This is a genomic window from Nesterenkonia halobia, assembly GCF_039536005.1.
GTDB classification, from domain to species: domain Bacteria; phylum Actinomycetota; class Actinomycetes; order Actinomycetales; family Micrococcaceae; genus Nesterenkonia; species Nesterenkonia halobia.
Window position 1 is genome coordinate 115,115 of record NZ_BAAAYG010000007.1, and the last position, 57,671, is coordinate 172,785.

A 57,671-nucleotide genomic window follows, 5' to 3' on the forward strand; every position below is an offset into this window, starting at 1 on the left:
GGCGTCCGCGCAGGCCGTCGAGGACGGTGCGATCCGACGCACGGACTTCGCCACCGGGCCGTGGAATCTGCGGCCGGCGACGAACAATGTGCTGGTGCGGGCCGAGTGGTTCACCCGCTCGCCGGCGTTCCGCTTCGACGAGGCCTTCAACGTCACCGGCGGCGAGGACTCCGAGCTCTTCGGCCGGCTCCAGGCCGCCGGAGCGACGTCGTGGTGGTGCGCCGCGGCGCGCGTCTCCGAAGAGGTGCCGCTCGAGCGCATCACGCGGCAGTGGCTGCGCCGGCGCGGGCTGCGCGCCGGACATGTGCGGGCGCTGAAGGCGCGCAAGGCCCGGCGGAGCAGCGCGAGCATCGCCGCCGAGGGAGCCGCGCGCCTCGGCGCCGGCGTGCTGCGCCGCGGGGCAGTCCGGGTGCGCGGACGACGGGCGAGCTATCAGGACCGACTCTGGACGCGCGAGGGACTGGGCATGCTGCAGTGGCTCGCCGGCCGCGCCCGCGGCGAGTACGCCCGGGACTGAGCGGGGGCCGTTCCCGGGCTGTCCTCGGCTGTCCCCGGGCTGCCCCGAGGTCGTTCCCGCGAGGCTCCGAGGGTTCCGCGCGCCCGGCGGCGCCCGCCGTCCGGTTCGGTCACTCCGCGGCGAGCAGCCGGGTGCGCAGCACCTCCAGCGCGTCCTCGGCCTCGGCCGCCGCGCGGACCGGAGAGCCCGCGGCCTCGGCCGCGTCGGTCTCCTCGCGCAGCGCGGCGAGCAGCTCGCCGCGTTCGGCCGACGGCGCGGGCTTCAGCGTGCGCCGATAGACCGTCCCGAGGCGCCGGCCGGCCGGAGTCCCGCGGAACCTCTCGAGCGCCAGCGTCGCCTCGCCCCGGCCGCGGCGGGCGAGCCGCCCGAGGATCGGCCGCAGCCCGGCGGGTCGCAGCATCCCGACGCGGGGGAGGACGGGCAGGCCGAAGAAGCGCCGTGCCGCCGCCGTCGTCCACGGATGCGCCCGCGGATCCTCGACGTAGCAGCGGGCCAGCTCGTCGAGCACTCCGGCGGCCTCGGCCCGCTGCGCTGCCGGCACCCGGTCGAGCTTGTCGAGATACCAGCCGACGAAGAAGGACTCGAAGCGCGTGTCCAGATAGTCCTGCATCAGTCCGACCTCGCGCAGCCAGGCCGCCCGGGCCGTCTCCAGCAGCAGGTATTTGCGGAAGTAGCCCGGCGAGATCGCATTGACGATGGAGGTCTCCACGGCGCCGTAGTAGACGTAGGCGGGCTCCTCGACCTCCAGATACGCCTCGGCGTGGAAGAGCAGCTGCTGGAAGAAGAAGGTGTCCTGGCCCGTGGCGCCGACCGGCTGCTCGAGCCCCAGCGACTGCAGCCAGGCGGTGCGGAAGACCATGGACTCGATGCTGGCCGGGCGGAATCGGGTCGCCCGCAGGCTGTCGCGCGTCGGACGGCGCAGGCCGTCGCGCCGGGCTGCGCCCTCACGCAGCCAGGAATGCACGTCCAGGTGCAGCCGCCGGTCGGTCCAGGTGATCTGCGTGGCCAGCGCGAAGTTCGCCTCCTCGGCGGCGGCCAGCCGATCGGCCATCCGGGAGTAGGAGTCGCCGAGCTGCTCGTCGTCGGGATCCAGATAGGTGGTGTACTCGGTCGCCGCCAGGGCCAGTCCGGTGTTCCGCGGGCGCGACGCCGATCCGGAGCCGCCGGGCGCGTGGTGGTAGGCGGTGACGTTGGCGTGGGTGCGGGCGAGCTCCGCGACGATCGCCGGGGTGACGCCGTCGGTGGAGCCGTCGTCGACCAGCAGCACGTGCATCCGGGAGAACCCGGGGGAGCGGCGCAGCGAGGCGAAGGCCTTGTGCCGCAGGTGGTGCCCGTTGTCGAAGATCGGCACGATCACCGACAGGTCCAGCCCCTCGGCGGCTGCGACGGCGCGGGTCCGGGCGGCGGCGTCCTGCAGCGGCTCCTCCGCGTCGGCGCGCTCCGGCGTCTCGTCGGCATCCGCCCCCGCGGCGGAGACGGTCACCGTCGACTCTGTGCGACGGTGCTGGAAGGAGTCGAGGGCGAGGCTGCGCAGCCCGCGGGCGGCCGCCGCGGTCCGCTCCGCCGATCCCAGCAGAGCGGAGTCGCCCAGCGTCTCCTGGGGGCGGTGCAGAGCGGTCAGCTCCCACGCGGCGTCGGACCCTGCTCGTCGATGGGTCAGCGAGGCGGCGTCGGTCGCGGCGTCGAGGCCTCCGTCGGCCTGGTTCTCCAGCTTCACCGTCATCGGGGCGGACTGGAATCGCAGGCCCGCCAGGTGGTCGGCGACGTAGTCGGGCTCGTAGCGTCGGTCGGGGCTGACCGGCAGCAGGATGTCATAGTCGTCCGCGCGGGCCGGCAGATCCTCCCAGCGCACGAGGTCGACGGATCCCGCCGACTGGATGCGCAGGTCCGCCCGCAGCGTCTCGGTCGATTCCTCGCTCACGGCCAGCACACGCTCTCCCGGCGTCTCGACGCTGACTCCGGCGATCGCGGCCACCCGGGCGAGGAGGTCGACGACGTGATGGTCGAGGAAGACGCGGCGGATGCCATCGCCCTGGATCCGCCGGAGGTCCTGGTGTCCGGCGGCCGAGGACGTCAGGTGCCGCAGCGTCGCGGCCACGTCCTCGGCGGAGTTGGCGATGTGCACCTGCGGGTGGTGCGAGTTCAGCCCCTGGTTGTAGGTGGAGAGCACCATCGTTCCGGAGGCCTGCAGCTCCAGCGCCCGGTTGGCGAACATCGTCTGCGAGTCCTGCACCGAGTTGAAGTTGATCGCGATGTCCACGGTGCGCTGCAGCCCCATCAGCTGTTCGTGGTCCATCGAGGGGGCGCGGTGCGGCCAGTACTCGAACGGCACCAGCTGGTTCGGCGAGGGGTCCTCGGCGTCGTAGTGCCGGTCGATCAGCGCCAGCGGCCGGTCCGCGGCCAGCACGCCGTCGAGGATCCATCGGCCCTGCTCGGCCCGGCTCGGATACTTCCGGCCCATCCAGGATCCGGCGAAGGGGATCAGTTCCGAGCCGGCGGGGCGGCCGCCCAGCGGCGAGTGCAGCAGCGGGTTCACCCCGAAGGGCAGCACCTCGATGCTGCGCGCGGCCGGGCAGTCGGCGCGGTACTGCGGGACGACTTCGGCGGCAGTGGTGAGGATGTGCTCGCAGGCGCGGGCGACGTCGAGGAAGCGTCGGTAGTCCGGCGGATCCTCCTTGCCGTAGTAGACCGTCGGGACTCCGGCCGCGCGGAAGGCGGGGATGAGAGTCTCGACCAGCAGCGTCCGGCGGGCGCGCGCCCCCTCGCCGGTGACGTCCCAGCTGGCGCCGTCGTGGCCGCGCCAGGTCGCCGCGACCAGCAGCACGTCCACCTCTCCAAGGTGCTCCCGCCAGTTCTGCGGGGTGATGGGCAGCAGCTCGGCGGCGCCGGTGAAGGTGTCCAGCAGGAACCGGTCGCAGATGATGCCGAGGCGCAGGTCCAGCCGCGGACGGGTGACCCCGGATTCGGGGCCGGGGAGCTGCTCGGCGGCCTCCAGCGCCTGCTCGACGGCGCGTCGGGGCGGCGTCGCCGCGCCCGGTGCGGGCCGCGGCGGGGCGAGCAGCTCGGCGGGCAGCGACGGTCCCCGGTGCTCCTCCGTCGCGGCCCCGCGGTTCTCCAGCGTGGCGGCGCGACGACGATGCGCCTCGGCCGGCCGCCGCCAGACGTCGGGGGCATGCGTCTGCTCGGCCATCCACGATGCGGCGCGGCGGTGGGTGCGGACGGTCTCCTGCAGTGCGGAGGCCCAGGTCTCGGCCGGGGCGGGCTGCTCGGGCTGCTCGGCGTGCTCGGATGGCGGGGGAGTGCTCACCCTGAGAGCCTATCGCCGCCGGAGTGCGCGGCGTCGTCCGGCATGCCGCCTCCCCGGCGAGGTCGGTGCAGATCGCGCAGGCGCGGAGGCCGCCCGGGGCGGCGTCGCAGGTCCGGCGGGCCCGCCGGCGGCAGGGGGTGCGTGCGAGGTTTGGCGGCGGCGCCGGGGTCTTGCTAATCTGAGGTGTCGCCGCGACGCCGCGGCCGATCGGGGATGTAGCTTAATGGTAAAGCTTCGGTCTTCCAAACCGACGACGCGGGTTCGATTCCCGTCATCCCCTCTCCTGAGATGTCGCAGGACATCCTCGACGACGGGCCCTCTGTGCAGATCTGCGCAGAGGGCCCGTCGTCGTCCGTGCCCCTCCCGTCTCCGGGGCGTCGGCGTTCGGCGTCCGGGTCGCGCGGCGGGTCGATACGATGGCGAAGAAGGTCGGGACCAGTTCCGGCCAGTCCGTCCGTCGTCGTCCTGAAGCCCCGAGGTCCGCATGCCCGCCGAATCCCGCTCCGCCGACCGACCGCGCGTGCACTTCGTGGTCCAGCCGACGGTCAGCCACTACCGGGGCCCGCTGCTGCGACGGCTGCTGGAGAGCCGGCGCCTGGAGTTCGACCTCGTCGGCCGATTCCGCAACTCCGAGGGGGCATCGGCCGACCGCATCGAGTCCGCCGACGCATCGGTGCTGGCCGAGGTCACGCCGATGGACTTCGTCTCCTGCGGCGAGCTCTGGTGGGAGAAGGGCCAGGTCGGTGCGGTGCTCTCCGGCCGCCATGACGTCTACGTGCTGGCCGGCCGCATCTATACCCTCTCCGCCTGGGCCGCGCTGCTCGCCGCCCGGGCGCGCGGGGCCCGGGTGCTGCTCTGGGGCCACGGCTGGAAGCGTCCGGAGTCCGGGATGAAGCGGCGGCTGCGCCTGGCCTTCTACGCGCTCTCCGACGGGCTGCTGGTCTACGGGGACCGTGCCCGTGAGCTGGGGACCGCCTACGGCGTGGACGCCGAGAAGATCGCCGTGGTGTACAACAGCATCTACTCGGCCGACCAGCTCGAGGCGGCCGACGCCGACGTCCCGAGGAGCTCCGGCGCGAGCCGTGCGGAGGAGGGCCGTCGGGAGCCGACGGGCGACGAACGGCCGACGCTGATCTACAGCTCGCGGCTGACCACCCGGCACCGGCTGGACACCCTCGTCGAGGCGCTGGAACAGCTGCCGGAGGAGGTGGTGCGGCCGCGGGTGATCGTCGTCGGCGACGGCGTCGAGCGGCCCCGGCTCGAACGGCGCTTCGCCGCCGCCGGCCTGGAGGCCGACTTCCTGGGGGCCGTCTACGACGTCGACCGGCTCCGCGCGCTCTACGCCGCCGCCGACGCCGCCGTCTGCATCGGCGGGGCGGGGCTGAACGTCACCCAGGCGCTGGGCTTCGGCGTGCCGGTGGTGGCCGAGGACGCCCACCCCGACTCGAGTCCGGAGATCGAGGCCGTCGTCGACGGCGAGACCGGCCGGCTGTACCGCTCCGGGGACCCGGCCTCCCTGCAGGAGGTCCTCGCCGAGATGCTCGCCGACCCGGAAGGCATGCGGCGGATGGGGGCGGCCGGCCGGGCCGTCGTCGAGGAGCGCTACACCGCCGAGGCGCACGCCGAGGCCCTGGAGGACGCGATCCTGGGGTTCCTGCGGCGCTGGGACCGCCGCGGCCGACGCCGCCGGAGCGTGAAGCCGGCGACGTCCTGACATGACGAGGCCCTCCTTCCGGAGCTCCGGAAGGAGGGCCTCGTCATGCGGGGCGGGTCCGAGTCGTCCTCGGCGCGACCCAGGATCAGGCCGGCGTCTTCGTCCCGCCGGTCTGGGCCAGCATCGCGTCGAACTCCTCCTCGACCTGCGCGTTCCGGCGGTAGGTCGCCAGCGAGACGACGACGGCGGCCAGCAGCGCCAGGGCGAAGCCGGGGATGATCTCGTAGACCACGCCGGAGAGGGTGTCGATCGAGCCCCAGACGCCCACAGTCACCGCGCCGACGACCATGCCGGCCAGCACGCCGGGCATGGTCAGCTTCCGCCAGTAGAGGCTGAGCAGCACCACCGGGCCGAAGGCGGCGCCGAAGCCCGCCCAGGCGAAGCCGACGAGGTCCAGGATCGTCGACTCGGTGTCCAGCGCCAGCAGGGCGGCGACCACGGAGACGGTCAGCACGGCCGCGCGGCCGAGCATCAGCTGCTGGCGGCGGGTGGAGTTCCGCCCGAAGCTCAGGTAGATGTCCTCGACCAGCGCGGAGGAGGAGACCACCAGCTGGGAGGAGATCGTCGACATCACTGCGGCCAGCACGGCGGCCAGCAGCAGCGCGGCGATGAACGGGTGGAACATCGCCTGGGCGAGCACCAGGAAGACGTGCTCGGGGTTGTCCAGCGCGGAGCCTTCGCTCTGGAAGTAGGCCACGCCGATCAGTCCGGTCATCACCGCGCCGAAGCCGGCCAGCGCCATCCAGCCGATGCCGATGCGCCGGGCGGCGGGGGCGTCGGCCACGGAGCGCATGGCCATGAAGCGCACGATGATGTGCGGCTGGCCGAAGTAGCCCAGCCCCCAGGCCACGGCCGAGACCACGCCCCAGAACGAGGCGCCGACCAGGAAGCTCATCCGGTCGACGTCGCCGCCGGAGGCCGCGTCGGCGGCGTCGACGCCGGAGGTCACGTCGCCCCATCCGCCCATCGTCGCCAGCGCGATGATGGGCACCAGCAGCAGGCCGATGAACATCATCGTGCCCTGCACGACGTCGGTCAGCGAGGCGCCGAGGAAGCCGCCGGCCAGCGTGTACACCACCGTCACACCGGCGACGATGAGCATCCCCGGCACGTACTCCAGGCCGAAGGCCACGGTGAAGAACTGGCCGCCGGCCACCAGGCCGGAGGAGACGTAGAAGATGAAGAAGGCCAGGATGATCAGCCCTGCGATGATCCGCACGGCATGATTGTCGGTCTTCAGCCGGGACTCCAGGAAGCTGGGGATGGTGATGGAGTTCTGCGAGACCTCGGTGTAGGCCCGCAGGCGCGGCGCGACGAACTTCCAGTTCAGCCAGGCGCCGACGGTCAGCCCGATGGCGATCCAGGCCTCCACCAGTCCGGAGGCGTAGATGGCGCCGGGCAGGCCCATCATCAGCCAGCCGGACATGTCGGAGGCTCCCGCCGAGAGGGCGGCGGTCGACGGGCGCAGCCGGCGGCCGGCGAGCATGTAGTCGTCGTAGCTGCTCGTGCGGCGATAGGCGTAGTACCCGATCGCGAGCATGCACGCGAAGTACAGGATCACCGCCACGAGCTGGACGGAGGAATCTGCGGTCTCGATCATGCGGCAGAGTATGACACGCAGTGTGCGGGGTCACCATATGCCGCGCCTAGTCGCCGTGCAGTCTCCGTTCAGAGCCTCGACAGGCGGCGGCCCTGCGCCGTCCATCCGCCCGTCGCCCGCGGGCCGCCCGCCCGTCGCCGGCGCGTCAGTCGCGCGGCGCCAGGATCATGTTCGTCATCCGCGCGGTGGACAGCCGGCGGCCCCGCTCGTCGCGCATCACGATCTCGTGGGAGGTCAGCGTCCGGCCCCGCGAGATCGGCGTGCAGATGGCGGTGACCATCCCCGCCGTCGCGGCCCGATGGTGCGTGGCGTTGAGCTCGGTGCCGACCACGGCGTTCTGCTGCTGCAGGTCCAGCCGCACATGCAGGATCGCCGCGATCGAGCCGAGCGTCTCGGCCAGCACCATATGCGCCCCGCCGTGCAGCAGCCCCATGTTCTGCTCGTTGCCGGCCACCGGCAGCGTCGCCACCATCCGCTCGGGACTCATCTCCACGAAGCGCAGACCCATGGTCCGCGCCAGCGGGGAGACGCCGTGCGGACCCATATGCGCGAAGAGCTCCTCCGGGACTCCGGCCTCGCGCATCAGCGCCAGCCGCTCGTCCTCCTCGGGCAGCGGAGTGGGGGCGGGGGCCGGCGCTGGAGCGGACTCGGGGGGCGGGGCGTCGTCCGCGGCCGGAGCCGTCCGGGCCGCGATGAAATCTCCATCCATGCCCACTAGAGTTGCACTGTGAGCCCGACACGTGAAACCGCCTCCGGCGGCCAGACCCTGGAGACCGACCGCAAGCTGCTCGTCGTCGACGGACACTCGATGGCCTTCCGCGCGTTCTACGCGCTGCCGCCGGAGAGCTTCGTCACCGACACCGGCCAGCACACCAACGCCGTGCACGGCTTCACGAACATGCTGCTGAAGCTGATCCGCGAGGAGAAGCCCACGCATGTCGCGCTGGCCTTCGACCTCGACACCCCGACCTTCCGGCACGAGGCCTACGAGGAGTACAAGGCCGGCCGGGCGAAGACGCCGGAGGAGTTCAGCGGCCAGATCGGGCTGATCAAGCAGGTCGCCGAAGCGATGCGCATCCCGGCGATCACCGTCGAGGGCTATGAGGCCGACGACATCGTCGCCACGCTGGCGACCCGCGCCGAGGAGGCGGGCTGGCGCACGCTGATCGTCTCCGGCGACCGCGACGCCCTGCAGTTGGTCACCGAGCGCACCCATCTCGACTACCCGACCTCCGGAGTGAGCAAGAGCGTGCGGCTCGACCCGGCCGGCGTCGAGGAGAAGTACAAGGTGCCGCCGGAGCAGTACCGGGACCTCGCCGCACTGGTGGGGGAGAGCGCCGACAACCTGCCCGGCGTGCCGCTCGTCGGCCCCGGCGTCGCCGCCAAGTGGCTGGGCCAGTACGGCTCGGCGCGCGGCATCATCGACCACGCCGACCAGATCAGCGGGAAGCGCGGCGAGAACCTGCGCGCGGCCCTGGACGACGTCGAGCGCAACCTGGAGCTGAACCGGCTGCTGTGCGACGTCGAGCTGCCGGTGGACCTGGAGGACGCCGTCCTCGGCCCGCCCGACCGCGAGGCGGTCGAGCCGCTCTTCGACGCGCTGCAGTTCGACCAGATCCGCGACCGCCTCTTCGACACCCTCGCCGAACGCTTCCCCGAGGCCGCCTCCCGCCCGACGCCGACCCAGCGGCTGCCGCGGGTCCGCACCCTCGACGCGGCCGCCGACGTCGAATCGCTGCGCGAGGCCGCCGGGCCGGTCGGCGTCGCGCTCTGCCTGGACCGCAGCGGCGAGAGCCTCTCCACCAAGGCCAAGCGCGACGAGGCCGCCCGCACCGCCGAGGCGCTCGCCGTCGTGCTGCTGCCGCCGGACGACGCCGCCGCGGAGGGCGAGGCGCCGGCCGAGGCGCTCGCCGTCTCGCTGACCGACGCCGAGCCGCCCGTCGAGCAGGCGCTGGCGGACTGGCTGGCCGATCCGCAGGCGCCCAAGCGCGTCCACGACCTCAAGGATGCCGGACGTCGGCTCGCCGCCCGCGGTCTGCGACTGCGCGGGGCCGTCGACGACACGCTGCTCTCGGCCTACCTCATCCAGCCCGACCGGCGGAACTTCGACGTCGGCGACCTGGTGACCCAGCACCTGCGCACCTCGGCGGACCCGGCCGACTGGCTCGGCGCCGACGAGCCCGCCGCGGGGGAGGAGCCCGCCGAGGGCACCTCCTCCGAGGACCCGCTGGGCGGGGAGGGCACGCTGTTCTCCTCCCAGGACGTGCTGCCGGGCGTCACCGGCGGCGACCTCGACGCCGCGGCGCTGCAGGTGCTGCTGCTGCACCGGCTGAGCCCGGTGCTGACCGAGCAGCTCGTCGAGCGGCGGGCCGACCACCTGGTCCGCGACCTGGAGATCCCGCTGGCCGAGGTGCTGCTTCAGATGGAGCTGGCCGGCATCGCGGTCAGCGCCGAGCGGCTCGAGGCCCTCGACCAGGAGTTCGCCGACCAGGTCGAGGACGCCGCCCAGGCCGCCTACGCCGCGATCGGCCACGAGGTGAACCTCGGCTCGCCGAAGCAGCTGCAGACGGTGCTCTTCGACGAGCTCGAGCTGCCCAAGACCCGCAAGACCAAGACCGGGTACTCCACCGACGTCGAGTCGCTGCAGGACCTGCTGGCCAAGACGCAGAACGACTTCCTGGTCCATCTGATGGCCCATCGCGACGCGACGAAGCTGCGGCAGACGGTGACCGGGCTGGTCGAGTCGATCGGCGACGACGGCCGGATCCACACCACCTACGCGCAGACGGTCGCGGCCACCGGCCGGCTGTCCTCGCTGCATCCGAACCTGCAGAACATCCCGGTGCGCACCGCCGAGGGTCGCCGCATCCGCGACGCCTTCGTCGTCGGCGAGGGGTGCGAGTCGCTGCTGACCGCCGACTACTCGCAGATCGAGATGCGCATCATGGCGCATCTCTCCGGCGACGAGGAGCTCATCCGGGCCTTCCGCGAGGGCGAGGATCTGCACAGCTTCGTCGGCGCCCGCGTCTTCGGCGTGGGCACCGACGAGGTCACCGGCGAGATGCGTGCGAAGGTCAAGGCGATGAGCTACGGCCTGGTCTACGGCCTCTCCAGCTTCGGACTGTCCAAGCAGCTGGGCATCGGCGTCGACGAGGCCCGGGACCTGATGAACGAGTACTTCGAGCGCTTCGGCGCCGTCCGCGACTACCTGCGCGAGGTCGTCGAGCAGGCCAGGAAGGACGGCTTCACCTCCACGATCTACGGCCGACGGCGGTACCTGCCGGACCTGACCAGCGAGAGCCGGCAGCTGCGCCAGATGGCCGAGCGGGCCGCGCTCAACGCCCCGATCCAGGGCTCGGCGGCCGACATCATCAAGCAGGCGATGCTCGACGTCGACGCCGCGCTGCGCGAGCAGCGGCTCTCCTCGACGATGCTGCTGCAGGTCCACGACGAGCTCATCCTCGACGTCGCCCCGGGCGAGCAGGAGCAGGTGCGCTCGCTGGTGGTGGAGAAGATGGCCGCCGCCGCGGACCTGAACGTGCCGCTGGATGTGAACGTCGGCGTCGGCTCCTCCTGGCACGAGGCCGCGCACTGACATAGCCTGTCAGGCGTGAGCTCCCTGACACCGCCCCGCCGTCCGCAGGTCTCTCCGCTGCCCGAGGGGCTGCGTGCGGAGACCTTCGCCCCGGCGCTCGACGCCGAGGGCGCCGCCGACGCGCGCACTGCGGCGCATCTGCGCACCACGATGCAGGGCTTCTACGAGCCGTGGCTGTCGGATGAGGAGGTTTCGCGGCACACGGAGACCTTCGTCGCCGATGCGCAGCGGCTGGTCGGGGTGCACCTCGATCCGGCGAGCGAAGAGCCCGGCGCGGCCGCCCGTCGACGGGTCGGGTTCAGCGCCGATCATCCGGCGGCGACCTTCGTGGAGTTCGACGAGACGCTCGACGCCGGCGGCCGCGGCGCCGACGGCCCGCTGCTGGACGCCCGGCTGATCACCGGAGTGACGGTCGATCCCGGATTCCGCCGGCGCGGGATCCTCGCGCATCTGATGACGTCCTCGCTGGCCCGCGCCGTCGACGACGGAGTGCCGCTGGCCGCGCTGACCGCCTCCGAGGGCGGGATCTACGGACGCTACGGCTTCGGCGTGGCCGCGCGGGAGGCCGTGCTGCGCGTGGATCTGGCGCACAGCGCCGGCACTCGGCTGCAGCTGCGCGGGGAGCCGAGCGGCCGGGTGATCACCGCCGACCCCACGGCCATGGACGAGGTCGTCGACGAGGTCTTCGCGCAGTTCCATCGCCGGGTCCGCGGATCGGTGGACCGGCCGGCGGGCTACCGTCGCCGGGCCACCGCCCGCTGGTCGCCGCGCGATGTGACCTCCTGGGACCGTCGTCTGCGGGCGGCGGTGCATGTGCGCGACGACGGGTCGATCGGCGGCTACGTGACCTTCCGGCACGCCGGCTGGGAGACCGAGCCGAGCACGCTCGAGATCGCCGATCTGGTGGCCGCCGATGCGACGAGCCATGTGGAGCTCTGGCGGCATCTGGCGCAGCGGGACCTGGTCGCCCGCGCCGAGCTGGACGGCGCCTCGGTCGAGGACGTGCTGCATGCCGCGGCGGTGAATCCGCGCAGCGTGCAGGTCCGCGAGGTCCGCGATGTCCTCTGGGTGCGCCTCCTCGACGTCGTCCGCTGCCTGCAGGCCCGCGAGTGGGGCGGCGACGGCGCGTTCACGCTGCGGCTGAGCGATCCGCAGGGCATCGCCGACGGCGTCTACCGCATCGAGGTCTCCGGGGGCGTGGCGGCCGTCGAGCCGGTGGCCGAACCGGTGACCGAGCAGCAGGCGGACCGGCGTCCGGTCGGTCCCGTGCTGTCCACGGACGTGGAGACCCTGGGCTCGCTGTACCTCGGGGACGCGGCGGTGGTCACCATGCAGCGGGCGGGTCGGCTGAGCGTCGCCGACGGCGCCGCGGCGAGCGGGGGAGCGGGCGACGCCGAGGGCGCGCTGCGCGAGCTCTCGGCGATCGTCGATCTGCCGACCCGGCCGTTCTGCGCCACACATTTCTGAGCCGCCGCGCGCGTCTGACCCGGGCCGCGACGCGCCCGTGCGGTTGAATCCGATTGGTGAGCGCGTATAGACTGGCCGGGCGCGTTCTGCGCACAGAGTCGATAGCTGACGTCTGGCACAGTTTCTGCTCGACTGCGTGCATCATCGCATGTGATCCAGCACCTTGTCATTGTCAATTGTCCGTCGCTCAGTGCATGGAGAACCGTGCGCTGACCAATAAGCCAACGATCCCTCATCGGAGCCCCTACTACATGACCACCACCGCAACCACCCCGCAGGTCGCCGTCAACGACATCGGCACCTCGGAAGAGTTCCTCGCCGCCGTCGACGCCACGATGAAGTACTTCAACGACGGCGATCTCGTCGAAGGCGTCATCGTCAAGGTCGACCGTGACGAGGTCCTCCTCGACATCGGGTACAAGACCGAAGGCGTCATCCCGTCCCGCGAGCTGTCCATCAAGCACGATGTCGACCCGGACGAGGTCGTCGCGGTCGGTGACCAGGTGGAGGCTCTGGTCCTCACCAAGGAGGACAAGGAAGGCCGCCTGATCCTCTCCAAGAAGCGCGCGCAGTACGAGCGCGCCTGGGGCGACATCGAGCGCATCAAGGACGAGGACGGCGTCGTCTCCGGCACGGTCATCGAGGTCGTCAAGGGCGGCCTCATCCTCGACATCGGGCTGCGCGGCTTCCTGCCGGCCTCGCTGGTCGAGATGCGCCGCGTGCGCGACCTGGCGCCCTACATCGGCCAGGAGATCGAGGCCAAGATCATCGAGCTGGACAAGAACCGCAACAACGTGGTGCTGTCCCGCCGCGCCTGGCTGGAGCAGACCCAGTCCGAGGTGCGCTCCTCCTTCCTCAACAAGCTGGAGCGCGGCCAGGTCCGCACCGGCACCGTCTCCTCGATCGTCAACTTCGGCGCCTTCGTGGACCTGGGCGGCGTCGACGGCCTGGTGCACGTCTCCGAGCTGTCCTGGAAGCACATCGACCACCCGAACGAGGTCGTCGAGGTCGGCAAGGAGGTCACCGTCGAGGTGCTCGAGGTCGACATGGACCGCGAGCGGGTCTCGCTGTCGCTGAAGGCCACCCAGGAGGACCCGTGGCAGGCCTTCGCCCGGACGCACGCGCTGGGCCAGGTCGTCCCCGGCAAGGTCACCAAGCTGGTGCCCTTCGGCGCGTTCGTCCGCGTCGAGGACGGCATCGAGGGCCTGGTGCACATCTCCGAGCTGGCGGTCCGCCACGTGGACCTCGCCGAGCAGGTCGTCTCGGTGGGCGAGGAGCTCTTCGTCAAGGTCATCGACATCGACCTCGAGCGTCGCCGCATCAGCCTCTCGCTGAAGCAGGCGAACGAGGGCGTCGACCCGGACGGCACCGAGTTCGACCCGGCCATGTACGGCATGGACGCCGAGTACGACGAGGAGGGGAACTACAAGTACCCCGAGGGCTTCGACCCGGAGACCAACGAGTGGATGGAGGGCTTCGAGGAGCAGCGCGCTGCCTGGGAGGCTCAGTACGCCGCCGCTCAGGAGCGCTGGGAGGCTCACAAGGAGCAGGTCCGCAAGGCCCTCGAGGCCGACGCCGAGGTCGTCGCGCAGCAGACGGTCGGCGGCGGAGGCAGCTCCAGCTCGAGCTCCAGCTCCAGCTCCAGCTCGTCGAACTCCGGCGCCGCCAAGCGCGAGCCGGCTCCGTCGAACTACTCCTCCGAGGCTCCGGAGGACGCCGGCACGCTGGCCTCCGACGAGGCCCTCGCCGCTCTGCGCGAGAAGCTCACCGGCCAGGGCTGAGCATCCGCCTGAGCGCCCAGAGCGCCTGAGGCACCACGAAGGGGCCCGCTCCACCGATCGGTGGGGCGGGCCCCTTCGTCGTCTGCGGGCGCGGACTCCGTCCGCCGACCGCCTCAGCCGGCGGGCTTCTCGCTGACCGTCACGGTGAACTTCCGGTCCCGGGCGAGCTGGCGCGTCGGGCCCACGAAGCGCCGCAGCGCCGCGCGGTGCTGCAGATGAGAGTTCCACACGCAGTAGAGCGTCCCGCCCGGCGCCAGGGCGCGGCCGGCCGAGGCGATCAGCCGGTGGGCCGCCGTGGGATCGACGGCGTTGCCCCGATGGAAGGGTGGATTCAGCAGGATCAGCCGCTCGCCGCCGTCGGCGGCGACGTCCTCCAGCTCGTCGGCGCGGCGGACCTCCACGCGGTCCGCGACGGCGTTGGCCTCGGCGGTGAGCGTCGTCGAGGCCGTCGCCGAGGCGGAGTCGTCGACGGCCAGCACCTGCGCCTGCGGCCGGCGGCGCGCCGCCCAGGCGGCCACCGTCCCGTTGCCGCATCCCAGGTCGACGAGGCGATCGGCCGCGGCCAGCTCCGCCTCGAACGCCGCGAGGCCGTCCACGGCGGCCAGCAGCCGTCGGGTGCCGGGGTCGACGCTGGTGCCGCCGTAGGTGGTGCCCGTGCTGCACAGCGTGAGCTCGTCGATCGGGGCCACGGCGTGGACCGCGCGCCGCGGCCCCGGCGCCGGGAGCCCTCGCCGCGGCGACCGGGCGGTGAGCACCCGCGACTTCGACCGACCTCGGCCGGGGACCACGTCGGCGAAGTGCTGCTCCAGCACCTCGTTCATCGACCGGGTCATGTGTTTGTCGCGCCCGCCGGCCAGCAGCACGACGTCCTCGGCGGCGTGCTCGGCCACCAGGTGGGCCCAGTCGGCCAGCGCATCGAGCGAGCGGGGCAGCGGCATCAGCACTGTGCGGGCCCCGGCCACTGTGTCGGCGTCGACCGGCCGGGGCGCCGGAGCCGTGAGATCCAGCGTCGCGGCGTTCTCGGCCAGCGCCAGCTCGCCGCCGCGGGCGTCCTGGGCCGTGCGCACCGTGTGTCCGGCGGCGACCAGCGGCAGGGTGAGCGCACCCCAGCGGTCGTCGAGGACGACGACTCCGTCGGCGGGATGTCCGGCCGCCCACCAGGCGGCCGCCGTGTCGAGCAGCAGCAGGTCGGCCGCGTCGTAGGCCTGTTCTCCGTCGTCGGGACGCCGGCGCAGCCGCGCACGGTCGAGGGCGCCGCCGTCCTGCGGCGTCGCAGTCAGCCGGGACGGGACCACCTCGGGCGTGCGGCCGGCCTCCAGCGCGCGGCTCATGCCGGGACCTCGCCCGCGCCGTCGTCGCTGCGGTGCTCGACGTCGACCCAGTCCACTCCGGCGGCACGCAGCTCACCGGCTCCCGCAGAGAGCGTGGCGATCCGTCCCTGCAGCGCCGTCACCGGCCCGTCGTCGTCGGGCACGGCCAGATGCAGCCGGGCGCCGGAGGGGCCGACGCCGTACTCGGTCTCGCGGACGGCGGCGCCGGCGCCGCGCAGCTCGTGCTCCCAGCGGCCGACGTCGGCGATCGGCGCATCGAGCCGGAACTGCCGCATCCGCCGACGCTGCACCGTCCCGCCCGTCGCCGCCGCCTGCTGCAGGGCCTCGCCCACGGCGTCGGAGTAGGCGCGGACCAGGCCTCCGGCGCCGAGCAGCGTGCCGCCGAACCAGCGCACCACCACGGCGGCGACGTCGGTCAGATCGGCGCGGTCCGAGGGCATCGTCGACTGGGCGAGGACCTCGAGCATCGGGGCGCCGGCGGTGCCGGAGGGCTCGCCGTCGTCGTTCGCCCGCTGCACGTGCCGTTCGGAGCCGATGAGCCAGGCGCTGCAGTGGTGCCGGGCCGCGTGGTGCTCACGGCGCAGCGCGTCGACGAGCTCCTGGGCCTCCTCCGGCGACGAGGTCCGGCGCAGCACGGCCAGGAAGCGGGACTTCCGCCGCTCGATCTCGGCGACGACGTCGACGCCGGGGCGCAGCACAGTGCAGGAGGCGGGATCGGGCGTCGCGGAGGAGGACGGCGGCGGAGGGGTCATCACCGTCCAGTCTAGGCGATCGCGTCGGCCGGGCCGGCCGCCCGGACCGTCTCCGACGGCGCGCCGCGGGGCCGCCGGATGCCTCGAGGAGCCACGACCTGGAGGAGCGATGATGGTGCCGGTCACACTCGCGAGCCGTGTGTCGCGTGCTCTCCGACCGATAATTGCCTACCGTTGGGGTATCAGTCGGGCCCCGCCGGGTCTGCGGGCCGTCGCCGACGGCGCCCGGACCCGACTCGGCCGGAATGCATCCTCCCTGGAAAGGCGACGACATGCTCGAGAGATTCCACGACCTGCTGAGGCTGCGCACCAGCCCCGCGGTCTTCTTCGTCTCGGCCGGTCTCATCCTGGCCTTCGTGGTGGTCACGCTGATCATCCCCACCCGCATCGGTGACCTGTTCGGCACCATGTCGACGTGGATCTACGACAACCTCGGCTGGTTCTACATCTCCGGGGTCACGATCTTCCTGCTGTTCCTGATCTACATCGCCCTGGGCCGCTTCGGCCGCATGCGGCTGGGCCAGGACGACGAGGCCCCGGAGCACAGCGACATCTCCTGGTTCGGCATGCTCTTCGCCGCCGGCATCGGCACCATCCTGATGTTCTGGGCGGTCGCCGAGCCGGTGAACCACTTCGCGAACCCGCCGCGCGGGATATCGGCCGACGAGGCCGAGGAGATGCGCTCCGCCGGCGAGACGGTGGATCCGACGACGATCGTCGGCGGCACCGCCGAGGCCGCGCGCGAGGCGATGGGCTTCACGCTCTACCACTTCGGGCTGCACACCTGGACGATCTTCGCGCTGCCGGGACTGGCCTTCGCCTACTTCATCTATAAGCGCAACCTGCCGCCGCGGGTGTCCTCGATCTTCCAGCCGCTGCTGGGGGAGAAGATCCACGGCAACTGGGGCCGGGCCATCGACATCCTCGCCATCGTCGGCACGGTCTTCGGCGTCGCGGTCTCCATCGGCCTGGGCACGCTGCAGATCAACGCCGGGCTGGCCAGCGTGATGGGCATCTCGCAGTCGGCCCTGTCGCAGATCCTCATCATCTCTGCGGTCACCCTGGTGGCGCTGGCGTCCACTCTGCTCGGCGTCGAGAAGGGCGTGAAGCGGCTGTCGAACTTCAACATCTGGGTCGCGGTCCTGCTGCTGGCGTTCATCCTGATCTCCGGTCCGACGGTGCACCTGCTCAAGGGCATGATCGAATGGACCGGCGTCTACGCCTCGATGCTGCCCGAGCTGGCCTTCTGGAACGACACGCTGGCCGACACCGGATGGCAGAACGGCTGGACGATCTTCTACTGGGCCTGGACGATCACCTGGTCGCCGTTCGTCGGCATCTTCATCGCCCGCATCTCGCGCGGCCGCAGCGTCCGCCAGTTCGTCGCCGGGGTGCTGGGCCTGCCCACGCTCTTCACGATCGTCTGGTTCGGCATCTGGGGCACCGGCGTCTTCGACATCCAGATGAACGGCGACGGCGGACTCGTCGAACGCGTGGTCGGGGAGGGGGACATCCCCGGAGCGCTCTTCGCCTTCTTGGACCAGTTCCCGCTGGCGACGCTGACCTCGGCGATCGCGATCATGCTGGTGGCGATCTTCTTCGTCACGTCCATGGACTCCGCGGCCCTGGTGCTCAACGACATGTCCTCGGGCTTCGAGGGTCAGGTCCCCGGGCATCAGAAGGGCTTCTGGGCGGTGGCCATCGGGCTGATCGCCGCGATCCTGCTGACCGCCACCGGCGACGGCGGGCTCAACGCGCTGCAGAGCGTGGCCATCGTGCTGGGGCTGCCGTTCTTCCTGCTGGGCTACCTGATGATGTTCAACCTCTCGCGGGCGATGCGCGAGGACGCCGGCGAAGTCGGCTATCTGCGCACGCGCCGCTGGCTGAAGACGCTGCCGCCGGAGGAGTACGAGCGGCGGATGGACGAATGGGACGACTCGCTCACCGAGGCGGTCGTGGCCCCCGACTATCAGGAGGGCACCCAGCCGGAGAACGCTCCCGAGGTCGAGCACGTCGAGCAGCCGGAGATCGTCGAGGAGTACCGGATCCGCACCGGCGACCTGCCGACGGTGGATCAGGCCGCCGCCGAGCGCGCGGCCGGCGGCGGCGCCGGCGACCAGAGCGCGCCGAGCACCGGCGGCGCGGACGACGAGGAGGGTCGACGCTGAGCGCCGCCGCGAGGAGCCGGGACTCGCCGGAGGCGCATGACGGGTCCCGGCCGCGCGCCGCCGACGCGATCGTCCACGTCGGGCTGACCGGGGGGATCGCCTCCGGCAAGTCCACCGTCTCGGCGCGGATGGCCGACGGCGGCGCACAGATCATCGACGCCGACCGCATCGCCCGCGAGGTGCTCGAGTCCGGCACCGAGGGGCTGGCCGAGGTCGTCTCGGCCTTCGGCGAGGAGGTCCTCGACGCCGACGGCGCCCTGGACCGTCCGGCGCTGGGACGGATCGTCTTCGCCGACGAGGCGGCCCGCGAGCGGCTCAACGGCATCGTGCACCCGCGGGTGCGCGCCGAGTCCCGTCGTCGGCTGCAGACGGCCGCGCCGGGGAGCGTCGTCGTCGAGGACATCCCGCTGCTCGTCGAGACCGGCCAGCAGGACCGCTTCGACGTCGTCGTGGTGGTCCGGGCGCCGGAGGAGGAACGCGTGCGGCGCCTCGTCGAGGACCGCGGCGCCGACGCCGCCGACGCCCGCGCCCGGCTCGCCGCCCAGGCGAGCGACGCCGAGCGCGCCGCGGCCGCCGACGTCGTGCTGGACAACGACTCCACGCGTGCGGCGCTCGAGGCGCAGGTCGACGAGCTGATGGAGGCGCTGCGCCGGCGCCTCGGCCGCTGACCCCGCTGCTGACGCCGGCGCTGGCCCCGCCGCAGGCGATGGCTCCGCGGCACGTGTGGGAATGCGGCATCATCGCCGCACGTTCCGCGGACTCATCTCCCGGGCAGACGGGCGATAGGGTGGGCGGAGAACGAGCCGAGGCCCGGCTCGGAGCGACACGAGGAGACGGGGAGCGAGCGAACGATGAGTCTGGCGCCGAAGATCAACCGCACTGTCGCCCCGTTCGACGTCGTCAGCTCCTACGAGCCCAGCGGCGACCAGCCGAAGGCCATCGCCGAGCTCGCCGAGCGGATCGACGGCGGCGAGAAGGACGTCGTGCTGATGGGCGCGACGGGCACCGGCAAGTCGGCGACGGCGGCCTGGCTGGTCGAGCAGGTCCAGCGGCCGACGCTGATCCTGGTGCAGAACAAGACGCTCGCCGCGCAGCTGGCCAACGAGTTCCGGGAGCTGCTGCCGCACAACGCCGTCGAGTACTTCGTCTCCTACTACGACTACTACCAGCCGGAGGCCTACGTCCCGCAGACGGACACCTTCATCGAGAAGGACTCCTCGGTCAACGACGAGGTCGAACGGCTGCGGCACTCGGCGACCAACGCGCTGCTCACCCGCCGCGACGTCGTCGTGGTCGCCACCGTGTCCTGCATCTACGGCCTGGGCACGCCGGAGGAGTACATCGAGCAGATGGTGCCGCTGCAGGTCGGCGACGCCCTCGACCGCGACGAGCTGCTCCGCCGCTTCGTGGGCATGCAGTACACGCGCAACGATCAGGACTTCCACCGCGGCACCTTCCGGGTGCGCGGCGACACGGTGGAGATCATCCCGATGTACGAGGAGCTCGCCGTGCGCGTGGAGTTCTTCGGCGACGAGATCGAGAGCATCCAGACGCTGCATCCGCTGACCGGCACCGTGGTCCGCGACGAGGACGAGATGTACATCTTCCCGGCCAGCCACTACGTCGCCGGCGACGAGCGGATGGCGCGGGCGATCACCGCCATCGAGGACGAGCTGCGCGAGCGGCTGGCCGAGCTGGAGTCGCAGGACAAGCTGCTCGAGGCCCAGCGGCTGCGCATGCGCACCACCTACGACCTCGAGATGATGCAGCAGATGGGCTTCTGCAACGGCATCGAGAACTACTCGCGGCACATCGACGGCCGCGACGCCGGCTCGGCGCCGCACTGCCTGCTGGACTACTTCCCGGACGACTTCCTGCTGGTCGTCGACGAGTCGCATGTGACGATCCCGCAGATCGGCGGGATGTACGAGGGCGACATGTCGCGGAAGCGCACGCTGGTCGAGCACGGCTTCCGGCTGCCCTCGGCGATGGACAACCGGCCGTTGAAGTGGGACGAGTTCCTCGAGCGGATCGGCCAGACCGTCTACATGTCCGCCACTCCGGGAAACTACGAGCTCGGGCTCTCCGACGGGTACGTCGAACAGATCATCCGGCCCACCGGGCTGGTCGACCCGGAGGTGGTCGTCAAGCCCACGCAGGGCCAGATCGACGATCTGCTCGCCGAGATCCGCCGCCGCGAGCAGCAGGACGAGCGCGTGCTGGTGACCACGCTGACCAAGCGCATGGCCGAGGAGCTCACCGAGTATCTGCTCGACCACGGGGTGAAGGTCGAGTACCTGCACTCGGACGTCGACACGCTCAAGCGCGTCGAGGTGCTCCGCGAGCTGCGCCGCGGCACCCATGACGTCGTCGTCGGCATCAATCTGCTGCGCGAGGGCCTCGACCTGCCGGAGGTCTCGCTGGTCTCCATCCTGGACGCCGACAAGGAGGGCTTCCTCCGCTCGGCCACCTCGCTGATCCAGACGATCGGCCGCGCCGCGCGCCACGTCTCCGGCCAGGTGCACATGTACGCCGACCGGGTCACCGACTCGATGCGCCGGGCGATCGACGAGACCGAGCGGCGCCGGCAGATCCAGATCGCCTACAACACCGAGCACGGGATCGACCCGGCTCCGCTGCAGAAGAAGATCGCCGACATCACCGACCAGCTCGCCCGCGAGGACGCCGACACCGCCGACCTGCTGCAGGGCATGGGCGGCCTCGCCGTCGGCTTCGAATACGGCAAGGGTCACCGCGGACTGACCTCGCTGGAGGGCACCGGCGACGGCGCCTCGGGCGCCTCGGGCACAGAGGCCGCGACCGGCGAGGGCTCGTCGGGATCGGGCCGCTCCGCGGCGTCGACCACGCCGGCGAAGGACACCGCCGACCTCATCGAGCAGATGACCCAGCAGATGCACCAGGCCGCCGAGGACCTGAACTTCGAGCTGGCCGCCCGGCTGCGCGACGAGATCGGCGACCTGAAGAAGGAGCTGCGGCAGATGCGCGAGGCCGGCCAGGCCTGACGCGCCGTCCCGGGTGCGATGGTGCCGGCGGGCGGCCGAGCCGCTATGATGGGCCTGCGCGTGAGGGAGTATCCTGCCGCGCCGTCCACGTCAGCACGCGGGCCGAAGGCGGCCCGCCGGGGACGGCGGCCTGCGCCGACCGCCCGCCGGGGCCTGCTCCGGGACGGGCCGCCGGCATCGGGCGGAGAGACTCACGAGGCCTGCCCGTGTCCGCGAGCGACCTCGTGAAAGGACTCCGTCCATGGAATACACCCCGCTCATCTGGGGCATCACCCTCGCCGTCATCATCGGCCTGCTGCTCTTCGACTTCTTCGCCCACGTCCGCAAGGCCCACGCGCCCTCGATCCGCGAGGCCGCCGTCTGGTCGGCGATCTACATCGCCCTGGCCCTGCTCTTCGGCCTGGTCTTCCTGGTCGTCGGCGACTATGCCGGAGCCACCGAGTACTACGCCGGCTATGTCACCGAGAAGGCGCTCTCGGTGGACAACCTCTTCGTCTTCCTGGTCATCATGGCCAGCTTCAACGTCCCCCGCGAGGACCAGCAGAAGGTCCTGCTCTTCGGCATCGTCTTCGCGCTGATCGCCCGCACCGCCTTCATCCTCGCCGGAGCCGGGATCATCAGCGTCTGGAGCGACGTCTTCTACCTCTTCGGCATCATCCTGCTGCTCACCGCCGGCCAGCTGCTGAAGAAGGAGCTCACCGGCGACGAGGCCGACGAGGCCGACAACATCTTCATCCGGCTGGCCAAGAAGGTCATCCCCACCACCGACCACTACGACGGCGACCGGCTGTTCACCCGCGTCGACGGCAAGCGGATGATGACGCCGATGCTGCTGGTGATGGTGGCCATCGGCGGCACCGACATCCTCTTCGCGCTGGACTCGATCCCCGCGATCTACGGGCTCACCCAGGAGCCCTACATCGTGTTCACCGCCACGGCGTTCTCGCTGATGGGGCTGCGCCAGCTCTACTTCCTCATCGACGGCCTGCTGGACCGGCTGATCTACCTCTCCTACGGCCTGGCGATCATCCTGGGCTTCATCGGCGTGAAGCTGATGCTCCACGCCCTGCACGAGAACAAGCTGCCCTTCATCAACGACGGCGAGAGCGTCCACGTCGCCGAGGTGCCCACCGGACTGTCCCTGCTGGTGATCCTGGCGGTGCTGGTCATCACCGTGGTCGCCTCGCTGCTGGCGCCGAAGGGCCGGGCGCTGCGCGTCATCCAGAACGCCGAGCAGTCCTCGCGGACGTACCTGGCCCTGGTGGAGTCCGGCGGGACGCAGCAGGAGCTCGACGCCGCCCGCGAGTCCGTCGACCGGTGGCGGGCGCGCTACGAGAAGGTGCCCGAGAAGCACAAGGACGCGCTGATCGAGCACCGTGAGCGGTATCTGGCGGTGCTGGACGACGCCCACGGCGTCGAGCACCGCGAGCTGCGGCCCGAGGACCTCGGCGGCCCCGCGCGCGGCTGAACGGCCGGGGTCCGACGGCGGGGCCGTCGCCGTCGGACCTCAGTCCGCGGCGTCGGTGCGGTGCAGCAGCTCGCGCAGCACACGGGGGCCGTCGTCGCCGAGCCCGTCGTGGTGGAAGGCGTCGGTCTCCCACACCTGCAGGTTCTGCACCCGGGCGGCGGTCTCCCGCGAGAGGTCCCGATCGACGTAGACGTCGTCGGTGTAGACGGCCGCGGCGGCGGGCACCTCGTTGCGCGCCAGCTGGTCGAGATCGTAGAGCGGCGTCCAGTCGTCGACTGCGGCGACCGCCTCGGCGGTCTCGAGCAGCGGCGCGAGCACCGGGTCGCCGGCGACATGGTCGCGGAAGAACATCTCGCCGAGCAGCAGCGGGGAGCTCGCCTCCGGCGAGAAGTCGGGGTGCTCGGCCAGCACGCGCTCGGCGGCCCAGGCGGTGGCGCCGCGACCCTCGGTGCGCGCGGCCGGCTGCCCGTAGATCGACTCGTGGATCAGCCCGTAGAGCGGCCGGTCGGCCAGCGAGATCTCGGCGCCGACCTCGGCGAGGAAGCCGTCGGCCAGCCGGGTCCGCGCCGCATCCTCGAAGGCCTCCTCGAGCAGGTAGTGCAGCGAGTCGACGCGGGTCTCGCCGCCGAGCCGCATGCCCAGCATCTGCAGCCGCGGCACGGTCAGCGCCGAGCCGTCGGGCAGTCGCACGTCGTGGGCGCGCAGGTGGTCGATCACCGCGTCGAGCCGCTCACGGTCCTCCGGGAAGCGGGCGAAGTGCTCGGCGTTCCGCGCCCGCATCCGCGCATAGGTGGCGCGGTAGACGCGGTCGGCGTGGCCGGTCAGCGGAGCCAGCCCGCCGGTGAGCAGCGCGCGGTCCAGCCCCTCGGGGTGGAAGGAGAGGTAGCTCAGCGTGCAGAACCCGCCGAAGCTCTGGCCCAGCACGCTCCAGCTCGTCACTCCCAGGGCCCGGCGGATGCGCTCGGCGTCGGCGACGATGGAGTCGGCGCGGAAGCGGCGCAGATGCCGCGCCTGCGCGGCGGCGTCGCCGCGGTCGGCGAGGCTGCGGCGGGTCAACGGCGTCGATCGGCCGGTGCCGCGCTGGTCGAGCATCAGGATCCGGAAGCGTCCGGCGGCCTCCTGCATCCAGCCGTTCAAGCGTGCCGGACGCGAGCCCTTGCCGCCCGGCCCGCCCTGCAGGAACAGCAGCCACGGCATCGCCGCGACGTGCTCCTCGCCGCGGGCCACGGCCTCGGCGGAGACGAATTCGCGGGCGAAGACCTCCAGCTGCTCGCCCTGCGGCTCGGCATGGTCCAGCGGCACGCGGAAGCGCCGGTCGACCAGCCGGGTGCCGTCGCGGAGCGTGCGGACCGGCGGCTCGCCGAGCGGCACGGCCGTCGGCGCGGCGTCGCGGGCGGGATGCGGGGCCATCGTCTCCTCCTGGGCGGCTGGTGGTCGGCTGGGCGGCACGCCGCGGCTCCGGCGGCGAGGCGTCAGGACGGCGCCTGATGCAGCTCGCCGACGTGGTCGACGAGCACCGCCGGCGCGCCGGCCGCGTCGGAGGCCGCCAGGTCGATCCAGGCGTGGATGCCCCAGTCGTGGTTCCCCTCGGCGTCGTCGAGGACCTGCACCGCCCGCCAGCGGCCGGGATGCCCGTCGGGCGACTCGTCGATGCGGATCAGCCCCGGGCCGCGCGCATGGGCGTCGACGAAGACGTCGTCGTAGACGCCGAAGAAGGCGTCCATGGCCTCGGCCCAGCGGTCGGCGGTCCAGCCGCTGGTCTCGCCGTCGAGCTCCTCGAGGTCCTGCTCCTTCTCGTCGGCGAAGAGCTGGGCGCGCAGGAACATCGCGTTGCGCACCATGACCTTGAAGGCCCGCGGATTGGCGGTGACCCGGTCGGGCTCCTCCGCGACGTCGGGGGAGAGGTCGAGGTCCGCGGCGGTGGCGTCCTCGGCCCCGCCGGCGAGCTTCTCCCACTCCTCGAGCAGCGAATTGTCGGTCTGGCGGATGAGCTCGCCGAGCCATTCGACGAGGTCCTGGAGCGGCTCGGTGACCTTGTCCTGCGGCACGGTCCGGCGCAGCGCCTTATAGGCGTCGGTCAGGTAGCGCAGCAGCACGCCCTCCGAGCGGGCGAGCTGGTAGTGGTTGACCATGTCGGTGAAGCTGAAGGCGCGCTCCACCATGTCGCGCACCACCGCCTTCGGCGTGAGCTCGTGGTCGCCGGCCCACGGTGCGGAGCTGCGGTAGACCTCGAACTGCTGGGTGAGCAGCTCCTTCAGCGGCTGCGGATGGGACATCTCGTCGAGGATCCGCATCCGCTCGACGTACTCGACGCCGTCGGCCTTGAGCTCGGCCAGCTTCTCCGACTTCAGCTTCTTCACCTGCGCCCCGGTGACCTGGTACGGCGTCTCCAGGATGGACTCGATGACGCTGATCACGTCCAGCGCATAGGACTCCGACTCCGGGTCCAGCAGCTCCAGGGCGGCGACGGCGAAGGGCGCCAGCGGCTGGTTGAGCGCGAAGTCGTCCTGCAGCGCCAGCGTCAGGTCCACCGTCCGGCCGTCCTCGTCGGGCTCGTCGAGGCGCTCCAGCACTCCGGCGGCGAGCAGCTCGCGGAGGATCTCCAGCGCCCGGCGCTGCAGGATGGCCTTCCGCGCCGGCGTCTCGTCGGAGGCCAGGATCAGCCGGCGCAGCCCGCGGATCGGATCCTGCGGACGCTCCAGCATCTGCAGCACCATCGCATAGCTGATGCGCATCCGCGAGACCATCGGCTCCGGCTGCGCGGCGACCAGCCGGTCGAAGCTCTCCTCGCTCCAGGAGACGAAGCCCTCGGGCGGCTTCTTCTTCCCGGCCGAGCGCACCGCCTGGTCGACCTTCTTCTGGTCGTCGCCGTGCTTGGCGCGCGCCTTGGCCAGCGCCTGCTCGTTCTCGATGACGTGGGTGGGAGCCTGCACGACCACAGTGCCCTCGTCGTCGTAGCCCGCCCGGCCGGCCCGGCCGGCGATCTGGTGGAACTCGCGGGCCTTGAGCTGCCGCGTCCGGGCGCCGTCGTACTTGCTCAGCGCGCTCAGCAGCACAGTGCGGATCGGCACGTTGATGCCCACGCCGAGCGTGTCGGTGCCGCAGATGACCTTCAGCAGCCCCTCCTGGGCCAGCTGCTCGACCAGCCGCCGGTACTTCGGCAGCATCCCGGCGTGGTGGACGCCGATGCCGCTGCGCAGCAGCCGGTTGAGCACAGTGCCGTAGCCCTTGGCGAAGCGGAAGGTCTTCAGCCGCTCCTTGATCCGCTCGCGCGTCTCGGTCGAGGCCACGTTCAGCGAGGCCAGCCCGGCGGCCCGCTCGGCGGCCTCGCGCTGGGAGAAGTGCACCACGTAGACCGGCGCCTTCGCGTCGGCGACGAGCTCCTCCAGCTTCTGCTGCAGCGGCGTCGTCGAGTACTCGAAGCTCAGCGGGACCGGACGGTGGGCGGAGGCGACGGTGACGACGTCGCGGCCGGTGCGTGCGGAGATGCGGCGCTCGAAGCCGGAGGTGTCGCCCAGCGTCGCCGACATCAGCAGGAACTGCGCCTGCGGCAGCTCGATCAGCGGCACCTGCCACGCCCAGCCGCGCTGCGGCTCGGCGTAGAAGTGGAACTCGTCCATGATGACCGGCCCCACCTCGGCCTCGGCGCCGTCGCGCAGCGCCTCGTTCGCCAGGATCTCGGCCGTGCAGCAGATGATCGGCGCATGGGCGTTCACCGCCGAGTCTCCGGTGACCATGCCGACGTTCTCGGGGCCGAAGACCTCGACCAGCTCGAAGAACTTCTCCGAGACCAGCGCCTTGATCGGTGCCGTGTAGACGCTGCGCTCGCCGCGGGCCAGGGCGAGGAAGTGCGCGGCCGCGGCCACCAGCGACTTGCCCGAGCCGGTGGGCGTGGCCATGATGACGTGGCCGCCCGAGGCCAGCTCGAGGACGGCGTCCTCCTGGGCGGGATAGAGGGTGATGCCCTGGGCGGCGGTCCACTCCTGGAAGGCGGCGACGAGCTCGTCGGCGCCCGCGGACCCCGCGGCGGGCAGGTGCTGGCTCAGCGACGGTCGGGCGCTCACCAGCCGCGCTCCCGCCACTCGGCCAGGTGGGGACGCTCGGCGCCGATGGTGGTGGGCGCACCGTGGCCGGGGTGGACGATCGTGTCGTCGTCGAAGACGCCGAAGAGCCGCTCGACGACGTCGTCGAGCAGCGAGCCGAAGTCCTCCGCGGACTGGGTCTTCCCGACGCCTCCGGGGAAGAGCGAGTCGCCGGTGAAGACGTGCGTCGGGCCGTCCTCGACGGGGTAGACGAAGGCGACCGATCCGGGGGTGTGGCCGCGCAGGGCGATGACGTCGAGGCCGATGCCGTCGTACTGGACCAGCTGTCCGTGCTCGAGGCGGCGGTCGATCCGCACGTCCTCGGCCTCCTCGATCGCCGCGGCGTCCACCGCTCCGGCGGCGGTCTCGACGTCGGGGTCCGCGGCGATCGCGGGCAGCGCGCGGATGTGGTCCCAATGCCGATGCGTGGTCAGCACCGCCCGCAGCTGCGGGGCGCAGGGCGTGTCCTCGGCGGAGGCGGCGAGCATGCCGCGGACGGCCTCGGCGTCGGCGGCCGCATCGATCAGCACCTGGATCCCGGACTTCTTCGCGGTGAGCAGATACACGTTGTTGCTCATCTCGGACACGGCGAGACGGCGGACCGTGATCGCCGGGAGGTCGTGGATCAATGTGCTGTCGGAGGCCATGCGCGACAGTCTATGGTCTGCTGTCGGTCAGATGCCACGACGCCGACCGGCCTCGGCGGCCTCGGCGGCCTGGGCGGCCTCGGCGGTCTCGGTCGTCTCGGTCGCCTCCGGGCCCGCGCCGATCCGGCGCAGCGCCTCGCGCAGTCCGGCGACGTCGTCGACGATCCGCGCGGCGCCGGCCTCCTCCAGCTCGCCGTCGGGAGCGCTGCCCCAGCGCACGCCGAGGCAGGGCAGGTCGTTGCCGCGGGCGCCCTCGACGTCGAAGATCCGGTCGCCGACCATCGTCGTCCGCGGCGCTCCCGGGCCCAGTCCCAGGGCCTGCAGGGCCTCGCCGACGATCGCGGCCTTGCCCGGATGCGGGCGGGTCTCGTCCGGGTCCGAGCCGACGACGACGTCGAGCCGCTCGCGCAGCCCCTGCCGGGCGATCAGCCGCTCGGCCAGCGTCTGCGGCTTCGACGTCGCCACCGCCAGGGCGGTGCCGGCGGCGCGCAGCTCGTCGAGCAGCACGTCGAGGCCGGCGAAGACGGCGGCGTCCCCCAGGCCGCGGGCGCTGTAGTCGCGGCGGTAGTGGTCGATGACGGCGGCCAGATTCGTCTCGTCGACGCCGGGGACGGAGAGCAGGCTGGAGGCCAGCGGCGGGCCGACCATCGCGTCCAGGACCGGCTGGTCGGGGACGGCGACGTCGTGGGCCGCCAGCGCGGCGGCGATGCCCGAGGTGATCCCCGGCGCGGAGTCCACCAGCGTGCCGTCGAGGTCGAAGAGCACGGCGGCGGGGGCGGGGGAGAGCGGTCGGATCATGTCTCCATGATCGCATCGGCGCCCGCGGCCGCGTGCCGGGGGAGTGCGGCGCCGCATGCCGTTCGAACACTTGTTCGAGTCGGGTCGGGGGCTTACACTGGGCATCGTGTCTGAGCGAGTTGCCGAGAACGAGGCCGCAGTGATCGAGTCCGTCGACGAGCTCCGCGGCCGCGGAGCCCCCGAGCAGGCCGCCGTCGACGGCGCCGGCCGCGCCGAGGCCGACCGCATCGTCGTGCAGGGCGCCCGGGAGCACAACCTCCAGGACGTCGGCATCGAGCTGCCGCGCAACGCCTTCATCGTCTTCACCGGGCTCTCCGGCTCGGGGAAGTCCTCGCTGGCCTTCGACACCATCTTCGCCGAGGGGCAGCGCCGCTACGTCGAATCCCTCTCCGCCTATGCCCGCATGTTCCTGGGGCGGGTGGACAAGCCGGACGTCGACTTCATCGAGGGGCTGTCGCCGGCGGTGTCGATCGACCAGAAGTCGACCTCGCGCAACCCCCGCTCGACCGTCGGCACGGTGACCGAGATCCACGACTATCTCCGTCTGCTCTGGGCCCGCATCGGGGTGCCGCACTGTCCGGTGTGCGGCGAGCGGATCGAGCGCCAGACGCCGCAGCAGATCGTCGACCAGATCCTCGGGCTGCCCGAGCGCACCCGTTTCCAGGTCCTCGCGCCGGTGGTGCGGGCGCGCAAGGGGGAGTTCAAGGATCTCTTCCGCGACCTCGCCGGGCAGGGCTTCGCCCGCGCCGTCGTGGACGGCGAGCTCGTCCAGCTCAACGATCCGCCCACGCTGGAGAAGCAGTACACCCACCGCATCGACGTCGTCGTCGACCGGCTGGTCATCCGCGAAGGCATGGGGCAGCGGCTGACCGACTCCATCGAGACCGCGCTGCGCCTGGCGGAGGGCCGGGTCGTCGTCGACATGGTCGACCTCGCCGAGGACGGCACGCCGGAGAACCCCGACCGGGTGCCCGAGGAGCTCGCCGGGCCCAAGCTCCGGACGTTCTCGGAGAACCTCGCCTGCCCCAACGAGCACCCGCTGCCGATCGACGAGATCGAGCCGCGGTCGTTCTCCTTCAACTCGCCGTTCGGCGCCTGCCAGGCCTGCTCCGGGATCGGGTCGAAGCTGGAGGTCGACGAGGAGCTGGTCATCCCGGACGACACGCTGTCGCCGAACGAGGGGGCCATCGCCCCCTGGAACCGCGGGCGCGCCAGCGGGCAGTACCACCTGCGCATCGTGCAGGGGCTGGCCGACGAGCTGGACTTCTCGCTGGACACGCCGTGGGGGGAGCTGTCGAAGACGGTCCGCCGGGCGCTGCTGCACGGCCGCAACCACAAGGTCGTGGTCCAGTATCGGAACCGCTTCGGCCGCGAGCGACGGTATTCGACCGGCTTCGAGGGCGTCATCGCCTATATCCATCGCAAGCACGAGGAGACCGAGTCGGACACCGCTCGCGAGCACTATGAGCAGTACATGCGTCAGGTGCCCTGCCCGGAGTGCGACGGGAAGCGGCTCAACCCCGCCTCGCTGGCGGTGCTGGTCCAGGGCTCGTCGATCGCCGACGTCGCCCGGCTGCCGATGGACGAGGTGCTGTCCTTCTTCCAGACCCTGGAGCTCTCCGCCCGCGATGCGATGATCGCCGAGCAGGTGCTCAAGGAGATCCTCGCCCGGCTGACGTTCCTGCTCGACGTCGGCCTGGGCTATCTGAACCTCGAACGCGGCGCCGGGACGCTCTCCGGCGGCGAGGCCCAGCGCATCCGGCTGGCCACGCAGATCGGCTCCGGCCTGGTGGGCGTGCTCTACGTCCTCGACGAGCCCTCGATCGGCCTGCACCAGCGGGACAACAACCGACTGATCCGCACGCTGACGCGGCTGCGCGACCTCGGCAACACGCTGATCGTCGTCGAGCACGACGAGGACACCATCGCCGAGGCCGACTGGGTGGTCGACATCGGCCCCGGGGCGGGAGAGCGCGGCGGGGCCATCGTGCACTCCGGCTCGGTGGAGGGCCTGCGCGCCAACGAGCAGTCGATCACCGGCGACTACCTGGCCGGACGCCGGGTCATCCCCGTGCCCGAGGTGCGCCGGCCGGTGGACCCCGAGCGGATGCTGCGGGTGGTGGAGGCCCACGAGAACAACCTCGTCGACGTCTCCGTCGACGTGCCGCTGGGGATCTTCCTGTCGGTCACCGGCGTCTCCGGCTCCGGCAAGTCCACGCTGATCAACGAGATCCTCTACAAGGCGCTGGCCAACAAGCTCAACGGCGCCCGCCAGGTGCCCGGCCGCCACCGGCGCATCGACGGCGTCGAGCATCTGGACAAGATCATCCACGTCGACCAGAGCCCGATCGGCCGCACGCCGCGGTCGAACCCGGCGACCTACACCGGCGTCTTCGACCACATCCGCAAGCTCTTCGCGCAGACTCCGGAGTCCAAGACGCGCGGCTACCAGCCCGGTCGCTTCTCCTTCAACATCAAGGGCGGCCGCTGCGAGGCCTGCGCCGGCGACGGGACGCTGAAGATCGAGATGAACTTCCTGCCCGACGTCTTCGTGCCCTGCGAGGTCTGCCACGGCGCCCGCTACAACCGCGAGACGCTCGAGGTCCGCTACAAGGGCAAGAACATCGCCGAGGTCCTCGACATGCCGATCGAGGAGGCCGCCGAGTTCTTCTCCGCCTTCGCGCCGATCGCCCGGCACCTGACCACGCTGGTCGACGTCGGACTGGGCTACGTGCGGCTCGGCCAGGCGGCGACGACGCTCTCCGGAGGCGAGGCGCAGCGCGTCAAGCTCGCCGCCGAGCTGCAGAAGCGTTCGCGCGGGCGGAGCATCTACGTGCTCGACGAGCCGACCACCGGGCTGCACTTCGAGGACATCCGGCGGCTGCTGGGCGTGCTGCAGTCGCTGGTGGAGAAGGGCAACACAGTGATCACCATCGAGCACAACCTCGACGTCATCAAGTCGGCGGACTGGCTCATCGACCTGGGGCCCGAAGGCGGCACCGGCGGCGGGCGGGTCGTCGCGGAGGGCACCCCGGAGCAGCTCGCCGCCGCATCGACGACGACGGGCTCGCACACCGGCGCGTTCCTCGCCGACCTGCTGTGACGACGTCTCTGGGCTAGACTGATCCGCGCCGGCGCCCGACGGGTGGCCTCGACCACTCTGCGCGGGCGGCCTCGCGGCCGCGAGCCGGCGGCGACGCCCAGTGGACCCGACGACGTGAAGGACCCGTCCGTGAGCACAGACCCGTCCGCGCCCGACGAGCAGCGCGTGGTCACCCACGATGCGATCCGCCGGTCCTTCGCCGCCGTCCTGAAGCTCACCTGCCGTCCGACCATCACCGGTCTGGACCGCGTGCCGGAGGAGGGCGGCTTCGTCGTCGCCAGCAATCACCTGTCCTTCCTCGACTCGGTGCTCATCCAGGCGATCTTCCCGCGCCCGGTGAGCTTCTTCGCGAAGGCGGAGTACTTCACCCAGCCCGGCCTGAAGGGGCGGGCGATGAAGATGTTCTTCGAGTCGGTGGGCTCCGTGCCCGTCGAACGACAGCGCAAATCGGCCTCGGTCGAGGCGCTCCACCAGCTCGGCGACATCGCCGCCGCCGGTCACGGCGTGGGCATCTATCCGGAGGGCACGCGCAGCCGCGACGGTCGGCTCTACCGGGGGAAGAACGGCGTCGGCTGGCTCGCGCTGGCCACCGGGCTGCCGGTGGTGCCGGTGGGCCTGCAGGGGACCGAGGCGCTGCAGGCGCCGGACTCCAACCGGGTGCGCCCGGCGAAGTTCTCGCTGTCCGTGGGCGAGCCGCTGCACTTCGACCACCTCGGCCCGCGCCACGGGCTGCCGGTGCGCCGCGAGGCCACGGAGGAGGTCATGGCCGCCATCGCCGCGCTGACCGGCCAGGAGCGCGTGGACAGCTACAACGCGCCGCCGCCCGAGCCCGAGGAGGATGCCGCGGGCGACGCGACGCACCGCTCGGAGCCGCGCCGCGATGGCTGATCCGGCCTCCTACCGTCCGGCGGCCGGGGAGATCCCGACCTCGCCGGGCGTCTACCGCTTCATCGATCCGCACGGGCGGGTCGTCTACGTCGGCAAGGCCAAGAACCTGCGGTCGCGGCTGAACACCTACTTCGCCAATCCCGCCGCGCTGCCGGCGAAGACCCATGCGATGGTGCACAGCGCCGCCTCGGTCGAGTGGACTGTGGTCGGCTCCGAGCTGGAGGCCATCCAGCTGGAGTACACCTGGATCAAGCAGCACACGCCGCGGTTCAACATCATGTACCGCGACGACAAGTCCTATCCCTACCTCGCGGTGACGATGAACGAGAGATACCCGCGCGTGCAGGTCATGCGCGGGGACAGGAAGCCCGGGGTGAAGTACTTCGGTCCCTTCCACCCGGCCAAGGCGATCCGCGAGACCGTCGACACCATGCTGCGGGTCTTCCCGGTGCGCAGCTGCTCGGCCGGGGTCTTCCGCCGGGCGCAGGCCTCGGGCCGGCCCTGCCTGCTGGGCTACATCGACAAGTGCTCGGCGCCCTGCGTCGGGCGGATCAGCGAAGAGGACCACCGGACGCTCGCCGAGGAGTTCTGCGAGGTGATGGCCGGTCGGCCGGGGCCGCATATGCGGCGGATCGAGGCGCAGATGAAGGAGGCCGTCGCCGAGCTGCGCTACGAGGACGCCGCGCGCCATCGCGACGACCTCGAGGCGCTGCGCCGGGTCTTCGAGCGGAACGCCGTGGTGCTCGGCGAGGACACCGAGGCCGATGTCTTCGCCTTCGCCGAGGATGAGCTGGAGGCCGCCTTCCAGGTCTTCCACATCCGCCAGGGGCGGATCCGCGGTCAGCGCGGCTGGGTGGTCGAGAAGGTCGAGGAGACCGATCCGGCCTCGCTGGTCGAGCAGCTGCTGCTGCAGGTCTACGGCTCGATGGCCGACGCCGAGCGCATCCCGAGGGAGGTGCTGGTGCCGGAGCTGCCCGCCGATCATGAGGGGCTGACGCAGTGGCTGTCCCAGCAGCGCGGGGCGCGGGTGACGGTGAAGGTCCCGCAGCGCGGGGACAAGGCCTCGCTGCTGGGCACCGTCCGGGAGAACGCCGACCAGGCGCTGCGGCTGCACAAATCGCGGCGGGCCGGGGACCTGACCAGCCGGTCGCAGGCGCTGCGCGAGCTGCAGGAGGTCCTCGGCGCCCCGGAGCCGCTGCTGCGCATCGAGTGCTACGACATCTCGCACACGTCGGGCACCAACGTCTCGGCCTCGATGGTCGTGCTCGAGGACGGCGTGCCGAGCAAGAAGGACTACCGCCGCTTCTCCATCCGCGGCGAGGCCGCCCGGGACGACACCAGCGCGATGCACGACGTCATCACCCGCCGCTTCGCACGCCACCTCGAGGAGGAGCGCGTCACCCGGGAGCGGGCCGAGCAGGCCGAACAGGCGGCGCCGGACGCGGTCGAGGAGGAGCCGGAGAGCGCAGCGAGCGCGTCGAGTCCGGACAGCGCCGACGCCGACGCTGACTCCGACGACGCCGCGGGGGGAGCGGCGCCGGCGGAGGACACCACAGTGGACCGCGAGTCCGCGCGCTTCGCCTACCCGCCCAGCCTCGTCGTCGTCGACGGCGGCCAGCCGCAGGTGACCGCCGCCCGCGCCGCGCTGGACGAGCTGGGGCTGACCGACATGCCCGTGGTCGGGCTGGCCAAGCGCCTCGAGGAGGTCTGGCTGCCCGACGACGACTTCCCGCTGGTGCTGCCGCGCAGCTCCGAGGCACTCTACATGCTCCAGCGGATCCGTGACGAGGCGCATCGCTTCGCGATCGCCGGCCACCGCTCCAAGCGCGCCAAGCAGATGACCGCCTCGGTGCTCGACGAGGTCGAGGGGCTCGGACCGTCGCGGCGCGCGGCGGTGGTCACGCACTTCGGCTCGGTCGACCGGCTGAAGCAGGCCGACGCCGAGCAGATCGCCCAGGTCCAGGGCATCGGGCCGCAGCTGGCCGCCCGGATCCGCGACCATCTCGCCGCGTCCTCCGCGGCGCCGGGCGACGACGTCGCCTCCAGGGGCACCGAGGACGCCGGGGACGCCGGGGGAGACGACGAGCAGTCGGACCGACCGGTGGACGAGGCTCGTCCGGATCGCTGACCTGGGACGGCGACGGTCGTGCCGGCCGGCGTCCCCGCGCCCGCGCGGCGCGGGGCGGCGATTGTCCGCGGCCGGGCGGCCACGTAGTCTGCTGGTATGCGCGATGCACTGACCCCGGTCAAGCCCCCGGAGAGCGAGCTGCTGATCGTCACCGGCATGTCCGGGGCCGGGCGCACGACGGCCGCCCATGCGCTGGAGGACCTGGGGTGGTACGTCGTCGAGGGGCTCCCTCCGGAGCTGATCACCACGATGATGGATCTGGTCGCGCGGAACCCGGGGTCGGTGGAGAAGCTGGCGGTGGTGCTCGACGTCCGCTCGCGCAACCTCTTCAGCGACATGCTCTCCGCGCTGGAGCAGGTCAAGGCCGCCGGGATGACCTATCGGCTGCTCTTCCTCGACGCCTCGGACGACCTGCTGGTGCGCCGATTCGAGCAGGGGCGGCGCCCGCATCCGCTGCAGGGCTCCGGACGCGTCCTCGACGGCATCGTCGCCGAGCGCGACCTGCTCCAGGAGGTCAAGGCCGGCGCGGAGGTGGTGGTCGACACCACCGATCTCAACGTGCACGGTCTGGCCCGCGCGGTCACCGAGATCTTCTCCGCCGACGGTCCGACCCAGCTGCGGCTGAACGTGATGAGCTTCGGCTTCAAATACGGGGTGCCCTCCGATGCGAACTTCATCGCCGACGTGCGCTTCGTGCCCAACCCGCACTGGGTGCCGGAGCTGCGGGCGCTCACCGGCCAGGACGCCGCTGTGCGCGACTTCGTGCTCGTCGACGAGGGCGCCGGCGAGTTCGTCGACCGCTATCTGGAGGCGCTGTACCCGGTGCTCGAGGGCTATCGCCGGGAGAACAAGCATTACGCGACGCTGGCGGTGGGCTGCACCGGCGGCAAGCACCGCTCGGTGGCGATCGCCGAGGAGCTCGCCCGCCGGCTGGATCAGCTGCCCCACGTCACGGTCAACACCAGCCATCGCGACCTCGGACGGGAGTGAGCATGACGCATGCGCCCACCGGGCCGGTCCCGCGGCCGCCCGAGGCCGCCGGCTCCCCGGCGAACATGACCCCGCGCCGCGGGACCTTCCGCGTGGCCGCGATGGGCGGCGGGCATGGGCTCTCCGCCACGCTGGCGGCGCTGCGCATCATCGCCGCCGAACACCTCACCGCCGTGGTCACCGTCGCCGACGACGGCGGCTCCTCCGGGCGCATCCGGCACGACATGGACGTGCTGCCCCCGGGGGACCTGCGGATGGCGCTGACCGCGCTGTGCGACGACACCGACTGGGGGAGGACCTGGGCACAGGTCATGCAGCACCGCTTCAGCTCCCGCGACGGCGTCGTCGGAAGCCTCGACGACCATGCCATGGGGAACCTGCTGATCGTCTCGCTCTGGGAGCTGCTCGGCGATCCGGTGGACGGACTCCGCTGGGCCGGCGCGCTGCTCGGCGCGCGCGGGCAGGTGCTGCCGATGTCGCGGCAGCCGCTGACGATGTCCGGGCAGGTCCGCCGCGACGGGACGACCGAGTGGGTCGAGTCCCAGGTCGAGCTGGCCCGCGCCGGCCGCCTGGGGCGGCTCACCGAGGTGCAGCTGCATCCGGCCGAGGCCGAGGCCTGCGCCGAGGCGGTCTCGGCGATCGAGCTCAGCGACTGGATCGTCTTCGGCCCCGGCTCCTGGTACACCTCGGTGCTGCCGCATCTGCTGCTGGCGGATCTGCGCGAGGCCATCCACGGCACCGAGGCGCGGCGCTGCGTGGTGATGAATCTCTCGGGCGAGGACGAGGAGACCGCCGGGCTGACTCCCGCGGACCATCTGGAGGTGCTGGTCCAGCATGCTCCGGGGCTGCGCATCGACGCGGTCATCGCCGATCCGAGCTCGGTGGAGGAGCCCGAGCGGCCGGCCTTCGAGCAGGCCGCCGCGGCGCTGGGCGCAGCCGTGCACTACCACCACGTGCGGCGCGAGGAGGACCGTGAGGTCCACGACCCGCTGCGCCTGGCGATCGCCTTCGACGACGTCTTCTCGCGCTGACGCGGCGTCGTCGCCGCGGCGATCGGCGCCGCCGGGCCAGCGGCGCCCGCCGTGCGTCGCCGACCGCGCTCCGCACGATCCCAGGGTCCCTGATCGGGCGGTGCTCAGGAGCATCCACTACCATTGCCTCGCCCCAGGACCCCGACGCGACCCAGGAACCCGGAGGACGGACACATGGCGCTGACCGAATCGGTCAAGGACGAGCTCTCCCGACAGGAGGTCTCCACGACCTCGGAGCGCAAGGCCGAAGTCTCGGCCATGCTGCGCTTCGCCGGCGGGCTGCACATCATCTCGGGTCGCATCGTCATCGAGGCCGAGCTCGACCACGCCGCGTCCGCGCGTCGGCTGCGCGCGACGATCTCCGAGGTCTACGGCCATGAGAGCGAGCTCATCGTCGTCTCCGGCAACGGGCTGAAGAAGGGCAGCCGCTACGTGGTCCGCGTCGTCCGCGAAGGGGAGGCCCTGGCCCGGCAGACCGGCCTGCTCGACGTGCGCGGCCGGCCGGTGCGCGGTCTGCCCTCGGCGATCGTCAACGGGTCGGTCGCCGATGCCGTCGCCGTCTGGCGCGGGGCCTTCCTGGCCCACGGCTCGCTCACCGAGCCCGGTCGCTCCTCCTCGCTGGAGGTCACCTGCCCGGGGCCGGAGGCCGCGCTGGCGCTGGTGGGCTCGGCGCGTCGACTGGGGATCACCGCCAAGGCCCGCGAAGTGCGCAGCGTCGACCGGGTGGTGATCCGCGACGGCGACTCCATCGCCCAGCTGCTCACCCGCATGGGCGCCCACCAGGCGCTGCTGGTGTGGGAGGAGCGCCGGATGCGCAAGGAGGTCCGGGCGACGGCGAACCGGCTGGCCAACTTCGACGACGCCAACCTGCGGCGCTCGGCCCAGGCCGCAGTGGCCGCCGGCGCCCGGGTGGAGCGCGCGCTGGAGATCCTCGCCGACGACGTGCCCGAGCATCTGCGCTACGCGGGCCGGCTGCGCCTGGCGCACAAGCAGGCCTCGCTGGACGAGCTCGGGCGGATGGCCGAGCCGCCGATGACCAAGGACGCCATCGCCGGGCGAATCCGCCGGCTGCTGGCCATGGCGGACAAGCGCGCCGCCGACCTGGACATCCCGGGGACGGACTCGAACGTCACCTCCGACATGCTCGACGGCTGAGGCGCGGCCCCGGCCGGCCAGGTGACCTGGGGCGACGTCATAGTTCCTCGAGGGCGCGTCATGTTTTCATCCCAGGGTGAACACTGCCGGACATCTCCGCCGCAGACCTTCACCCGGGTCCCCGGGCGGGCATAGGATGAAGCCGGTCGAGGTCGGAGACGTCTGCTCGAGCCGGCCTCGAGGACCACCGTCACTAGGAGGATATTTTGGCTGAGTACACCCTTCCTGAGCTCGACTACGACTACTCCGCGCTGGAGCCCCACATCTCCGCGCGGATCATGGAGCTCCACCACTCCAAGCACCACGCCACGTACGTCAAGGGCGCCAACACTGCGCTGGAGCAGCTGGCCGAGGCTCGCGAGAAGGGCGAGTACGGCACGGTGCCGAAGCTGCTGAAGGACCTCCAGTTCAACCTGGGCGGCCACACGAACCACTCGATCTTCTGGAAGAACCTGTCCCCGGAGGGGCCGGACCGTCCGGAGGGCGAGCTGGCCGCCGCGATCGACGAGCACTTCGGCTCCTTCGAGCAGTTCCAGCAGCTGTTCACCCAGGCCGCGCTGACCATCCAGGGCTCGGGCTGGGCGATCCTGGCCTACGAGCCGATCGGCGGCAACCTGGTCGTCGAGCAGTTCTACGACCAGCAGAACGGCGTCCCGGTGGCGACCACCCCGCTGCTGATGCTGGACATGTGGGAGCACGCCTTCTACCTGGACTACCTGAACGTGAAGCCGGACTACGTCAAGGCCTTCTGGAACATCGCCAACTGGGAGGACGTGGCCCGTCGCTTCGAGGCCGCCCGCTCGGGCGCCTCGCAGCTGGTCACGCCGTGAACGACCCGCTGACGGAGCGGTGAGCCGCACAGGGCCGGAGCGTCCGCGCCGCACCGTGGGCGCGTCGACGCTCCGGCCCGGCGACGCGCGGCGTCGCCGCGCCTGCCGCGAGGGCGTCGGATCCCCGGATCCGGCGTCCTCGGCTCGCGCCGGGCGGGAACCTCCCCTCCGGTCCGTCCGCCGGCGGTCTCCGGCGTGAGATTCCGGACAGCCCGCGGCCGTCCCTCCGGGCATCGCGCGACGAGATGTGCGAGAATATGAGCTGATAATCGAACACTGCGTTCTGCAGACGTCCTGAGAACAAGGAAGTTGTTGGGGGTCAGCGGCCACGACCTGCGTCGGGCTGCTGGTCCCCTTTGTGCTTTCCAGGGGTCTGCGGCCACGGTGCGCAGGATCATCCGACCGGTCCGCCGGGCCGGCGGACGGAGAAGTCAAGGAAGGGAACCCATGGCGACGAAGATCGCGATCAACGGTTTTGGACGCATCGGCCGCAACGTGCTGCGCGTGCTGGAGACCCAGGGCTACGACGACCTGGAGCTGGTGGCCATCAATGACCTGACCAGCCCGGCGGACCTGGTGAACCTCACCAAGTACGACTCGGTGATGGGTCGGTACCCGAAGTACGTGTCGCTGGACGGCGACACTCTGGTCGCCGGGGAGCGTCGGGTGAAGCTGCTCTCCGAGAAGGACCCGTCCGACCTGCCGTGGGGCGAGCTCGACGTCGACATCGTGCTCGAGTGCACCGGCCTGTTCGCCACCAAGGAGGCCGCCGGCAAGCACGTCGACGCCGGCGCCAAGAAGGTCGTCGTCTCCGCGCCGGCCAAGGGCGTCGACGCCACGCTGATCATGGGCATCAACGAGGACACCTTCGACGCGGCGAACCACACGGTGGTCTCCAACGCGTCCTGCACCACCAACTGCCTGGCGCCGCTGGCGAAGGTCCTGGACGACGAGTTCGGCATCGTCGAGGGTCTGATGACCACGGTCCACGCCTACACCGGCGACCAGCGCCTGCACGACGCCCCGCACAAGGACGCTCGCCGCGCCCGTGCGGCCGCGAACAACCTGGTGCCGACGTCCACCGGCGCGGCCGCGGCCATCGGCGAGGTGCTGCCCGCCGTCGACGGCAAGCTGGACGGCTACGCCATCCGCGTGCCGGTCATCACCGGATCGGCCACGGACCTGACGGTCACTGTGGAGAAGGACGGCGTGACCGCCGAGCAGGTCAACGCCGCCTTCCAGAAGGCCGCCGAGGGCGAGCTGGCCGGCGTGCTCTCCTACAACGAGGACCCGATCGTCTCCTCGGACATCGTCGGCGACCCGCACGCCTCGATCTACGACGCGCCGCTGACCAAGGTCATCGGCAACCAGGTCAAGGTCGTCTCCTGGTACGACAACGAGCACGGCTACAGCTCGCGCCTGGTGGCGATGACCTCGTACATCGGCGCCCAGCTCTGAGTCTGCGCTGAGTCGACTCTGAGCCGGCGACGAGGCCCCGTCCCGACTGCGCCGCCGGCGCGGACGGGGCGGGGCCTCGCGCATGCGACCACGGACGAACCCCCAGCGACGATTGGTACTCTGATCCCCATGACTGCCTCCACCAACACACTCGATGCCCTGCTGGCCGACGGCGTCTCCGGCCGTCGCGTGCTGGTCCGGTCGGACCTCAACGTGCCGCTGGATGGGAGCACCGTCACCGACGACGGCCGCATCCGCGCCTCGCTGCCGGTCCTGGAGAAGCTCGCCGCCGCCGGCGCCCGCGTCGTCGTCGCCGCCCATCTCGGCCGCCCGAAGGGTCAGGTGGACCCGCAGTTCTCCCTCGGGCCGGTCGCCGACCGGATGGCCGAGCTGACCGAGTCGCCGGTGCGCCGGGCCCACGACCTGGTCGGCGAGAGCGCCCGCAGCCAGGCCGCGGACCTCGCCGACGGCGAGATCCTGGTGCTGGAGAACGTGCGCTTCGACCCGCGCGAGACGTCGAAGGACGACGCCGAGCGCGCCGCCCTGGCCGGTGAGCTCGCCGGCCTGGTCGGCGAGGACGGCGCCTACGTCGGCGACGCCTTCGGCGCGGTGCATCGCCGGCACGCCTCCGTCGTCGACATCACCGCCGAGCTGCCCAGCTACCAGGGCGATCTGGTCCGCGACGAGCTCGTGGTGCTCAAGCGGCTGACCGAGGAGCCGCAGCGGCCCTACACCGTGGTCCTCGGCGGGTCCAAGGTCTCGGACAAGCTGGCGGTCATCGAGAACCTGATGAGCCGGGCGGACACGCTGCTGATCGGCGGCGGCATGGTCTTCACCTTCCTCAAGGCCCAGGGCTACGGCATCGGCTCCTCGATGGTCGAGGACGGCCAGCTGGAGACGGTGCGGGGCTTCCTCGCCGCGGCCGAGCGCCTGGACTGCCGGATCTTGCTGCCCACTGACATCGTGATGGCCGCGGCCTTCGCCCCCGACGCCGAGCACGAGGTGCTGGCCGTCGACGCGCTGGAGTCCGGCGCCCACGGCGAGGGCGCCCTCGGACTGGACGTCGGCCCGGCCTCGGCCGCGGCCTTCGCCGCCGAGATCGCGGCGTCGAACACCGTCTTCTGGAACGGCCCGATGGGCGTCTTCGAGATGGAGGCCTTCGCCGCCGGCACCGCGACGGTGGCGCAGGCGCTGACCGAGACCGAGGGCTTCACCGTCGTCGGCGGCGGCGACTCCGCGGCCGCAGTGCGCGGACTCGGCTTCGACGAGGCCGCCTTCGGCCACATCTCCACCGGCGGCGGCGCCTCGCTGGAGTACCTGGAAGGCAAGGAGCTGCCGGGCGTCGACGCCCTGGCCGGCTGACGGAACCCCACGGAAGGAACGGCAGACCCCATGACTGCACAGAAGGACGGACAGTTCGTCCGCCGCCCGCTGATCGCGGGCAACTGGAAGATGAGCATGGACCACATGCAGGCGATCGCCCTGGTCCAGAAGCTGGCGTGGACGCTCGACGACGCCGGCCACGACTACGAGCGGGTCCAGGTCTCGGTCTTCCCGCCGTTCACCGACCTGCGCGGCGTCCAGACGCTGGTCGCCGGGGACAAGCTCGCCGTGGAGTACGGCGCCCAGGACCTCTCCGACCAGGACTCCGGCGCCTTCACCGGTGACATCTCCGGGCAGTTCCTGGACAAGCTGGGCTGCTCGCAGGTGCTGATCGGCCACTCCGAGCGGCGCGAGATCCACGGCGAGACGGATGCGACGGTCAACAGCAAGATCCGAGCGGCGCTGCGCCACGGGCTGGCCCCGGTGCTCTGCGTCGGGGAGGGCCTCGACGTCCGCACGGCCGGCGAGCACGTCGCCCACACGCTGGCGCAGGTGGACGGCGCCCTGGAGGGCCTCTCCGCCGAGGAGCTGGGCGAGCTGGTCGTCGCCTACGAGCCGGTCTGGGCCATCGGCACCGGCGAGGTCGCCGGCCCGGAGGACGCCCAGGAGATGGCCGAGGCGATCCGGAAGCACCTGGCGGCGACGTACTCGGCCGAGTTCGCCGACGGCGTCCGGCTGCTCTACGGCGGCTCGGTGAAGTCGAAGAACGTCGCCTCGATCCTGGCCGGGGCCGACGTCGACGGCGCGCTGGTCGGCGGGGCGAGCCTGGACGCCGAGGAGTTCGCCAAGATCGCCACGTTCGAGAAGCATCTGGTGACCGACTAGGATTATCCTGGTATCTGTTGACCTGCCCGCCGTCGACGAAAGGTCGCCGTGTCTCTCCTGACCATCGCACTCCAGGTCTCCCTGGCCGTCATCAGCGTGCTGCTGATCATGCTGATCCTGCTGCACAAGGGACGCGGCGGGGGCATGTCCGACATGTTCGGCGGCGGCGTGACGTCCTCGCTGGGAGCCTCCGGCGTCGCGGAGCGCAACCTGAACCGGCTGACGATCACCCTGGGCGTGCTCTGGGGAGTGATCATCCTCACCCTGGGGCTGCTCATCGGCGTGACCGCCGACGCCTGAGCCGCTGATCGGCCGGCGCCGGCCTCGAGACCGTCGCCCGGACACGACGAGGGCCCTCCCGCTCCGCCTGGAGCGGGAGGGCCCTCGTCGTGTCCGGGCGGCGACCCGGCCGCCGGAGTCAGAGGTGTGCGGCGGCCGCCGCGTCGACGTGCCAGACCGTCTCCTCGGCGCCGCGGGCGTTCTTCGCGGGGATCTCCTCGACCGGCGTCGCGCCCTCGAAGGCGCGGCCGACGGCCTCGGCCTTGTCGGCGCCGGCGACGACGGTCCACACCCGGCGCGCGGAGCGGATCGCGTCGAAGGTCAGCGAGACCCGCGCCGGCGGCGGCTTGGGGGAGTCGTGCTCGCCGACGGTGCTCCGTCCGGTCGCCGCCAGCGCCTCCCGCCCGGGGAAGAGGCTGGCCACGTGACCGTCGGGGCCGACGCCGAGCAGCACGACGGCGAAACTCGGCAGCGCCGCGCCGGCGGCGGCGTGGGAGGCCAGCTCGGCGGCGTAGCGCTCGGCGCCCTCGTCCGGGGAATCGGTCTGCTCGGTCGCGGCCATCGGGTGGATGTTCGCCTCCGGCAGCCCGTGGTCGCGGACCAGCTCGTCCAGCAGCGCCTCGCGCGCCTGCTGGGCGTTGCGCTCGGCGTCATCGGCCGGCAGCAGCCGCTCGTCGCCCCACCAGATGTGGACCGCCCGCCAGTCGGGGGCGGCGGAGGCGTCGCCGCGGAGCAGCTCGGAGACCGCCGCGAGCGTGCCGATGCCGGCGCCGCCGCCGGTCAGCGCGACATGCGCGACGCCGTCGGCCGCGACGGTGCTGCGCAGCAGCGCGACCAGCCGCTCGGCCACGGACGCGCAGAGCGCATCCTTGTCGGCGAAGATCTCGGTCCGGGGCGCGGGCAGGTCGGTGTGGCCCTCGATCGTCATGCAGTCATTCCTGTTCGGGATCGGCGAAGGTCGGCGAGTGCCGGCGGGGGACGACCGGACGGGTCAGCCGGCGGACGGCGGAGACTGCTCGAGGCAGTCTCCCAGGTCGGTGTGGGCCAGCCCTCGGGTGAGCACCTCGCCGAAGACCTCGTCGGCGTCGAGCCGGCGGAGCTCCTCGGCCAGGCAGTCCTCCAGCGTGCGCAGCGGCAGCGGCACCCGCTGCACCGGCACCTCGGGCAGGTGCAGGTCGGCGATGTCGCCCTGCGGCCGGGAGAGGACGACGTCGCCGTCGGCGGTGTGCAGCCGCACTGCGGAGAGCGCCTGGAAGCGTCCGACGTCGTCGCGGTGCAGGGTCACCGGCACCCGCAGGGAGCGCTGCAGCCAGGAGGCCAGCAGCGCCGCGCTGGGCAGCTCCGGGGCGGTCTCGACGGTGACCTCGGTGACCGAGGCGGGGTCGAGCGTGTCCAGGATGCTGGCCAGCTGCACGCGCCAGCCGGTGAGCCGCGTCCAGGCGAGGTCCGAGTCGCCGTCGGTGTAGGTCGCGGCGAGCGTGCGCAGCGCCTGCAGCGGGCGCGGGTCCTTCGCCGTGTCGGTGATGCGCCGGTGGGCCAGCCGACCGATGGAGGTCTCGCTGACCTTCGGCGGGATGTCGTCGGCCCACCAGGCGACGATCGGCGCGTCCGGCAGCAGCAGCGCCGAGACCATGGCCTCGCTGTGCTCGGCGAGCTCGCCGGAGCCGCGCAGCACGATGACCTCGGAGGCGCCGGCGTCGCCGCCGACGCGGATCTGCGCGTCCAGACGGGTCGGCTGCGAGGCGTCGCCGGTGGCCAGCACGATGATCCGGCAGGGATGCTCGCGGGAGGCCAGATTGGCCGCCTCGATGGCCGGCTCGGCGTTGTCCTCGGAGGTGAGGATCACCAGCGTCAGCACACGGGTCAGGGCGACGACGCCTCCGGCCTCGCGCAGCTGGTTCAGCTGCTTGGCGACCTTGGAGGTGGTGGTGTCGGGGATGTCTACGATCACGGCTGTCTCCTAGGGTCTGCGCCTACGGCCGGCGCCAGGTGCGTCCGTCGCGGGCCAGCAGCTCATGGGCCGAGCCGGGGCCCCAGCTGCCGGGGGAGTAGGGCTCGGGCTGAGCATCCAGGGACGCCCAGTGGTCCTCGAACGGGTCGAGGATCTTCCAGGAGAGCTCGACCTCCTGATGCCGGGGGAACAGCGGCGGCTCGCCGAGCAGCACGTCCAGGATGAGCCGCTCGTAGGCCTCGGGGCTGTCCTCGGTGAACGCATGGCCGTAGCCGAAGTCCATCGTCACATCGCGGACCTCCATCTGGGTGCCGGGCACTTTGGAGGCGAAGCGGATCGTGGCGCCCTCGTCGGGCTGGATGCGGATGACCACCGCGTTCTGCCCGAACTCGGAGTCGTCGTGGTCGCGGAAGAGCAGGTTGGGAGCCCGCTTGAAGACCACGGCGATCTCGGTGACCCGCCGGCCGAGGCGCTTGCCGGCCCGGAGGTAGAAGGGCACCCCGGACCAGCGGCGGGTGTTGATGTCCAGCTTCAGCGCCGCGAAGGTCTCCGTCTTCGACGCGGGGTTGAAGCCCTCCTCGTCGAGGAATCCGACGACCTGCTCGCCGCCCTGCCAGCCGGAGGTGTACTGCCCGCGGGCCGAGGCGGCGTCGAGGTCCTCCGGGATCTGGACGGCGGCGAGGACCTTCTCCTTCTCCGTGCGCAGGTCGTCGGCGTCGAAGGAGATCGGCTCCTCCATCGCCGTCAGCGCCAGCAGCTGCAGCAGGTGGTTCTGGATCACGTCGCGGGCCGCGCCGACGCCGTCGTAGTAACTGGCGCGGCCGCCGATGCCGATGTCCTCGGCCATGGTGATCTGCACGTGGTCGACGTGCTGGGCGTTCCACAGCGGCTCGAAGAGCTGGTTGGCGAAGCGCAGCGCCAGCAGGTTCTGCACCGTCTCCTTGCCCAGGTAGTGGTCGATGCGGAAGACCGAGTCGGGGCGGAAGACCTGCTCGACGACGCGGTTGAGCTCCCGGGCCGAGGCCAGGTCGTGGCCGAAGGGCTTCTCGATGACCACGCGGCTCCACGGCGCCTCGGCGCGGCCGGCGCCGGTCTCCGAGCCCGCCGCCGCGCCGGCGTCGACGACGTCGTCGCGGGAGGCCAGACCGTGCGAGGAGAGCTTCTGGCAGACGGTCTCGAAGGAGTTCGGCGGGATCGACAGGTAGAAGGCGTGGTTGCCCTGCGTCCCGCGCGCGACGCGCAGCTCCTCGAGGGTCTCGTCGAGCCGCCGGTAGGCGTCGTCGTCGTCGAAGCCCTCCGAGGGCACGAAGCGCAGGCCGGCGGCGAGCTGCTCCCAGACGGTCTCGTCGAAGGCGGTGCGCGCCGAGGCTTCGACGTGGCCGCGGACCTCGGCGACGAACTGCTCGTGGCTCCAGTCGCGACGGCCGAAGCCGACCAGCGAGAAGCTCGGCGGCAGCAGGCCGCGGTTGGCGAGGTCATAGAGCGCCGGCAGCAGCTTCTTCCGGGCCAGGTCTCCGGTGACGCCGAACATCACCATCGCGCTGGGGCCGGCGATGCGGCTCAGCCGCCGGTCGCGGACGTCGCGCAGCGGATTGTTCCCGCCGGAGCTCGAGGCCCCGGGGCGGGCGGCGGGCTCCCGGCCGTCGGGCCGAAGCGTGGTAGTCATCGGGATCTCCTGGTCAGGACGGCGAGTGGACGGCGTCGAGGATCTGCTGCAGACCGGCGGCGCGGTCGGTCAGATGCAGCTGCACCACGGGCATGCCGTGATCGGCGAGCACCTGGGCGTCGCCCGCCGCCTGGGCGGCGATGAGCTGCTGCAGCGTGAACGGGCGGTCGGGGACCTCCACGTCCTCGGCGGCGGTGCTGGTGATCTGCAGGAACACTCCCACATGCGGGCCGCCCTTGTGGAACTGGCCGGTGGAGTGCAGGAAGCGCGGGCCCCAGCCGAAGGTCACCGGGCGGTGGGCGCGCTGGGCCAGCTCCGGGCGGATCTCCTCCAGCGCGGTCTCCGAGGTGCGGTCCAGATAGGCCATCACGGCCAGGTATCCGGCCTCCGGGATCTCCCCGACCAGCGCCTCGAGCGCGCCGGAGACGGTGGTCGCCGCGGCGGCCTCCGCGGCGTCGCCGGAGACGCGGATCTCCACGGCGCCGTCGACGACGGCGTCGCCGGCCTGCGGCGCCGGCGAGTCCAGCAGGCCGCGCGCGGCGGCCTTGGCGGATTCCACGTCCGGCTGGTCGAAGGGATTGATGCCCAGCAGCGAGCCCGCCACCGCCGTGGCGACCTCCCAGAGCACGAACTGGGCGCCCAGGCTGCCCCCGGTGCGCACCACGTGCGGCGAGGCCACGGTGTCGCCGAGGTCGCCGTCGACGGAGGTGCCGTCCTCGGCGTCGGGGTCGACGATCTGGACGACGAGCACGTCGTCGGCGTCGCGGGCCAGCTCGGGCTCGCCGTCGGCGACGAGGACCGGCAGCAGGCCGGTGCCCTCCTTGCCGGTGGACTCGGCGAGCAGCTGCTCGATCCAGGCTCCCAGGCCGACCAGCGGGGAGCCGGCGTCGACGAGGACCACCTTGTCGCGCAGCGGCCGGGTGCCGCCGACGGCGGCACCGAGCTGCAGGCCCTGGTTGGTGGCGTCGTCGGCGGCCAGCACGCCGGCGGCCTCCTCGGCGTCGTCGAGCAGCTGCGCGACGTCGGCGCCGGCGAGCCCCGAGGGGACCAGGCCGAAGGCGGTGAGCGCCGAGTAGCGTCCGCCCACCGTCGCGTCGGCCTCGAAGACGGCGCGCACGCCCTCGGCAGCCGACTGCTCGGCCAGCGGGGACCCGGGGTCGGTGACGACGACGGTCCGGCGCAGCGGATCGACGCCGGCGGCGGTCATCGCCTGCTGGACGATGCGCCGCTGCGAGTCGGTCTCCACAGTGGAGCCGGACTTCGAGGAGACGACCAGCACCGTGGAGTCGATGTCCTCGGCGACCACTGCGGCGACGTGCTGCGGGTCGGTGGAGTCCAGCACGGTCAGCTCCACGCCCTCAGTGGCGCAGATGACCTCCGGGGCGAGCGAGGAGCCGCCCATGCCGGCCAGCACGACCCGGGTCACCCCCTCCTCGGCGAGTTCGGCGCGGAGCTGCTCGAGCCGCGGCAGCAGCGCGCGGGAGTCGTCGAAGAGCGCGACCCAGCCGAGACGCTTCGCGGCCTCGTCCTCCGCGGCGCGGCCCCACAGGGTGTGGTCCTTCGCGACCAGACGGGAGGCGAACTCGTGGTCGACGAGGCCGGGGACCTCGGCGTCGACGGCCTCCCGCGCGGCGCCGCGCAGGGACAGGGAGAGCGAACTCATGGTGTGCATCCTTTCGAAGCGGGGCCGGTCGGTGCGGGGACGGACCGGATCGTCCGGGGCGGGTCCGCCGCAGGCGGCGGGGTGGGGGAGGGCGGTGTCCGATGCGGGTCCGGTCCCGCGGCTCCGCGCAGGCCGGGTCGGTCCGGGGCCGGCCGGCCGTCCCCGGGACAGTGGGATGGAATGCGCTTTCCTGCGAGGTCCTGCCGGTGCGCGTCCGAGGCGCACCGGCAGGACCTCCTCAGCAGGGTCTCAGCTGTTGCGCCGCAGACCCTCGGTGATGGTGTCGAGCAGCCCCTCCCAGGACTTCTCGAACTTCTCGACGCCCTCGGCCTCGAGCGTGTCGACGACGTCGCGGTAGGAGATGCCCATCGCGGAGATGCCGTCGAGGACGCGGTTGGCCTCCACATACGTGTCGGAGAGGGTGTCGCCGTCGACGGTGCCGTGGTCGGCCAGCGCCTCCAGCGTCTTCTCCGGCATGGTGTTGACCACTCCGGCGCCGGCCAGCTCGGTCACGTAGAGCGTGTCCGAGAGGTTCGGGTCCTTGGTGCCGGTGGAGGCCAGCAGCAGGCGCTGCGGGTGGCCGCCGCGGTCGGCGAGGGCCTGCCAGCGCTCGGAGCCGAAGGACTCCCCGGCGATCTGGTGGGCCAGCCGCGCGTTGGCGATGGCGGCCTGGCTGCGCAGCGACGCGGCGTCCTGCTTGCCCTCCTCGGCGGCGAGCTCCAGCCGCTTGTCGACCTCGGCGTCCACGCGGGAGACGAAGAACGAGGCCACCGAATGGATGCGGGAGATGTCGTGGCCGTTCTCCAGCGCCTTCTCCAGCCCCAGCATGAAGGCGTTGATCACCGCGCGGTAGCGCTCCAGCGAGAAGACCAGCGTGACGTTGACGCTGATGCCGTCGGCCAGCACGGTCGAGATGGCCTCGAGGCCCTCGACGGTGGCCGGGATCTTGATCATCACGTTCTCGCGGCCGACGGCCTCGTACAGCTGCCGCGCCTGGGCGATGGTGCCCTCGGTGTCGCGGGCCAGACGCGGGTCGACCTCGATGGAGACCCGGCCGTCGACGCCGTCGGTGGCCGAGTGCACGTCGGCGAAGACGTCGCAGGCCTGGCGGACGTCGTCGGTGGTGATCTCGTAGACGGCCTTCTCGGCGTCGGCGCCTGCGGAGGCCAGCTCGGCGAGCTGCTGCTCGTAGGCCTCGCCGTTCTTCAGGGCGTTCTCGAAGATGGTCGGGTTGGTGGTCACGCCGACCACGTTCCGCCCGGCGATGAGCGTGGGCAGCTCGCCCGCGTTGAGCCGCTCGCGGGAGAGGTCGTCCAGCCAGATCGAGACCCCGAGGTCGGAGAGGGCCTGGGTGTTCGGGTTCGCAGTGGTGGTCTCAGGATTCGCAGTCATGGAATGTCTCCTGTCGGCGGGGCGGCGTCAGCGGACGTCTCCCCGGTATGAACGCTGTGCAGTCGGTGGGCTGTTCCCGATGCCCTCCGCGCCCCGGCGCGGGGCCGGGACGCGGACGATCCGGAGGCGGATCCGGGCGACGCGGCTCAGCTCGACGCGGCGGCGATGGACTCCTCGGCGGCCGCGGCGACGGCCTCCGTGGTGATGCCGAACTCGCGGTAGAGCGTCTTGTAGTCGGCGGAGGCGCCGAAGTGGTCCAGACCGACGATCCGACCGGCGTCGCCGACGATCTCGCGCCAGCCCTGCGGGTGGGCGGCCTCGACCGAGACGCGGGCCTTCACCGCGGCCGGCAGCACCTGCTCGCGGTACTCCGCGGTCTGCTCGGCGAACCACTCCTGCGAGGGCATGGAGATCACGCGGGCGGCGACGCCCGTCGAGGCCAGCTGCTCGCGGGCCTCCACGGCCAGGTGGACCTCGGAGCCGGTGCCGATCAGCAGCACGTCCGGAGTGACCACGACGCCGTCGCGGACGGCCTCGGCCAGCACGTAGGCGCCCTTCGCGGCGCCCTCCACCGAGCCGAAGGCCTCGGCGGTGGCCTCGCCGGCGCCGCGCTCGAAGGTCGGGATGCCCTGGCGGGTCAGCGCCAGGCCGGCCGGCCGGTCCGCGCGCTTGAGGACCTCGCGCCAGGCGACGGCGACCTCGTTCGGGTCACCCGGCCGGACGACGTCCAGGCCGGGGATGGCCCGCAGGCTGGCGAGCTGCTCGACCGGCTGGTGGGTCGGGCCGTCCTCGCCGAGGCCGATGGAGTCATGGGTCCAGACGAAGATCGAGCCCGCGCCCATCAGCGCCGCCAGCCGGACGGCCGGACGCTGGTAGTCGCTGAAGATCAGGAAGGTGCCGGCGTAGGTGCGCAGCGGCGTCGACAGCGAGATGCCGTTGGTGATCGCCGCCGCGGCGTGCTCGCGGACGCCGAAGTGCAGGTTCCGTCCATAGTGGTTGCCGGCGAACTTCGAGGTCGAGCGGCTCTCCGGGACGAACGACGGCGACTCGGTGATCAGCGTGTTGTTGGAGCCGGCGAGGTCGGCCGAGCCGCCCCACAGCTCCGGCAGCACCTCGCCGATGGCGTTGAGGACCTTGCCCGAGGCGGCACGGGTGGCCAGCGCGTCGCCGGCCGGGAACTCCGGCAGCGCCTGCTCCCAGTCCTCCGGCAGCTCGCCGGCCTGCAGCCGGTCGAGCAGCTGCGCGTTCTCCGGGTTGGCCTCGCGCCAGGCCTGGTAGGCGGTGTCCCACTCGCGGCGCGCCGCCGCGCCGCGGTCGGTGACCTGACGGGCGTGGGCGAGGACCTCGTCCTCGACGACGAAGTTCTGCTCCGGGTCGAAGCCCAGGACCGTCTTGACGCTCTGGACCTCCTCGCCGCCGAGCTTGGCGCCGTGGATCGCGCCGGTGTTCTGCTTGGTCGGCGCCGGCCAGCCGATGATCGTGCGCAGCGCGATCAGCGAGGGCTTGTCGGTGGCGGCCTTGGCCTCGGCGATCGCGCGGTCCAGTTCGGCGATGTCCTCGACGTAGTCGCCGGTCTTCGTCCAGTCGACGCGCTGCACGTGCCATCCGTAGGCCGCGTAGCGGGCCTCGACGTCCTCGGTGAAGGCGATCTCGGTGTCGTCCTCGATGGAGATCCGGTTGTCGTCCCAGATCACCACGAGGTTGCCGAGCTCCTGGTGGCCGGCCAGCGAGGAGGCCTCGGAGGTCACGCCCTCCTCGAGGTCGCCGTCGGAGGCGATGACGAAGACGCTGTGGTCGAACGGGGACTCGCCGGCCGGGGCCTCGGGGTCCAGCAGGCCGCGCATGCGGCGCTGGCCGTAGGCGAAGCCGACGGAGGAGGCCAGGCCCTGGCCCAGCGGGCCGGTGGTCATCTCCACGCCGTCGGTGTGGCCGTACTCCGGGTGGCCCGGGGTCAGCGAGCCCCAGGTGCGCAGCGCCGCGACGTCGTCGAGCTGCAGGCCGTAGCCGGAGAAGTAGAGCTGCAGGTACAGCGTCAGCGAGCTGTGCCCGGCCGAGAGGATGAAGCGGTCGCGGCCGATCCACTCCGGGTCCTCGGGGTCGTGCTTCATCGCGCGCTGGAAGAGCAGATAAGCGGCCGGGGCCAGCGACATGGCCGTGCCCGGGTGGCCGGCGCCGGGGCTGTTCTCCACCGCGTCGGCGGAGAGCACGCGCAGCGTGTCCACGGCCCGCCGGTCGAGATCGGTGAAGACGGCGGAGTCGTTCACGGCTGTATCGGTCACTGAAGTTCCTCCAAGGTGTCTACGGATGACGAAGAGAGGCCGCACATCGTCGTGCCGCGCCCGTCCAGAGTACCGCCGCACAGCCTCTGTGTCTCGCATCATGTGGGGATCGTCGAATGCTCACGAGAGCGCATCATCCCCCTGAGGTCGGAGCCTCCGGCGGGCGTCGGACCCTCGGTCCCCATCCTCCTCCTCGCCGCCGTCGCGCGCCAGGGGAGGGTGCTGGGGGACGGCCCGGAACGCGGGACCCGCCCGCCCGGCGCCGCGGGTCAGCAGCGCTCAGATGAGCAGATCGGGCGGACCGGATCGTGCGGAGGATGACGTCCGACGACGGCGGCGGTTCCGGCGCCGGTTCAGCCCAGCCCGAGCGCCAGCCGGACCAGGTCCAGCGATCGATGGCGGATCACCAGGTCCGCCTGGTCGGCCAGCGCCGGCTTCGGGCAGAAGGCGACGCCGACGCCGGCGGCGGTGACCATGTCCAGGTCGTTGGCGCCGTCGCCGATCGCGACCACCGAGGAGGACGGGAGGCCCGCGGCCGCCGCCCACTCGTGCAGCCGGGCGGCCTTCGCCGCCCGGTCGACGACCGGCCCGGCGACCGCTCCGGTGAGCGCGTCCTCGGCCACGGCGAGGTCGTTGGCGTCGACCTCGCTCAGCCCCAGCCGTGCCGCCAGCGGGTCGAGCACCTGCAGGAAGCCGCCCGAGACCGCGTGGACGGGCCAGCCGCGGCGGCTGCAGGCGGCGATCAGCTCCGCGGCTCCGCAGGTGGGGGAGACCGACTCGACGGTGGAGGCGATCACCGAGGTCGGCAGTCCGGCCAGGGCCGCGACCCGCTCGTGTAGCGAGGCGGCGAAGTCCAGCTCGCCGCGCATCGCCCGCTCGGTGACCTCCGCGACCTCCGCCTCGCGGCCGGCGTGGGCGGCCAGCAGCTCGATGACCTCCTGGTCGATGAGCGTGGAGTCGACATCCATGATCAGCATCCCCGGATCCGCGGGGCGGAGCGCCGCCGGAAGCACGGTGACGGTGGCCTCCTGCGGCGCGTCGAGCTGCGCGGCGGCGTCCTCGAGCAGCGAGACCAGCAGCTGGTGGCCGTGGCCGTCGTCGGAGTCGGTCAGCGTCGTCGACCAGCGGGCCGCGCGCACCGTCGTCGGCTCGGCCGCGCCGACTGCGCGGACCGGGACGTCATGGACCTCCGCCGCGTGGACGGTGCCGCGGCGGCGCATCTCCGCAGTGAGGGCGCGCAGCAGCGGAGCGGGCAGCGTCTCGGCGGCGAGCATCGCCACTGTGCCGGCGGGCAGGTCGGCGGGAGCGTCGGCGGGGCGGTCGGCGGAGGCCGCTGACGAGGAGCTGGAGGAGGCGGCGGGCGTGGACTCAGTCATGATGGCTCCAGACTAGCGTCGTCATGACGCGGCCGCCGTGCGCCCGGCACGGTTTCGATAGTGTGGGGCGCATGAGTCCAGTCCTCGATCTCCAAGACGTCAGCGTCCGCCGCGGCCGCACGCATCTGCTCGACGACGTGTCCTGGTCGGTCGGCGAGGACGAGCGGTGGGTGGTGCTGGGCCCCAACGGCGCCGGCAAGACCACGCTGCTGCAGGTCGCCGCCGCCCGCCTGCACCCGACCAGCGGCGCGGTGCAGATCCTCGACGAGACCCTCGGCGCCGTCGACGTCTTCGAGCTGCGTCCGCGCATCGGCCTGTGCTCCAACGCGGTGGCGGGCTCGCTGCCGGAGCGCGAGACCGCGCTCAACGCCGTGGTCACCGCCGCCTACGGCGTCACCGGCCGCTGGCGCGAGGAGTACGAGCGCCTCGACGAGCGCCGGGCCTTCGAGCTGCTCGACGCCTGGGGCGTGAGCACGGCCTTCGACCGCCCGTTCAGCAGCCTCAGCGAGGGCGAGCGCAAACGGGTGCAGATCGCCCGGGCGCTGATGACCGACCCCGAGCTGCTGCTCCTCGACGAGCCCGGGGCCGGCCTGGACCTGGCCGGCCGCGAGCGGCTGGTCCAGCGCACCTCGCGGCTGATCGGCGCCGAGGACGCCCCGGCGACGGTGCTGGTCACCCACCACCTCGAGGAGATCCCGCCGGGCTTCACCCATGTGCTGATGCTGCGCGACGGCCGGACCGTCGCCTCCGGGCCGATCGACGAGACGCTGACCGCGGAGACGCTCTCCGAGACCTTCGACATGCCGCTCGAGCTGCACCGCCGCGACGGACGGTTCTCGGCCTTCGCCGCCTCCTGATGGAGCTGCTGGGGCTCGGCCTCGACCAGATCCTGATCATCGCCCTGGCGGCGATCTGGGCCGGGGCGATCAACGTCGTCGTCGGCTCCGGCACGCTGGTGACCTTCCCGGTGCTGGTCGCCGTCGGCTTCCCTCCGGTGACTGCGACGATCTCCAACGCGATGGGGCTCATCGCCGGCAACGTCACCGGCACCCTGGGGTATCGCCGCGAGATCGCCCAGGTGCGCACCACGCTGCTGCGCCTGGTGCCGGCCTCGCTGGTCGGCGGCGTCGTCGGCGCGCTGCTGCTGCTCACGCTGCCGGAGCAGGTCTTCGAGACCGTCGCTCCGCTGCTCATCGTCGTCGCGCTGGGCTTCGTCCTCGGCCAGCCGCGGCTGAAGAAATGGGTCGCCTCGCGTGCCGCCCGGGCCCGGGACGAGCAGCCGGCCGGCCGGCCGGTCGACCCCGACCCGCGCCCCTCGGCCGCGCTGACGGCGCTGGTCTTCGGCGCCGGCGTCTACGGCGGCTACTTCGTCGCCGCCCAGGGCGTGCTGCTGGTCGGCATCCTCGGAGTCTTCCTGGCCGGCACCATGCAGCACGCCAACGCGGTGAAGAACGCCCTGGTGCTCACCGTGAACCTGACGGCGGCGGCGAGCTACCTGCTGCTGGCCTTCGACCGCATCGCCTGGCCGGTGGTGCTCATCGTCGCCGTGGGCTCGACGATCGGCGGCTTCGCCGGCGCCTGGGTGGGACGGCGGCTCAGTCCCGGGGTGCTGCGCGGGGTGATCGTCGTGCTGGGGCTGGTGGCGCTGGGCGTCATGGTCCGCGATCTGGTGGTCGGATGAACGACCTGCCCGCGACGTCGGCGGCGGAGGCCGTGCCGGATCCGGTGATCCGGCTGGACGGCGTCGACCTGCGGCCCGGAGCCTCGGCCGCGGCGGCGGCCTGCTGCGAGTTGGGCCGGCGACCCGGTCTGGGTTAACATGTCATGTTGGTCCACCATGGACTGAGACGATCCACGCGCTTCTGGCAAAAACCAGCGGCAGACACGAAGGACACGTGAACCTATGCAGTCTGACATCCACCCCGCCTACGCGCCGGTCATCTTCAACGACCTGGCCTCCGGCGAGAAGGTCCTGACCCGCTCCACCGCCACCTCCGAGAAGACCATGGAGTGGGAGGACGGCAACACCTACCCGGTGATCGACGTCGAGATCTCCGCCGCGTCGCACCCGTTCTACACCGGCAAGCAGCGGATCATGGACTCCGCCGGCCGTGTGGACAAGTTCAACAAGCGCTTCAAGGGCTTCGGCGGCGGCCAGTGAGCCGCTGACCGACGACGGTCCGTCGCACGAAGGGGGTCTCGACTGCGGTCGGGGCCCCCTTCGTCGTGCGCGCCGGCGGCGGCGCCGAGCGTAGGATGGGGGTCATGAGTGCTGTCGAGCGCGCCCACCGCGACGAGGACGTCCCCCACGGCGAGTACAAGGTTCCCGGCGGCAAGCTGGTCGTCGTCGACGTGACCGTCGACCCGGATCGAAACGTCATCGGCGACGCCTCGGTCAACGGTGACTTCTTCCTGGAGCCGGACGAGGCTCTGGCCGACATCAACCACGCGCTGGTGGGGCTGCCGACCGACGCCTCCCGGGCGACGATCGCCGAGGCCGTCCGCTCCGGGCTGCGCGCCGAGGCCGAGCTGTTCGGCTTCGACCCCGAGGCGGTGGGCATCGCCGTGCGCCGGGCGCTGGGCCACGCCACCCGCTGGCAGGATCACCGCTGGGAGGTGCTGCCGGCGCAGAAGCTGCCCATCGCGCTGCATGCGGCCCTCGACCAGGTGCTCACCGAAGAAGTCGCCGCGGGGAACCGTCCGCCGCTGATGCGGCTCTGGGACTGGAACGAGCGGGCCGTGGTGATCGGCTCCTTCCAGTCGCTGGCCAACGAGGTCGACGCCGAGGCCGCCGCCGCCCAGGACACCACCGTCGTCCGCCGCATCTCCGGCGGCGGGGCGATGTTCATGGAGCCGGGCAACTGCGTGACCTACTCGCTGTCGCTGCCGACGTCGCTGGTCGACGGGATGAGCTTCGCCGATTCCTACCCCTTCCTCGACTCCTGGATGATGGAGGCGCTGCGCGAGGTCGGCGTGGAGGCGGAGTATCAGCCGCTCAACGACGTCGTCTCCCCGCAGGGCAAGATCGGCGGCGCGGCGCAGAAGCGGCTGGCCGGCGGCGCGATGGTGCACCACGTGACGATGAGCTACGACATGGACGCCGAGCGGATGATGCAGGTGCTGCGCATCGGGCGCGAGAAGATCTCCGACAAGGGGATCCGCTCGGCGGTGAAGCGCGTGGATCCGCTGCGCAGCCAGACGGGCATGGCCCGCGAGGACATCCTGGACACGTTCGTGGAGGTCTTCGCCCGGCGCCACGGCGCCGAGGTCGCCGAGATCCGCGAGCATGAGATGGACCGGGCCCGGCGTCTGGTGGAGGAGAAGTTCGGCACCGAGGAGTGGACCGCCCGGGTGCCCTGAGCCGGCCGGCGGGACGGACGCGGCGGTGTGCCGGATGCGCCGAGCGGCGCCGGGGAGTCGAGGAGGTCCTGGTGACTCGAGGGGCCGATTGGTGGGCGGCGGCCGGGCCGTGCTAAAGTTTTCTGGTGCCGCCGACGGCGTCGGCGGTGCACGGCACCTGCGCGGGTGGCGGAATAGGTAGACGCGCTAGCTTGAGGTGCTAGTCCTCGTATTAGAGGGTACGGGTTCAAGTCCCGTCTCGCGCACGAATGACGGAAGCCCCGGATCGATCCCCAGCGGATCGGCCCGGGGCTTCGTTCGTGCGCGGCGGCGCTCCGGCGGCCCGGAGCGCCGAGCCGGCCGGATCGGCGGCAGTTCCCAGCACGCCCGAGAGCCCTGTCGATATCAACCAGCCATGACACGTACCATCGGCGCATAGGTCCTGCGGCGATCGGCCCACGGCGGCGCTCGTCCCGGTGACCGTCCACACCGTCATGCGCCGGATCCCTGACGCACCGAGCTCGCGGCGCGAGCCCGATGGGGGACCGGCCGCTCAGGACGGCAGTCACAGCACCGCACCTCATGGAGGGAAGAACACGTGGATATTCTGACAACAGGCGGCGCGATCGCGATCCTGATCATCCTGGTCGTGGCGGTCGTGCTCGCCGGGATCGTCGGGCTGATCATCATGCGCGCCTGGACGAAGGTCGCCCGTGCGGACGAGGCCCTGGTGGTCACCGGCAAGTCCTCGAAGTCCGACGCGCCGGAGACGCGGCCCAAACAGGTCATCGTCAACGGACGGGCGATCGTCAACCCGATCCGCCAGCGGCACGAGATCATCTCGCTGCGCTCCCGACAGGTCTCGATGACCGTCACCGCGCAGAGCCATGACAACGTGACCATCAACGCCGAGGCCGTGGCACTGGTGAAGATCGGCAGCGGGGTCGAGGACGTCAAGGCGGCCTCCGAGCGCTTCGCCTCCCAGGACGAGGCCGTGGTCGAATACACCCAGGACCAGCTCGAAGGCGCACTGCGCGGCCTGATGGCCCAGCAGACGGTCATCCAGCTGATGCGGGACCGGCAGAAGTTCTCCGAGGAGATCTCCCGGTCGATCTCCCCGGAGCTGCGGACCCAGGGTCTGCTGCTGGACTCCTTCCAGATCCGCGAGATCACCGACGACTCGGGCTACATCTCCTCGCTGGGCGCCCCGGAGATCGAGGCGAAGCGCCAGGCGGCGGAGATCGCCGCGACCAACGCCGAGCGCGCCATCGCCAAGGAGCGGATCGCGAACAACGAGCAGAACCTCATCGAGGAGACCGAGTACGACTCGAACCAGGCTGCTGCCACGTCGCGCGTGGGACAGGCACGAGCCGAGGCGGAGCAGGCGGAGGCCCTGGCCGGGGAGAAGGCTCGCCAGCAGGTGCTCGGCCAGCAGGCGGAGAACCGACAGTCCGAGCTGGACGCCGAGGTCAAGCGCGTCGCCGACGCCGACCTCTACAAGCAGCAGAAGAGCGCCGACGCCGAAGCCTATGAGCGCACCAAGGCCGCCGAGGCCGAAGCCCTGGTCGCCGAGTCGGAGGCCCGCGCGCGCCGGCAGCGCTCCGAGGCCGAGGCCGCCGCGATCCGCGAGGAGGGCGAGGCCAAGGCCGCGGCCATCCGCGCAGAGGCTGAGGCGCTGCGCGAGA

42 protein-coding genes and 2 tRNA genes (2 of these 44 running past the window's edge) are annotated in these 57,671 nt (G+C 71.9%); 28 read left to right on the forward strand and 16 right to left on the reverse strand.

The window, feature by feature from the left end; translation table 11 throughout:
- Positions 1-517, forward strand: partial view of a glycosyltransferase gene (locus ABD652_RS09585; RefSeq protein WP_344720664.1) — the 3' end only. It extends 1,700 nt beyond the left edge of the window; only the last 517 of its 2,217 coding nucleotides appear in the window; its start codon lies beyond the left edge, outside the window; it ends in the stop codon at positions 515-517.
- 109 nt (positions 518-626) lie between these two features.
- Here ABD652_RS09585 and ABD652_RS09590 read toward each other — a convergent pair whose 3' ends face one another.
- Entirely contained in the window at positions 627-3,824 is a 3,198-nt protein-coding gene (locus ABD652_RS09590) for a glycosyltransferase (RefSeq protein ID WP_344720666.1), read from the reverse strand.
- A gap of 209 nt (positions 3,825-4,033) precedes the next feature.
- Here ABD652_RS09590 and ABD652_RS09595 point away from each other — a divergent pair.
- Positions 4,034-4,104: transfer RNA gene (locus tag ABD652_RS09595), tRNA-Gly, on the forward strand.
- A 204-nt stretch (positions 4,105-4,308) separates the two neighbouring features.
- Positions 4,309-5,538, forward strand: a complete 1,230-nt coding sequence (locus tag ABD652_RS09600; protein ID WP_344720668.1) for a glycosyltransferase family 4 protein — start codon at positions 4,309-4,311, stop codon at positions 5,536-5,538.
- An 85-nt stretch (positions 5,539-5,623) separates the two neighbouring features.
- Here the strand turns inward: ABD652_RS09600 and putP are convergent, their stop codons facing one another.
- Complete coding sequence (putP, locus tag ABD652_RS09605; RefSeq protein ID WP_344720670.1) at positions 5,624-7,138, reverse strand: sodium/proline symporter PutP; 1,515 nt, start codon at positions 7,136-7,138, stop codon at positions 5,624-5,626.
- A 145-nt stretch (positions 7,139-7,283) separates the two neighbouring features.
- On the reverse strand, positions 7,284-7,847 hold the full coding sequence (locus ABD652_RS09610) for a hotdog fold thioesterase (RefSeq protein WP_344720672.1): 564 nt from the start codon (positions 7,845-7,847) through the stop codon (positions 7,284-7,286).
- An 18-nt stretch (positions 7,848-7,865) separates the two neighbouring features.
- Between ABD652_RS09610 and polA the strand changes: the two genes are divergently transcribed.
- The 3 genes from polA (at position 7,866) to rpsA (ending at position 13,981) form a co-directional block, all read left to right on the forward strand.
- Positions 7,866-10,733 (forward strand): DNA polymerase I, encoded by a 2,868-nt coding sequence (gene polA / locus ABD652_RS09615; RefSeq protein WP_344720674.1) that lies wholly within the window; start codon positions 7,866-7,868, stop codon positions 10,731-10,733.
- A gap of 15 nt (positions 10,734-10,748) precedes the next feature.
- A complete protein-coding gene (locus ABD652_RS09620) occupies positions 10,749-12,200 on the forward strand; it encodes a GNAT family N-acetyltransferase (protein ID WP_344720676.1) in 1,452 nt (483 codons plus the stop codon).
- 251 nt (positions 12,201-12,451) lie between these two features.
- Positions 12,452-13,981, forward strand: a complete 1,530-nt coding sequence (rpsA, locus tag ABD652_RS09625; RefSeq protein ID WP_344720679.1) for a 30S ribosomal protein S1 — start codon at positions 12,452-12,454, stop codon at positions 13,979-13,981.
- A 113-nt stretch (positions 13,982-14,094) separates the two neighbouring features.
- On the opposite strand, the gene ABD652_RS09630 is transcribed toward rpsA, so the two are convergent.
- Positions 14,095-15,312 (reverse strand): class I SAM-dependent methyltransferase, encoded by a 1,218-nt coding sequence (locus tag ABD652_RS09630; RefSeq protein WP_344720682.1) that lies wholly within the window; start codon positions 15,310-15,312, stop codon positions 14,095-14,097.
- Positions 15,309-16,064: an IMPACT family protein gene (locus tag ABD652_RS09635; RefSeq protein WP_344720685.1), complete on the reverse strand. Its 756-nt coding sequence runs from the start codon at positions 16,062-16,064 to the stop codon at positions 15,309-15,311. The genes ABD652_RS09630 and ABD652_RS09635 overlap by 4 nt, the downstream gene beginning before the upstream one ends.
- 272 nt (positions 16,065-16,336) lie before the next feature.
- On the opposite strand from ABD652_RS09635, the gene ABD652_RS09640 reads away from it, so the two are divergent.
- From ABD652_RS09640 to ABD652_RS09655, 4 genes are all read left to right on the forward strand, one after another.
- The gene (locus ABD652_RS09640) at positions 16,337-18,232 is read left to right on the forward strand and encodes a BCCT family transporter (RefSeq protein WP_344720688.1); all 1,896 of its coding nucleotides are present in this window, start codon (positions 16,337-16,339) and stop codon (positions 18,230-18,232) included.
- A gap of 128 nt (positions 18,233-18,360) precedes the next feature.
- Positions 18,361-18,900, forward strand: coding sequence for a dephospho-CoA kinase (gene coaE / locus ABD652_RS09645; RefSeq protein WP_344720691.1), 540 nt, complete (start codon positions 18,361-18,363; stop codon positions 18,898-18,900).
- Positions 18,901-19,083: 183 nt separating this feature from the next.
- Positions 19,084-21,255 carry an excinuclease ABC subunit UvrB gene (uvrB, locus tag ABD652_RS09650; protein WP_344720694.1) on the forward strand — a complete coding sequence of 724 codons (2,172 nt, stop codon included), beginning with the start codon at positions 19,084-19,086 and terminating at the stop codon, positions 21,253-21,255.
- Positions 21,256-21,496: 241 nt separating this feature from the next.
- Positions 21,497-22,723: a TerC family protein gene (locus tag ABD652_RS09655; RefSeq protein ID WP_344720697.1), complete on the forward strand. Its 1,227-nt coding sequence runs from the start codon at positions 21,497-21,499 to the stop codon at positions 22,721-22,723.
- Positions 22,724-22,762: 39 nt separating this feature from the next.
- On the opposite strand, the gene ABD652_RS09660 is transcribed toward ABD652_RS09655, so the two are convergent.
- From ABD652_RS09660 to ABD652_RS09675, 4 genes are all read right to left on the reverse strand, one after another.
- Positions 22,763-24,133, reverse strand: a complete 1,371-nt coding sequence (locus tag ABD652_RS09660; RefSeq protein ID WP_344720700.1) for an alpha/beta fold hydrolase — start codon at positions 24,131-24,133, stop codon at positions 22,763-22,765.
- A 62-nt stretch (positions 24,134-24,195) separates the two neighbouring features.
- Positions 24,196-26,787: a DEAD/DEAH box helicase gene (locus ABD652_RS09665; RefSeq protein WP_425574569.1), complete on the reverse strand. Its 2,592-nt coding sequence runs from the start codon at positions 26,785-26,787 to the stop codon at positions 24,196-24,198.
- Positions 26,784-27,452, reverse strand: coding sequence for an MBL fold metallo-hydrolase (locus ABD652_RS09670; protein ID WP_344720703.1), 669 nt, complete (start codon positions 27,450-27,452; stop codon positions 26,784-26,786). The genes ABD652_RS09665 and ABD652_RS09670 overlap by 4 nt, the downstream gene beginning before the upstream one ends.
- 27 nt (positions 27,453-27,479) lie before the next feature.
- Positions 27,480-28,250: an HAD hydrolase-like protein gene (locus ABD652_RS09675; protein WP_344720705.1), complete on the reverse strand. Its 771-nt coding sequence runs from the start codon at positions 28,248-28,250 to the stop codon at positions 27,480-27,482.
- Between the two features lie 106 nt (positions 28,251-28,356).
- On the opposite strand from ABD652_RS09675, the gene uvrA reads away from it, so the two are divergent.
- The 11 genes from uvrA (at position 28,357) to secG (ending at position 42,341) form a co-directional block, all read left to right on the forward strand.
- Positions 28,357-31,353, forward strand: a complete 2,997-nt coding sequence (uvrA, locus tag ABD652_RS09680) for an excinuclease ABC subunit UvrA (RefSeq protein WP_425574570.1) — start codon at positions 28,357-28,359, stop codon at positions 31,351-31,353.
- Between the two features lie 165 nt (positions 31,354-31,518).
- Positions 31,519-32,241, forward strand: a complete 723-nt coding sequence (locus ABD652_RS09685) for a lysophospholipid acyltransferase family protein (protein ID WP_344721081.1) — start codon at positions 31,519-31,521, stop codon at positions 32,239-32,241.
- Positions 32,234-34,369, forward strand: a complete 2,136-nt coding sequence (gene uvrC / locus ABD652_RS09690; protein ID WP_344720708.1) for an excinuclease ABC subunit UvrC — start codon at positions 32,234-32,236, stop codon at positions 34,367-34,369. Before ABD652_RS09685 ends, uvrC begins: the two co-directional genes overlap by 8 nt.
- Positions 34,370-34,465: 96 nt before the next feature.
- Entirely contained in the window at positions 34,466-35,359 is an 894-nt protein-coding gene (rapZ, locus tag ABD652_RS09695; protein ID WP_344720711.1) for an RNase adapter RapZ, read from the forward strand.
- A 2-nt stretch (positions 35,360-35,361) separates the two neighbouring features.
- The gene (locus ABD652_RS09700) at positions 35,362-36,390 is read left to right on the forward strand and encodes a gluconeogenesis factor YvcK family protein (RefSeq protein WP_344720713.1); all 1,029 of its coding nucleotides are present in this window, start codon (positions 35,362-35,364) and stop codon (positions 36,388-36,390) included.
- 174 nt (positions 36,391-36,564) lie between these two features.
- Positions 36,565-37,545, forward strand: a complete 981-nt coding sequence (gene whiA / locus ABD652_RS09705; RefSeq protein ID WP_344720715.1) for a DNA-binding protein WhiA — start codon at positions 36,565-36,567, stop codon at positions 37,543-37,545.
- Between the two features lie 206 nt (positions 37,546-37,751).
- Positions 37,752-38,375, forward strand: coding sequence for a superoxide dismutase (locus ABD652_RS09710; protein ID WP_153143856.1), 624 nt, complete (start codon positions 37,752-37,754; stop codon positions 38,373-38,375).
- A gap of 447 nt (positions 38,376-38,822) precedes the next feature.
- On the forward strand, positions 38,823-39,833 hold the full coding sequence (gene gap, locus ABD652_RS09715) for a type I glyceraldehyde-3-phosphate dehydrogenase (protein ID WP_344720719.1): 1,011 nt from the start codon (positions 38,823-38,825) through the stop codon (positions 39,831-39,833).
- A 129-nt stretch (positions 39,834-39,962) separates the two neighbouring features.
- Positions 39,963-41,195, forward strand: a complete 1,233-nt coding sequence (locus ABD652_RS09720; RefSeq protein WP_344720722.1) for a phosphoglycerate kinase — start codon at positions 39,963-39,965, stop codon at positions 41,193-41,195.
- A gap of 30 nt (positions 41,196-41,225) precedes the next feature.
- Positions 41,226-42,041 (forward strand): triose-phosphate isomerase, encoded by an 816-nt coding sequence (gene tpiA, locus ABD652_RS09725; protein WP_344720724.1) that lies wholly within the window; start codon positions 41,226-41,228, stop codon positions 42,039-42,041.
- Positions 42,042-42,089: 48 nt separating this feature from the next.
- Entirely contained in the window at positions 42,090-42,341 is a 252-nt protein-coding gene (gene secG, locus ABD652_RS09730) for a preprotein translocase subunit SecG (RefSeq protein ID WP_153143852.1), read from the forward strand.
- Between the two features lie 118 nt (positions 42,342-42,459).
- Here the strand turns inward: secG and pgl are convergent, their stop codons facing one another.
- From pgl to serB, 7 genes are all read right to left on the reverse strand, one after another.
- Complete coding sequence (pgl, locus tag ABD652_RS09735; protein WP_344720728.1) at positions 42,460-43,248, reverse strand: 6-phosphogluconolactonase; 789 nt, start codon at positions 43,246-43,248, stop codon at positions 42,460-42,462.
- A 63-nt stretch (positions 43,249-43,311) separates the two neighbouring features.
- On the reverse strand, positions 43,312-44,271 hold the full coding sequence (locus tag ABD652_RS09740) for a glucose-6-phosphate dehydrogenase assembly protein OpcA (protein ID WP_344720730.1): 960 nt from the start codon (positions 44,269-44,271) through the stop codon (positions 43,312-43,314).
- A 22-nt stretch (positions 44,272-44,293) separates the two neighbouring features.
- Complete coding sequence (gene zwf, locus ABD652_RS09745) at positions 44,294-45,937, reverse strand: glucose-6-phosphate dehydrogenase (RefSeq protein WP_344720732.1); 1,644 nt, start codon at positions 45,935-45,937, stop codon at positions 44,294-44,296.
- Between the two features lie 13 nt (positions 45,938-45,950).
- Positions 45,951-47,600: a glucose-6-phosphate isomerase gene (locus ABD652_RS09750; protein ID WP_344720736.1), complete on the reverse strand. Its 1,650-nt coding sequence runs from the start codon at positions 47,598-47,600 to the stop codon at positions 45,951-45,953.
- A 249-nt stretch (positions 47,601-47,849) separates the two neighbouring features.
- Positions 47,850-48,992: a transaldolase gene (gene tal / locus ABD652_RS09755; RefSeq protein WP_153143848.1), complete on the reverse strand. Its 1,143-nt coding sequence runs from the start codon at positions 48,990-48,992 to the stop codon at positions 47,850-47,852.
- Between the two features lie 146 nt (positions 48,993-49,138).
- Positions 49,139-51,271, reverse strand: a complete 2,133-nt coding sequence (gene tkt / locus ABD652_RS09760) for a transketolase (RefSeq protein ID WP_344720742.1) — start codon at positions 51,269-51,271, stop codon at positions 49,139-49,141.
- A 353-nt stretch (positions 51,272-51,624) separates the two neighbouring features.
- The gene (gene serB / locus ABD652_RS09765) at positions 51,625-52,647 is read right to left on the reverse strand and encodes a phosphoserine phosphatase SerB (RefSeq protein ID WP_344720745.1); all 1,023 of its coding nucleotides are present in this window, start codon (positions 52,645-52,647) and stop codon (positions 51,625-51,627) included.
- 71 nt (positions 52,648-52,718) lie between these two features.
- On the opposite strand from serB, the gene ABD652_RS09770 reads away from it, so the two are divergent.
- From ABD652_RS09770 to ABD652_RS09800, 7 genes are all read left to right on the forward strand, one after another.
- Complete coding sequence (locus ABD652_RS09770; RefSeq protein WP_344720748.1) at positions 52,719-53,504, forward strand: ABC transporter ATP-binding protein; 786 nt, start codon at positions 52,719-52,721, stop codon at positions 53,502-53,504.
- Entirely contained in the window at positions 53,504-54,328 is an 825-nt protein-coding gene (locus ABD652_RS09775; RefSeq protein WP_344720751.1) for a sulfite exporter TauE/SafE family protein, read from the forward strand. The genes ABD652_RS09770 and ABD652_RS09775 overlap by 1 nt, the downstream gene beginning before the upstream one ends.
- Positions 54,325-54,465: a hypothetical protein gene (locus ABD652_RS09780; RefSeq protein WP_344720753.1), complete on the forward strand. Its 141-nt coding sequence runs from the start codon at positions 54,325-54,327 to the stop codon at positions 54,463-54,465. The genes ABD652_RS09775 and ABD652_RS09780 overlap by 4 nt, the downstream gene beginning before the upstream one ends.
- Before the next feature lie 85 nt (positions 54,466-54,550).
- Positions 54,551-54,808: a type B 50S ribosomal protein L31 gene (locus ABD652_RS09785; RefSeq protein ID WP_010525047.1), complete on the forward strand. Its 258-nt coding sequence runs from the start codon at positions 54,551-54,553 to the stop codon at positions 54,806-54,808.
- Positions 54,809-54,912: 104 nt separating this feature from the next.
- Positions 54,913-56,007, forward strand: coding sequence for a lipoate-protein ligase LplAB (gene lplAB / locus ABD652_RS09790; protein ID WP_344720756.1), 1,095 nt, complete (start codon positions 54,913-54,915; stop codon positions 56,005-56,007).
- Between the two features lie 159 nt (positions 56,008-56,166).
- Positions 56,167-56,252, forward strand: a tRNA-Leu gene (locus ABD652_RS09795).
- Between the two features lie 332 nt (positions 56,253-56,584).
- Positions 56,585-57,671, forward strand: partial view of an SPFH domain-containing protein gene (locus ABD652_RS09800; RefSeq protein WP_344720758.1) — the 5' portion only. Its footprint extends 377 nt past the window's final position; only the first 1,087 of its 1,464 coding nucleotides appear in the window; its start codon is at positions 56,585-56,587; its stop codon lies off the right edge, out of view.

What these genes read in the sequence shown, in the direction of transcription:
- ABD652_RS09635 (WP_344720685.1), bottom strand. Translation starts at nt 16,064, where the DNA reads ATGACCCCTCCGCCGCCGTCCTCCTCCGCGACGCCCGATCCCGCCTCC.
- ABD652_RS09720 (WP_344720722.1), top strand. Translation starts at nt 39,963, where the DNA reads ATGACTGCCTCCACCAACACACTCGATGCCCTGCTGGCCGACGGCGTC.
- ABD652_RS09675 (WP_344720705.1), bottom strand. Translation starts at nt 28,250, where the DNA reads ATGATCCGACCGCTCTCCCCCGCCCCCGCCGCCGTGCTCTTCGACCTC.
- uvrB (WP_344720694.1), top strand. Translation starts at nt 19,084, where the DNA reads ATGAGTCTGGCGCCGAAGATCAACCGCACTGTCGCCCCGTTCGACGTC.
- rapZ (WP_344720711.1), top strand. Translation starts at nt 34,466, where the DNA reads ATGCGCGATGCACTGACCCCGGTCAAGCCCCCGGAGAGCGAGCTGCTG.
- ABD652_RS09785 (WP_010525047.1), top strand. Translation starts at nt 54,551, where the DNA reads ATGCAGTCTGACATCCACCCCGCCTACGCGCCGGTCATCTTCAACGAC.
- ABD652_RS09775 (WP_344720751.1), top strand. Translation starts at nt 53,504, where the DNA reads ATGGAGCTGCTGGGGCTCGGCCTCGACCAGATCCTGATCATCGCCCTG.
- ABD652_RS09780 (WP_344720753.1), top strand. Translation starts at nt 54,325, where the DNA reads ATGAACGACCTGCCCGCGACGTCGGCGGCGGAGGCCGTGCCGGATCCG.
- putP (WP_344720670.1), bottom strand. Translation starts at nt 7,138, where the DNA reads ATGATCGAGACCGCAGATTCCTCCGTCCAGCTCGTGGCGGTGATCCTG.
- uvrC (WP_344720708.1), top strand. Translation starts at nt 32,234, where the DNA reads ATGGCTGATCCGGCCTCCTACCGTCCGGCGGCCGGGGAGATCCCGACC.
- ABD652_RS09610 (WP_344720672.1), bottom strand. Translation starts at nt 7,847, where the DNA reads ATGGATGGAGATTTCATCGCGGCCCGGACGGCTCCGGCCGCGGACGAC.
- lplAB (WP_344720756.1), top strand. Translation starts at nt 54,913, where the DNA reads ATGAGTGCTGTCGAGCGCGCCCACCGCGACGAGGACGTCCCCCACGGC.
- ABD652_RS09655 (WP_344720697.1), top strand. Translation starts at nt 21,497, where the DNA reads ATGGAATACACCCCGCTCATCTGGGGCATCACCCTCGCCGTCATCATC.
- ABD652_RS09750 (WP_344720736.1), bottom strand. Translation starts at nt 47,600, where the DNA reads ATGAGTTCGCTCTCCCTGTCCCTGCGCGGCGCCGCGCGGGAGGCCGTC.
- ABD652_RS09640 (WP_344720688.1), top strand. Translation starts at nt 16,337, where the DNA reads ATGCTCGAGAGATTCCACGACCTGCTGAGGCTGCGCACCAGCCCCGCG.
- tpiA (WP_344720724.1), top strand. Translation starts at nt 41,226, where the DNA reads ATGACTGCACAGAAGGACGGACAGTTCGTCCGCCGCCCGCTGATCGCG.
- ABD652_RS09670 (WP_344720703.1), bottom strand. Translation starts at nt 27,452, where the DNA reads ATGGCCTCCGACAGCACATTGATCCACGACCTCCCGGCGATCACGGTC.
- ABD652_RS09630 (WP_344720682.1), bottom strand. Translation starts at nt 15,312, where the DNA reads ATGAGCCGCGCGCTGGAGGCCGGCCGCACGCCCGAGGTGGTCCCGTCC.
- serB (WP_344720745.1), bottom strand. Translation starts at nt 52,647, where the DNA reads ATGACTGAGTCCACGCCCGCCGCCTCCTCCAGCTCCTCGTCAGCGGCC.
- zwf (WP_344720732.1), bottom strand. Translation starts at nt 45,937, where the DNA reads ATGACTACCACGCTTCGGCCCGACGGCCGGGAGCCCGCCGCCCGCCCC.
- ABD652_RS09770 (WP_344720748.1), top strand. Translation starts at nt 52,719, where the DNA reads ATGAGTCCAGTCCTCGATCTCCAAGACGTCAGCGTCCGCCGCGGCCGC.
- tal (WP_153143848.1), bottom strand. Translation starts at nt 48,992, where the DNA reads ATGACTGCGAATCCTGAGACCACCACTGCGAACCCGAACACCCAGGCC.
- whiA (WP_344720715.1), top strand. Translation starts at nt 36,565, where the DNA reads ATGGCGCTGACCGAATCGGTCAAGGACGAGCTCTCCCGACAGGAGGTC.
- ABD652_RS09700 (WP_344720713.1), top strand. Translation starts at nt 35,362, where the DNA reads ATGACGCATGCGCCCACCGGGCCGGTCCCGCGGCCGCCCGAGGCCGCC.
- ABD652_RS09660 (WP_344720700.1), bottom strand. Translation starts at nt 24,133, where the DNA reads ATGGCCCCGCATCCCGCCCGCGACGCCGCGCCGACGGCCGTGCCGCTC.
- pgl (WP_344720728.1), bottom strand. Translation starts at nt 43,248, where the DNA reads ATGACGATCGAGGGCCACACCGACCTGCCCGCGCCCCGGACCGAGATC.
- rpsA (WP_344720679.1), top strand. Translation starts at nt 12,452, where the DNA reads ATGACCACCACCGCAACCACCCCGCAGGTCGCCGTCAACGACATCGGC.
- ABD652_RS09600 (WP_344720668.1), top strand. Translation starts at nt 4,309, where the DNA reads ATGCCCGCCGAATCCCGCTCCGCCGACCGACCGCGCGTGCACTTCGTG.
- gap (WP_344720719.1), top strand. Translation starts at nt 38,823, where the DNA reads ATGGCGACGAAGATCGCGATCAACGGTTTTGGACGCATCGGCCGCAAC.
- coaE (WP_344720691.1), top strand. Translation starts at nt 18,361, where the DNA reads ATGGCCGACGGCGGCGCACAGATCATCGACGCCGACCGCATCGCCCGC.